The sequence below is a fragment of the Streptomyces sp. NPDC036813 genome, from assembly GCF_055609245.1.
On record NZ_JBVJPV010000005.1, the window covers coordinates 294886 to 350933 of the forward strand.

Sequence of the window (56048 nt, forward strand, 5' to 3'; positions counted from 1 at the left end):
CGAAAGCCGGCCCCGGGCAAGCCGCAGCCGTGCGTGGGCGAAGCCCGCAACGCGAGAGCAACCCCGAAGCCCGGCGGCGAAACCGCGCCACCGGCGCGAAGTCCACCGGCGTGGCGAAGTCGAAGCCCAGACGCTCGGCGGCGAAGCCCGGTACCCGGGCGGGGAGCGCGCAACGGGGCGAGCCCGGGGCCCGGGCGGCGAAGCCGGACGCGGGAGCGGGCCCCGAGCCCGGTGGCGGAATCCGAAGCCTGGGGAGAAACCCGGAGTGTCCGGCGGCGAAGCCGTTGCGCCGATCGGTGTGTGGACGGCCTCGTGCGTTCGCAGCGCGGGTCCGTGGCGCGGAGGAACACCCCCGCGCCCAGGTCGGTTGCGAGCGCGCAGCCGGACCGTGCCCCCACTCAGCCCGACGCAGTCGTCCGGGCAGCTGTCAGTGCCTGTTCGGCGTAGCCGCGGCCGAACAGGACGGCGTGCACCAGCAGCGGGAAGAGCTGGTGGAGGGCGATACGCTCGCGCCAGCCCGCGGCGAGCGGTGCCGCGTCCTGGTAGCCCTCCAGCACCCGCTCCAGGTGGGGGCAGCCGAAGAGGTGCAGCATCGCGAGATCGCTCTCGCGGTGTCCTCCGTGCGCGGCCGGGTCGATCACCCGGGCGTGCCCGTCGGCTCCCCACACCACGTTGCCGTTCCACAGGTCACCGTGCAACCGGGCGGGCGGCTCGGCGGGCCCGGCGAGCTCGGGCAGTCGTTCGCAGACCCGTTCGACCACCGGCGCCTCCGTGGCGCGGACGGTCCCCTGGTCGACGGCGCGGCGCAGATAGGGCAGGACACGGTGCTCGGCGTACCAGCGCGGCCAGTCCGGGCCGGGCGCGTTGCGCATCGGGGCCCGTCCGATCCAGGCGTCCCGCGGGCCACCGGGCGGGGCGGCGCCGAAGGCGGGGGCGCCGGCGGCGTGCAGGGCGGCCAGCTCACGCCCGAAGCGAACCGCCGCCTCGGCGGTGGGCGGCCCGTCGGGGACGCGGTCGGTGACCAGCCAGCGCTCGTCCTGCCCGTGCACCGCGGGCACCGGTACGGCGCCGGCGTCCGCGAGCCAGCGCAGTCCGGCCGCCTCGGCCCGCACCGCGCCGGCGTCGTCGCCGCGTTTCACCATCACCGTGCGCCCGTCGTCCAGCACGACCTCGGTGAGCGCCCCGGACAGCCGTCGCCGCCCGGTGACGCGCGTGCCGGTGAAACGGGCCGCCACGGCCCCGGCATCAAGACCGTCGGAGCTGTTCCACACGGCGCCCAGCGTACGGCCGTACACCCGGCGACGGGCCGCGGACCCCCGCGGAATATGGCGCTCCGGTTGACGTTACGGCCGTGGACGTCCAGCATCAAATCATCACGCTCGCGCGCGAAACGCCCCATCGTCATCACACCCATCCCCCCTCAGAAGGTGGAGGCGGTGCTCCATGGCAGACAGGACGAACGCCAGAGGACTGACCGGCGAGCTGGTCTCGGAATTCCTCGGCACCATGGTCCTCATCCTCTTCGGAGTCGGCGTGGTCGCCCAGGTCGTGGCCGCCGGCCTCGGAAATCACGACAGCATCGCCTGGGCCTGGGGGCTCGGCGTCACCCTCGGTGTGTACGTCGCCGCCCGGATCAGCGGTGCGCATCTCAATCCGGCCGTGACCGTGGCCCTGGCCTGCTTCAAGGGCTTCTCCTGGCGCAAGGTCCTGCCGTACGCGGTGGCCCAGACGGCGGGTGCGTTCGTCGCCGCGCTGATCGTGCGCTGGAACTACACGGAGGTCCTTGCGAAGTTCGACCCCGGTCACACGATCAAGTCACAAGGCGTGTTCTCGACCCTGCCCGGCGACGGTGTCTTCCCGGTCAGCCAATGGGGCGCGCTGCGTGACCAGGTGATCGGCACGGCCATCCTGGTGCTGCTGATCTTCGCGATCACCGACCTGCTCAACACCCCGCCCGGTGCCAACCTCGCGCCGTTCATCATCGGCCTGGTGGTCGTGGCGATCGGTATGGCCTGGGGCACGGACGCGGGGTACGCCATCAACCCGGCCCGTGACTTCGGCCCCCGGCTGGCGAGTTTCATCACGGGGTACGGCACGGCGTTCAGAGACCAGTACGGCGATCTCTACTTCTGGGTGCCCATCGTCGGGCCGCTCGTCGGCGGTGTGGTCGGAGCGGCGATCTACCACCTGCTGATCACTCCGATCCTGCGGCGCGGCGTGGAGGAGCAGGAACCCGGCCGCGTGCCCGCACCCGACGCGGGAGAACACGACTAGACGGCCGCCGCAGGCGCCCGTGCAGCACACCGAGGACGATCGCCGCGCCCACCGCGACCAGGTGTTCACGCCCGGCCAGGTTGGGCACGGCGATCGACTCCCACACCATCGACCCACCGGTGAGCGTGAACAACACGGGCGCCCGGCGGGTCACCGCCATGTACGTGAACAGCCCCACGACCGCCGCCGAGGGGCCGGTGTCGAGCACCTGGCCGGTCTCCGGCGGCAGGCCGAGCCCCCACCAGCCGGGACCGATCGCGATCATCACCCGGGCCGCGAGCGTGCCGGCCAGTGTGGTCGCGTAGGCGACGGCCAGGGTACGGATCCGGCCGAGCGCCAACTCGGCCAGCGCGAACGCCAGGAACAGAGACGTGAGGCCCGCCCACACCGGCAGGTCGAGCGCCGGCACGTACAGCGACACCGGGGTGCGCAACAGGGCCAGCCACAGCGGCAGGTCACCCCGGACGCCGCCGAGGACGCGCACCACGGTCGCGCCCACCGGGTACTGCGCGATCGCGTGGAAGAAGATCACCCCGACGCAGGCCACGCATCCCAGCAGCAGCGCGCCCGGGCCGCGGCGCACGAGCCGGACGACCGGGTCGGCCACGATGCCGCGGAACTCGTTCCACAGCGTCCGCCCGACGAACCCCACCGCGCGCCGTGGCAGCCCCCGCAGCCGCCCGCGCCGGCTCTCCCGCACCGCGGGCGGCATCGCTCCGCCGCCGCCCGCACCTTCCCCGTATGGACGTCCCTCGCCCCGGTACACACCCGCCCCCTGACGCGGGGCGCGACCCCGCCGCCCCCTCCAGCACGACCACCGCCATCGTAGGGAAGGCTCGCCGCCGGCCCGCTCGACCCCGGCCGGACGACGGGGCGTTCCCCCGCCCGCGCCCCGCAGGTTACCGTTCGGTAGACACGGAGTTCCGGAGGTGCGCCGTATGACGCTCGACCGCCCCGCAGGACTGGCCGAGACCGCCCGTGCGCTGGCCGCGGGCGAGGTGAGCGCGCGGGAGCTGGCCGAGCGCACGCTGGAGCGGATCGAGGCGTCACAGGCGACGGTGAACGCGTTCCGGATCGTCCGGGCCGAGGCCGCGCTCGCCGAGGCCGAGGCGGCGGACCGGGAGCTGGCCGCGGGGGTGCGCAGGCCGCTGCTCGGGGTGCCGGTCGCCGTCAAGGACGACATGGACGTGGCGGGCGAGCCGACCGCGTTCGGCTGCTGCGGCGACTTCCCGCCCGTCCCCGAGGACGGGGAGGCGGTACGGCGGCTGCGCGCGGCCGGGGCGGTCATCGTCGGCAAGACCAACACCTGTGAGTTCGGGCAGTGGCCGCACACCGAGGGCCCCGCGTTCGGCGCCACCCGCAACCCGTGGAGCCCCGAGCACACGCCGGGCGGTTCCTCCGGCGGGTCGGCGGCCGCCGTCGCCGCCGGACTGGTGCCCGCGGCGCTCGGCTCGGACGGCGCCGGTTCGGTCCGCATCCCGGCCGCCTGGACTCATCTCGTCGGCATCAAACCGCAGCGCGGCCGGATCTCGACCTGGCCGCGCGGCGAGTCCTTCCAGGGCATCACGGTCAACGGCACCCTGGCCCGTACGGTCGCCGACGCCGCGCTGCTGCTGGACGCGGCGAGCGGCAACCACGCGCGCGATCCGCACCGGCCGCCCGCGCTGACCGTGTCCGACGCGATCGGCCGCGACCCCGGGCGGCTGCGGATCGCGCTGTCGCTGAAGCCGCCGTTCACCGCGGTACCGGCCCGGTTGCGGCCCGAGGTGCGCGCCCGGATCGTGGAACTCGCCGAGAAACTGGCCCAGTTGGGGCACGTGGTGGAGGAGGCCGATCCGCCGTACGGACCGATCGGGCTGACCTTCGTGCCGCGCGCCACCGCCGGGATCGCCGAACGCGTCGCCGAGGCGCCGTTCCCCGACCTCCTCGACGCCCGCACCCGCGGCGCCGCCCGGCTGGGCCGGCTGCTCGGTGGGGCGCCGCTGCGGACGGCCCGGCGGGCGGAGGCGGTGCTGCACCGTCGTATCGGCGCGTTCTTCACGTCGTACGACGTGATCCTCGCGCCGACCACGGCCGCTCCCCCGCCCCGCATCGGCGCCCTGCACGCGCTGGGCGGGTTCGCCACCGACCGGGCGATGATCGCGGCCTGCCCCTACGCCTGGCCGTGGAACGTGCTCGGCTGGCCCGGCGTCAACGTGCCCGCCGGGTTCACCGGCCACGGGCTGCCGGTGGGCGCCCAGTTGCTGGGACCCGCCCACAGCGAACCACTGCTTGTGTCGCTGGCGGCCCGGTTGGAGGCCGAGGCGCGCTGGCACGAACGGTGGCCGCCCGGGGCATAGGCCGCGCCCCGACCCGGCCCGTACGCTGTGACCATGGACGATGCGTCGATGGTCGGGCTCATGGGGCGGGTCACCGGGACGGTCGGGCCCGGGCTGGTCGGCGAGGTGATCGTCCGGGTGCGGGGCGGCGCCGAGCATTTCCTCGCCTACCCGGCCGCCGGCACCGACCGCATCGAGCGCGGCACGGTCGTGATGGTGGTCGAGTACCTGCCGCCGCGGACCGTCTACGTCACGGCCGCGTACGACAGTTGAGCCCGCTGCGGCGCAGGTGAGAGGCGTCTGCGTCAAGATTGCAACAAGGATTCGCGGACGTCTTCCGGCGCGGGCCCGCCGGGCGCACACTCCCTTCGTTCGGTGCCGAAAGGGCACCATGCAAAGGGGGCGAATGCCGATGGTCGTCGGCGTCGTTGCGGGGGCGGTCGTCGTTGCCGTCCTGCTTCTGATCGGTCTGTTCAAGCTCATGTGGCGCGTCGCCGAACCGAACGAGGCGCTCATCATCTCCGGCTCCAAGCACCGTACGGAGGGCCTGGAGGAGGGCATGGGCTTCCGCATCGTCACCGGGCGCGGCACGCTGGTGCTGCCCGGGGTGCAGGCGGTGCGCAAGCTGTCGCTGGATCTGAACGAGACCGAGCTGCAGGTGGACTGTGTCACGCATCAGGGCATTCCGCTGAAGGTGCGCGGCGTGGTCATCTTCAAGGTGGGCGACGACTTCGTGTCGATCGCGAACGCGGCCCGCCGTTTCCTGGACCAGCAGAGGCTGATGTCGGAGCGGGTGCACAACGTCTTCGCCGGTCATCTGCGGTCCATCGTGGGCGGGTTGACGGTCGAGGACATGATCCGCGACCGGGAGAAGCTGACGGGTCAGACGCGGGCCGCGTGCGGCACGGAGATGGAGAAACTGGGCCTGATCGTGGACTCGTTGCAGATCCACGAGATCGAGGACCCGACCGGGTACATCCAGAACCTGGCGATGCCGCACGCGGCGGCCGTGCAGCGGGACGCGCGGATCGCGCAGGCCGAGGCGAACCGGCTGGCGACCGAGGCCGAACAGCAGTCGTTCGCGCGGATGGCGGAGGCGACCCGGGACAGCGAGATCCTCCAGGCCGGCTACCAGGCCGAGCGGGACAAGGCGGCCGCCAAGGCGCGCCAGGCCGGACCGCTCGCCGAGGCCGGGGCCCGGCAGGAGGTCGTCGTGCAGGAGACCCGGGTCGCGGAGCTGGAGGCGCACCGGCGCGAGCAGCAGCTTCAGGCGGATGTGCGCAAGCCCGCCGACGCCCGCGCCTACGAGACCCGGACGCTGGCCGAGGCCGAGCGCGACGCGCGCATCTCGGCGGCGCAGGCCAAGGCGAAGGAGACGGAACTGGCCGCGGCGGCCGAGGCGACCCGGGTCAAGACGGCCGCGGGCGCGGAGGCCGAGGCGACGAGGACGCGCGGTGAGGCCGGTGCCGCCGCCACCAGGGCCACCGGTGAGGCCGAGGCGGCCGCCGCCCAGGCCAAGGGGCTCGCGCAGGCGGAGGCGGTCAAGGCCCAGGGTCTCGCCGAGGCCGAGGCGATCAAGGCGCGGGCCGCCGCGCTGGCCGAGAACCAGGAGGCGGTCGTCGCCCAGCAACTCGCCGAGAACTGGCCGCAGATCGTCCAGGCCGGGGCGTCGGCCTTCGCCAACGTCGACAACATGGTGCTGCTCAACGGCGCCGACGGCATGGCGGACGTGTTCGCCAAGGCGCTCACCATGGGCGGCACGGGTCTGGGCCTGGCCCGCCAGCTGCTCGCGTCGATGAACGTGAACGGCCAGAACCCGGGCGGTCCGTCGCTGAACGGCTCGGCTCCCCAGCCGCCGCAGAGGGTGCCGGTCCAGGACGCGTGAGGCACTGATCGCGCGGTCACGGGGGAGCCTTTAGGGTGCCCCCGTGACCGCTTTCACCGAAGAGAACGTCCCCGGCCGCCACGGCCCCACGGCCACCACCGAGGCCGACCCGCGCGAGGTCGGCCGGGTGCGCACCGAGTACTCCCCCGCCCATGACGGCGATCCCGACCCCGGCGAGATCGTCTGGACGTGGGTGCCGTTCGAGGAGAACGACGGCCGGGGCAAGGACCGGCCGGTGCTGGTCGTCGCCCGCGAGGCGGCGGGCACGCTGCTGGCCGTGCAGCTCTCCAGCAAGCGGCACGACGGCGACCGGGAGTGGGTGCCGATCGGCAGCGGGCCGTGGGACCGCTCCGGGCGCGACTCCTGGGTGGACGTGGACCGCGTGCTGCGCCTGCACGAGCAGGGCATGCGCCGCGAGGCCTGCGCCCTGGACCGGATGCGCTTCGACCTGGTCCGCAGGCGGCTGGCGGAGCGCTACGGCTGGACCTGAGCGGCCACACCCTCGAAGCAGCGTTCGAAGGCGGCCCGGGTGTCGCCCTTGCGGTCCAGGACGCCGAAGACCACGTGCTCGAACCGGTGGGCGAACCGCCCGCCGGGGGTGAGCAGCGCGCGAAACGATGCGGCCACGCGGGCCGGATCGTTGCGGAAGACGCCGCAGCCCCAGGCGCCCAGCACCAGCCGCCGGTATCCGTGCGCGGCCGCCGTCTCCAGGACCCGCTCGGCCCGTACCGCCAGGGCACGCGGCAGCTCGGCCGCTCGCTGCGGGGCCGTGCGCAGGACGACGCCGGCGTTCGGCGCGGCGGCGGTCAGGAATCCGACGTGGAAGGGGTCGTCCAGCAGGCGGCCCCGGTCGTCGCGGAAGACCGGCACACCCGGGGAGTGGATGACCCGGTCCGTGTAGAACGGGTCGCGGTGGGTGCGGTGGTGGTCGTAGAACCCCGGCGCCCGCAGCAGGCAGGTGTGCAGCGCGGAGGCCCGGCACAGGGCCTCCTCCTGGGCCTGCGCCCCGTTCAGGTAGCCACCGCCCGGATTGCGCGCGGAGGCGAAGTTCAGGACGGCCACCGGGTGACGCGCGAGGCGGCGGGCGGCCTGAAGGCTGCTCTCGCCGGTGACCTCGATCCGCGTGTCGGCCGGCGGCACCCCGGGCACGGGCACCGGCTCCGGGCCGTGCATCCGCGTGTCCTTCCGCGCCGCCTCGATCGCCACCGCGAGGGACACCGTGTGCCCGTCCGGCCGGACGTACCGGCCCGCCTCGACGATCGTCTCCGTCTCCCGCGCGATGCCGCGCAAGCGCGCGCTCACGGCGTCACCCCCGTGGACGCCAGGAGCGCGCGTTCCCCCGTCGTGCTCATGGACGCATCCTGAGCGATGCTGGTCGTGCGCCGCAACGCGTTTTCCCGGGCGTGGAACGCGGCGGAAAACCTGCGGGAAAGGAACCTTACGAAGCCCGGAACGTGTCGCCTGGCACTCTTGTGCGATTCGGCAGGAGCGTCTTGGGTGGGACGAGCGTGCCGCGCCCGGACCACCCGGAGCCGGGCCGGCGGCATGGTGGACTCTCAGGAGGATCCCGACATGTCCGATTCGTCGCCTACCGCGGCGGGTGACTGTACGGAGCACAGCGAGCCCCGTACCCGTGTCACCGAGGCCGAGGTGGAGGCCCTGGTCAGGGGCATCTGCTTCAAGACCGGACCACCCCGCCTGCTCGGGGTGGAAGTGGAATGGCTCGTCCACGAGGAGCGCGACCCGCGGCTCCCCGTGACACACGACCGGCTCGACGCGGCCTACGCCGCACTGCGGAAGGTGCCCCTGGGCTCGGCCCTCACCGTCGAACCCGGCGGCCAGCTGGAACTGAGCTCGCCGCCCGCCGCCTCCCTGATGGAGTGCGTCGGCACCGTCTCCGCCGACCTCGCCGCCGTCCGCGCCGTACTGCGCCGCGACGGCCTGGTCCTGGCCGGCATCGGCCACGACCCCTGGCACTCCCCGCGCCGGTATCTGCGCGAGCCGCGCTACGACGCCATGGAGACCGCCCTCGACCGCGCCGGACCGGCCGGCCGCGCGATGATGCGCACCTCCGCCTCCGTGCAGGTCTGCGTGGACGCCGGGCACGAGGAGCCCGGTCCGCTGGGCCACGGGCGCCGCTGGTGGCTGGCACACACGCTCGGCGCCGTACTGGTGGCGGCCTTCGCGCACTCCCCGATGGCCGGGCACCGCCCCACCGGCTGGCGCTCCACCCGGCAGCTGCGCTGGATGGAGATCGGTCCGGGCCGCGCGGGCGCCCCCGTCCAGGACGGCGAGCCGCGCGCCGCGTGGGCCCGGCACGTGCTGGACGCGCCCGTGATGTGCGTCCGGCGCGAGGACGGCCCGTGGGAGGTGCCCGACGGGCTCACCTTCCGTGAGTGGACGCGTTCCGGGGCGCCCCGGCCACCGACCCGTGCCGACCTCGACTACCACCTCACGACGCTGTTCCCGCCGGTGCGCCCACGTGGCCATCTGGAGCTGCGGATGATCGACGCCCAGCCCGGCGACGACGGCTGGATCGTGCCGCTGGCGGTGACGGCCGCCCTGTTCGACGACCCGGAGGCCGCCGAGACCGCGTACCGCAGGGTGAAACCGCTGGCGGAACGGACGCTGGCACTGCCCGCACCGCACAACCCGCTGTGGACCGACGCGGCCCGTGACGGCCTCGCCGACCCGGAACTCGCGGAGGCGGCCGCCGACTGCTTCACGGCGGCGCTCAGGGCTCTGCCCCGCCTGGGCGCCACCACCGAGGTCACGGACGCCGTCGCCGCGTACCGGGACCGCTATGTGCTCAGGGGCCGCTGCCCCGCCGACGACCTGCTGGACCGACTGCGCGGCGCCGACGCGCGCGCACACGGGAAGGACGACCTGCGATGACCGAGCCCGCGCCCGACGCCGACAAGCTCCGCGAGCGCGCCCTCACCTCGCTCACCACCGCCCGCGAGCGCACCACCCTGCTCACCACCTGCGTCGACGGCCCCGACCTCACCGCGCAGCACTCGCCGCTGATGTCCCCGCTGGTCTGGGACCTCGCGCACATAGGCAACCAGGAGGAGCAGTGGCTGCTGCGCACGGTCGGCGGACAGGAGGCGATACGCCCCGAGATCGACCATCTCTACGACGCCTTCGAGCACCCTCGCGCCGAACGGCCCTCCCTGCCGCTGCTCCCGCCCGACGAGGCCCGCAAGTACGCCGCCCAGGTGCGCACCCGGGCCCTGGACGTGCTGGAGTCCGCCCGGCTGGACGGCACCCGGCTGACCGAGGCGGGTTTCGCGTTCGGGATGATCGCGCAGCATGAACAGCAGCACGACGAGACGATGCTGATCACCCATCAGCTGCGCACGGGACCGCAGGCCCTGATCGCCCCGGATCCCGATCCGGTGCCGCTGTTCACCGGTCCGGCCGAAGTCGTCGTCCCCGGCGGCCCGTTCACCATGGGCACCTCCGGCGAGCCGTGGGCGCTGGACAACGAACGGCCCGCACACGTTCGGGAGGTCGCGCCGTTCGCGATCGACACCACTCCGGTGACCAACGGCGCCTACCAGGCGTTCATCGAGGACGGCGGCTACGACGACCCCCGCTGGTGGACCCGCGAGGGCTGGGACCACATCCGCCGCCACACGATCCACGCGCCGCTGTTCTGGCGCCGCGACGGCGGGCAGTGGCTGCGCCGCCGCTTCGGCGTCACGGAGGTCGTCCCGCCCGACGAGCCGGTCCTGCACGTGTGCTGGTACGAGGCCGACGCCTACGCCCGCTGGGCCGGGCGGCGGCTGCCGACGGAGGCGGAGTGGGAGAAGGCGGCCCGCTTCGACCCGGCGACCGGGGGCTCGATGCGCTACCCGTGGGGCGACGCCGACCCGGAACCCGAGCACGCCAACCTCGGTCAGCGCCATCTGCGCCCGGCCCCGGCCGGCAGCTACCCCAAGGGCGAGTCGCCGCTCGGCGTACGGCAGTTGATCGGCGACGTGTGGGAGTGGACGGCGAGCGACTTCCTGCCGTACCCGGGCTTCACTGCGTTCCCGTACAAGGAGTACTCGGAGGTGTTCTTCGGCCCCGAGTACAAGGTGCTGCGCGGCGGCTCGTTCGCGGTGGACGCGGTGGCCTGCCGCGGCACCTTCCGCAACTGGGACTACCCGATCCGGCGGCAGATCTTCTCCGGCTTCCGCACCGCCCGCTCCGTGGAGGCTGTCTGATGTGCCGTCACCTCGCCTGTGTGGGAGACGAGGAACCACTCGGCCGGCTCCTGGTGGAGCCGGAGCACGGCCTGTACCGGCAGTCGTGGGCGCCCCGGCGGCAGCGGTACGGCACGGTCAACGCCGACGGTTTCGGGGTCGGCTGGTACGCCGGGGGCGACCCGGTGCCGGCGCGCTACCGCCGGGCCGGCCCGATCTGGGCCGACCAGTCCTTCGCCGACCTGGCCCGCGTGGTGCGCACCCGGGCGCTGCTGGCCGCCGTACGGGACGCGACGCTGGCGGGGGCCGACGCGGAGGCCGCCGCCGCGCCGTTCGCCTCGGGCCGCTGGCTGTTCAGCCACAACGGCGCGATCGCCGGCTGGCCGCGCTCCCTGGTCGCCCTCTCGCGCACCCTGCCCGCCGAGGACCTGCTGGCGCTGGAGGCGCGCACCGACTCGGCGCTGGTGTGGGCCCTGGTACTGGCCCGGCTGCGGGCCGGTGACGAGGCGGGCCAGGCGCTGGCCGACACGGTCGCCGAGACCGCCCGGGCCGCGCCGGGATCCCGGCTCAACCTGCTGCTCACCGACGGCGACACGATCGCCGCGACCGCCTGGGGCGACACCCTGTGGTACCTGGCCGAGCCGGGCCGCCGCACGGTCGTGGCCTCCGAGCCGTACGACGACGACCCGCTGTGGCGCGAGGTCCCGGACCGCACCCTGCTGACGGCGAGCCGCACCGAGGTGCTGCTCACCGAGCTGAAGGACCTCGATCAGGACACACCCCCCAAGGAGTTCCGACCGTGAGCCCGTTCCGCATCACCCGCACCCTGCCGGAGGACGCCACGGACGCCGCCCTGCGCGCGGACGTCCTCGCCGGCCTCGCGGCCACCCCGAAGACGCTGCCGCCGAAGTGGTTCTACGACGCCCACGGCAGCGACCTGTTCGAGCAGATCACCGCGCTGGACGAGTACTACCCGACGCGCGCCGAGCGCGAGATCCTGATCGACCGGTCCGGGGACATCGCCGCCGCCACCGGGGCCCGCACCCTGATCGAGCTGGGCTCCGGCTCCTCGGAGAAGACCCGGTACCTGATCGACGCGCTGACCTCGCTGCAGACCTATGTGCCGGTCGACGTCAGCGAGAGCGCGCTCACCCAGGCCGGGCAGGCACTCGCCGCCGAGCGGCCGGACCTGGACGTGCACGCCCTGATCGCCGACTTCACCGGGGCGCTCGCCCTGCCGGACACACCGGGGCCGCGGCTGGTGGCGTTCCTCGGCGGCACGATCGGCAATCTGCTGCCGGCCGAGCGGTCCGCGTTCCTCGGCTCGGTACGGGGGCTGCTCTCCCCCGGTGACGCGTTGCTGCTCGGCACGGACCTGGTGAAGGACGAGCAGGTCCTGGTCCGCGCCTACGACGACGCGGCCGGGGTGACGGCGGCGTTCAACAAGAACGTCCTCACCGTGATCAACCGCGAGCTCGGCGCCGACTTCGACGCCGACGGGTTCGACCACGTCGCCCGGTGGGACGCGGACCGCGAGTGGATCGAGATGCGGCTGCGGTCCCGTACCGCGCAGACCGTGAAGGTTCCCCCGCTCGGCCTCGCCGTCGACTTCGCGGCGGGCGAGGAGCTGCGCACGGAGGTGTCGGCGAAGTTCCGCAAGGAGGGGGTGGGCGGCGAACTGGCCGCCGCGGGGATGGAGTTGTCCCACTGGTGGACGGATCGCGAAGGCCGGTTCGCACTGTCGCTGGCCACGGTGCGGTGAGAGGAGTGGGCGTGGCGGCCGTGGTCGGCTGAGGCGTCGGCCACGGCGCGCCGAGGCGTTGGCCGCACTGCGCTGACGCGCTGGCCGCACTGCGCTGACGCGCTGGCCGCGTTGCGCCGAGGGCGGCTCAGCGCAGCGACACCTTCAGCGCCTCGGTGATCCGGCGTGAGGCGCGCCGGGCCTCGGTGGCGGGGTCGGCCCCGGCCAGCACGGCGGTCATGTAACGCTTGATCGGGTTGTCGGCCTCGACCACCGCCCACTCGGGCGTGCTGGGGGTCGCCCGGCCGTGCGCGGCTCCGGCCGCCATGGCCGCGACCCCCTCCTCACCGGCCACGGCCGGGGCGAGCCTGGCCTTGTTGGGCACGTAGTTCATGGTGCGCGCGAGGTCACCGTCCCACCGGGCGCCGGTGAGGGCCTCGACAACGGCGACAGCGCCCTTGCGTTCGTCGGTGTTCTGTGGCACGACGAGGTCGGAACCGCCGGTGAACACGGCGCCGGTGCGGCCGGCGCTCCTGCCCGGGACGGGGAAGAAGCCGAGCTTGCCCTTGAGGCCGGGGTTCTGCTGCACGATGGACTGGGCGAGGCCGGGGACGGCCACGATCTGCGCCACTGTGCCGGAGGCGAACACCCCTGCCTGCGGCGGGTGTTCCTCGTCGGCGTCGGCCGGCCCGTCGCCGAGGGCGTGCAGCCGCCGGTAGAAGTCCATGCCGCGCAGGGCGGCCGGGGTGTCGAGGGTGCCGCGCCAGCCGCCGTCGCCCTCCACCGCGAGCTCCCCGCCCTCGTCCCAGACGAACCCGGCGAGGGTGTACCAGTCCTGTCCGGCGAGGTAGATGCCCTGATGGCCGGCGGAGTTCAGCTTGCGCGTGATCTCCAGCCACTCCTGGCGGGTCTTCGGCGGTGCGGTGACACCGGCCTGGGCGAAGAGGTCCTTGCGGTAGACGACGACGCGGTTGGCGGCGTACCAGGGGATGCCGAACTGCTGTCCGTCGCGCTGCCCCGGCTCGGCGAGTCCGGGCAGCCAGTCGTCCAGGCCCCAGTCGCGCATGGACTCCAGGGTCAGGTCGAGCAGTCCGCCCTTGTCGATGTACTGCGGGACCTGGGTGTTGCCGACCTCGATGACGTCGGGGCCGTCGGTGCCGTCCGCCTTCAGCGCGGCCTGCACCTTGGCGCCGATACCGGTCCACTGCTGGACGCGGATGTCGAGCGCGAGGTCGGGATGGGTGTGCTCGAAGTCGTCGGTGAACCGGCGCAGGAACTCCGGTGAGGCGCTGTCCTTCATCAGCCAGACGGTGACCGTGCGGCGGGCCGCGCCGCTGTCCGGCAGGACGCCACAGGCGGTGAGCAGGCAGGCGGACGTGCAGGCGAGGGCGAGGAGGCGGCGTGGCACGAGGGGGCTCCCGGGGTCCTGGCTGGAGGGCTTCAGGCTGCGGACAGAGAAATGGGACCCGACGTGGGGGACGAGCGAGATACTCGAACGGGTGTGCCGGATTTTGGTATGGACCAATGCGAGGGGTCAAGGGTTTCCCCGAGTAAGGCGGGCCCGACCGCCTCGCGCCGAGCGGCACTCTGGGGCACGGTGGAGTGACGCGTGACACACGCGCCCCCGCCCGCGAGAGGAGCACCCGCATGTCGAACCACACCTACCGGGTCACGGAGATCGTCGGCACCTCCCCCGAGGGTGTCGACGCAGCGATCCGCAACGGCATCACGCGCGCGTCGCAGACCCTGCGCAACCTGGACTGGTTCGAGGTGACACAGGTGCGCGGGCAGATCGAGGAGGGCCGGATCGCGCACTGGCAGGTGGGCCTGAAGGTGGGCTTCCGCCTCGAGGAGTCCGACTGACGGACCCCTGGCGGCTCAGGTACGGCCCTCGCGCTCCTGCGCGACCTTCAGCTCGGTCGACGGGGTGGCCCAGCGGGCCCGCAGCACGGTGAACCCCTCACGCTCGGCGTCGTCGCACACCAGCTCGTCGTCGTCCACCAGGACCCGGACCTCGCGGCTGCGGGCGAGCCGGCGCAGGGTCTCCAGCTTGGTGCGCCGGGCGGGCCGCCGGTCGTCGTCGCGGCGCATGTACACGCGCCCCTCGGGCAGCCCGTGCTCGGCCAGCCAGTCCAGCGTGTCGGCCCGGCACCGCTCGGGCCGCCCCGTGAGGTAGACGACCTCGCACTCCCCCGCGCTCTCCACGGCCAGCGCGACACCCTCGGCGAGCGGCGGGTCCTCGGGCGCGGCGGCGAAGAAGCCGTCCCAGTCCTTCGGCCGCCGCTGGAGGAACCGCTGCCGGTGCGCGGTGTCGGCGAGCGTGTTGTCGAGATCGAACACGGCGAGCGGACGACGGGAGGCGCGGGCGGCGGACGTGCGGGACGTAACAGTCACGGGGTCCACCCTAGGGGGTGTCTCCGGCTCCGCCCTATGGATCATGCTTCTCCCATGCGATCCACCGCCCGGCCCCGCGTCCCCGCCCCCCGCTCCTTCGTCGGCGCCGCCCGGCAACGGCCCTGCACCCTCGTGGTGTGCCGGGGCTGCTGCTGCGGCAACGCCCGCAAGCACCCCGGCACCGATCACGACTGGCAGGTGGAACGGTTGCGTGCCGCGGCCGTGGAGCACGGCTTCCAGGTCCGCACGACCGACTGTCTCGGCCCCTGCGACCAGGCGAACGTCATCGTCGTCCAGCCGTCGGCCGCGGGACGCCGGGCCGGCGGGCGGGCCGTGTGGGTGGGGTTCGCGATGGACGACGACTGCACGCAGGAGGTCATCGACTGGGCGGCCGCGGGCGGCCCCGGCGTGGCCGCGCCGCCGGTGACGCTGGAGTTGCAGGTCATCCGGCGGCCGGGAGCACGCAGGTAGGGCCCGTCAGTGCCGGGCGCCCACGCGGTGGCGCCGGTACAGTGCCGCGCCGCCCAGCAGCAGCGCCCCGCTCGCCAGGGCGGCCGGGAGCATGCCGTCCGTGCCGGTCTCGGCGAGGGCGCTCGCGGCGCCCACCTCCTCGACCGGCGTGCGCACCAGCGCCGTGTCGTGGTGCGGCGCCGGCGGCTGCGCGTGCACCGGGGGCACCGACCGGTCGATCGGCTTGTCCGGCGTCCGCGGCGTGCCGGGCTGCTGCGGCTTCTCGCCGGAGGTGTTGGACGACTCGTTGCCGAACACCGGGTTGCCGATGCCGACGATGTTCGCCGTGTTGCCGCTGACGTTGACCGGGAGATCGACCGGCAGCTGGACCCCGTTGCCGGAGATCACGCCGGGCGAGCCCTCGTTCGTCTGCCCGGCCGAGGCGCCACCGCCCGCGTTCAACGAGCCGCCCGTGCCGGAGCCGTTGGTGCCGGAGCCGCCCTTGCCGGAGCCCTCCTTGCCCGAGCCGCCCTTGTTCGCACAGGTGTTGCCGAACGCCGGGTTGAGCAGACCCACCACGTTCACGCTGTTCCCGCACACGTTGACCGGCACGGCCACCGGGAGCTGGATCCCGTTGCCCGAGGCGACGCCGGGCGAACCGGCCAGATTGCCCTCCGCCGCCGAGTCGGCGTGCGCCGCCGGGACCATGGCCATCGCACCGGACGCGGCGGCCACCGCGATCAGGGTGTTCCGGGTAACCCGCTTCATAGGTTCCCTGCCTTCCACAGATGAGAGAGATGCGGTCTTTCGCCCGCATCAGGTGCAACGCCCGGAGGCGGGAGGAGTTATGAAGAATCCACCGTTCGCGCGGCCGTGTCCGCGCGCCGACGCCCCGTGACGGCGGGAATCCCTCGCCCCCGCGCGCGTTGAACAGGGTGTGAGTGCGCTGATCCACCGGACCCGTTTCTCCGTCCTCGACCGCTCCCGCACCGGGAAGGGCACCCGGCGGGAGAGGCGTTGCGCGACACCGTGCGCCTCGCGCGCGAGGCGGAGCGGCTCGGCTACCACCGCTTCTGGGTGTCCGAGCACCACGGCGTACCCGGCGTGGCCGGATCGGCGCCGACGGTGCTGGCCGCCGCGGTGGCCGGCGCGACCGAGCGGATCCGGGTCGGCACGGGCGGGGTGATGCTGCCGAACCACCAGCCCCTCGTGGTCGCCGAACAGTTCGGTGTGCTGGAGTCCCTCTTCCCGGGGCGGATCGACATGGGGCTCGGCCGGTCGGTCGGTTTCACCGACGGGGTGCGCAGGGCGCTGGGCCGCGACAAGGGCGACGCCGAGGACTTCGCGGCGCAGATCGGGGAACTGCTCGGCTGGTTCGGCGGCACCTCACCCACCGGGGTGCACGCACGGCCGGCGGAGGGGCTCACCGTGCCGCCGTTCGTGCTGGCCATGGGTGAGGGCGCGCGGATCGCCGCCCGGCTCGGCCTGCCCATGGTGATCGGCGACCTGCGCGGCCGGGAGAAGATGCGGCGCGGCATCGACGCCTACCAGGAGGCTTTCCGGCCCTCGCCGTGGGCGAGCGAGCCGTACGTGGTGATCTCCGGCACGATCGCGGTGGCCGCCACACAGGAGGCCGCCCGGCGGCTGCTCCTGCCCGAGGCCTGGTCTATGGCGTACTCCCGCACGCACGGCACCTTTCCGCCGCTGCCGCCCGCCGAGGCGGTCGAGACCCGTGCGATGACCTCGAAGGAGCGCGGCTTCTACGAGGCGGGGCTCACCGGGCACATCGCGGGCACCGAGGAGCAGGTCGCCGCAGAGCTGGAGACGCTGCTGAAGGAGACGGACGCGCAGGAGGTGCTGGTCACCACCAGCACCTACGACCGTGCGGCGCTGTTGGACTCCTACCGCCGGCTGGCCACGCTGTTCGCATAGAATCGCGGGGTTTGTCCCCCAGCCGCCGTACGGAGCCCCGCCATGCACAGCCCCCACGACCCGTACGTCCGGGTGCGCGGCGCCCGTGAGCACAACCTCCAGGGCGTGGACGTCGACATCCCGCGCGACGCGGTGGCGGTGTTCACCGGCGTGTCCGGATCGGGCAAGTCGTCGCTGGCGTTCGGCACGATCTACGCCGAGGCGCAGCGCCGGTACTTCGAGTCGGTGGCGCCGTACGCGCGGCGGCTGATCCATCAGGTGGGCGCGCCGAAGGTCGGCGAGATCACCGGGCTGCCGCCCGCGGTGTCGCTGGAGCAGCGCCGCTCGGCTCCGACCTCGCGTTCCTCGGTGGGCACGGTGACGAACCTGTCCAACTCGCTGCGGATGCTGTTCTCGCGGGCCGGCAGCTACCCGCCGGGCGCCGAGCGGCTGGACTCCGACGCGTTCTCGCCGAACACGGCGGTCGGCGCCTGTCCCGCCTGCCACGGACTCGGCCGTGTGCACGACACCAGCGAGGAGTTGCTGGTCCCGGACCCCTCGCTGTCGATCCGGGAGGGTGCGATCGCCGCCTGGCCGGGCGCCTGGCAGGGCAAGAACCTGCGGGACATCCTCGACGCGCTCGGCTACGACGTGGACCGGCCCTGGCGGGAGCTGCCCGCCGAGCAGCGGGAGTGGATCCTGCTCACGGACGAGCAGCCCGTGGTGACCGTTCATCCGGTGCGGGACGCCGATCGCATCCAACGGCCGTACCAGGGGACGTACATGAGCGCCCGGCGGTATGTGCTCAAGACGTTCGCGGACTCCCGGAGCCAGGCGCTGCGGGCGAAGGCGGAACGCTTCCTGACCAGCGCGCCCTGCCCGGCGTGCGGGGGCAGCCGGCTGCGACCGGAGGCGCTGGCGGTGACCTTCGCCCGCCGCACGATCGCCGAACTGGCGGCGCTGCCGCTGGCGGAGCTGGCGGGCACCCTGACCGCCGACGGCGAGACGGCCCGTGTCCTCACCGAGGACCTGAAGTCCCGTATCGCGCCGGTCCTCGAGCTGGGCCTGGGCTATCTCAGCCTGGACCGGGCCACGCCGACCCTCTCGGCGGGCGAGCTGCAACGACTGCGGCTCGCGACACAGCTGCGCTCCGGGCTGTTCGGCGTGGTGTACGTCCTGGACGAGCCGTCGGCGGGGCTGCACCCGGCGGACACCGAGGCGCTGCTGAAGGTGCTGGCGCGGCTGAAGCGGGCGGGGAACTCGGTGTTCGTGGTCGAGCACCACCTGGACGTGGTGCGCGGCGCCGACTGGCTGGTGGACGTCGGCCCGCGGGCCGGGGAGCACGGCGGGCGGGTCCTGCACAGCGGTCCGGTCGCCGAACTGGCGGGTGTGGCGGAGTCGGCGACGGCCCGCTTCCTCTTCGACGACTCACCCGTCCCGGTGCGCGAGGTGCGCGCTCCACAGGGGCGACTCGAGGTCGGACCGGTCACCCGGCACAACCTGCGGGGCGTGACCGCCACGTTCCCGCTGGGTGTCTTCACGGCCGTCACCGGCGTGTCGGGGTCCGGCAAGTCGACGCTGGTCGGCGAGATCACCGAGGACCTGCCGGGCGTGGGCCGCCTGGTCTCGGTGGACCAGAGGCCGATCGGCCGCACCCCGCGCTCCAACCTGGCGACGTACACGGGCCTGTTCGACGTCGTACGGAAGGTGTTCGCGGGGACGGACGAGGCGCGTGAGCGGGGTTACGGGGTGGGCCGGTTCTCCTTCAACGTGCCCGGTGGGCGGTGCGAGACCTGCCAGGGCGAGGGCTTCGTCAGCGTGGAGCTGCTGTTCCTGCCCAGCACGTACGCGCCGTGCCCGGACTGCGCGGGGGCCCGCTACAACCCCGAGACGCTCCGGGTGACGTACCGCGGGCGGACGATCGCCGAGGTGCTGGATCTGACGGTGGAGGCGGCCGCGCAGTTCTTCGCGGACACCCCGGCCGTCGCGCGCAGTCTCGGCACGCTGCTCGACGTGGGCCTCGGCTACCTCCGCCTCGGCCAGCCGGCGACGGAGCTGTCCGGCGGTGAGGCGCAGCGGATCAAGCTGGCGAGCGAGCTGCAGCGCGGCCGCCGCGGCCACACCCTGTACCTGCTGGACGAGCCGACGACCGGCCTGCACCCGGCCGATGTGGAGGTGCTGATGCGCCAGTTGCACGGACTGGTGGACGCCGGGCACACGGTGGTCGTCGTGGAGCACGACATGACGGTGGTCGCGGGCGCCGACTGGGTGATCGACCTCGGCCCGGGCGGCGGCGACGCGGGCGGCCGGATCGTGGCGGCGGGGCCCCCGAGGCAGGTGGCCCATGCGGAGGGCAGCGCGACGGCACCGTATCTGGCAAGGACCCTGGGGCGCTAGGCGACGTCCAGGGGCAGGAGGGCGGGGCGTCGGGGGGCGGGCAGGGGTGTCGAGGCCGGGGCGGGCAGATGCGGGCAGGTGGGCGGGGCCGGTTCCGCGGCCTGCGCCAGGGCGCGGCGGTCCGGATGGCGGTCCGGCGGGATCGGGGCGCGGACCTCTGCCTCGGCCACCAGGCCGCGCGAGGACACCACCCGCCACACGCTGCTGAGCAGGGAGTCCTCGCCGACGAACGCGGGGGTGGTGGATGCTCCCCCGGTGCGCCGGTAGTAGCGCAGGTGCACCGGCTGGACGGGGACACCGGCGTCGAGGGCGGCCTGGAAGGCGGCGCGGCGGAAGCGGCCCTGGGCGCGGCCGCACCAGGTACTGCCCTCGGGGAAGACGGCGACGGCCTGCCCGGCGCGCAGCGCTTCGGCGACCCGGGCGACCGTGCCGGGCAGGGCGCGCAGCCGGTCCCGGTCGATGAACAGGGCACCGCCGCGCGCGGCCAGTGCGCCCGCGACCGGCCAGTGGCGTATCTCGGACTTGGCGAGCATGCGGGCGGGGCGGACGGCGGCCAGCAGGGGGATGTCCAGCCAGGAGATGTGGTTGGCGACCAGCAGCAGACCGCCGGTGGGCGAGGCGGCGGAGCCGGTGATCCGGACCCGCACGCCCGCCGCCCGCACGATCCACCGGCACCAGACCCGCACGATCGGCGCCGGGATCCTCCCCCGCGAACGGGGGGACCCCCAGCCGAGCGGGGACAGGGCGATCCCGGCGAGCAGCAGCGCGACCACCACGGTCAGCCTGAGCACCGCGCGCGGTACGGCGGTGACGCGGACGCTCGCCTCCACGCACGCCCCCGGGGTGCAGGGGGCGCTGGGCAGCCAGACGCTCATCAGGCCGGGACGAGGGAGAGGAAGTGCCGCAGATAGCGCGGGTCGACCCGGCGCATCGACAGCAGCACGTACAGGTCGGCGACCCCGAAGTCCGGGTCGTGGGCGGGCTCCCCGCACACCCAGGCGCCCAGGCGCAGATAGCCGCGCAGCAGGGCGGGCAGTTCGGCGCGGGAGGCCGGCTCGGCTGCGGCGCGCGGGGTCCACGGCAGCAGCGGACGCACCCGGTACTCCTCGGGGGCCAGGTGCCGGGCGCGCACCCGGTCCCAGGTGGCGGCGGCGAGGGTGCCGCCGTCGGCGAGCGGCAGGGAACAGCACCCGGCCAGCCACTCGTGGCCGCGGTCGACCATGTAGCGGGCGATGCCGGCCCAGATGAGACCGATGACGGCGCCGTCGCGGTGGTCGGGGTGGACGCAGGAGCGGCCGACCTCGACCAGGCCGGGGCGGATCGCGTCGAGCGCGCGGAGGTCGAACTCGCCCTCCGAGTAGAGCCGTCCGGCGACGGCGGCCCGCTCGGGCGGCAGCAGCCGGTAGGTGCCGACGACCTGCCCGGTGATCTCCTCGCGCACCAGCAGGTGGTCGCAGTACGCGTCGAAGGCGTCCATGTCGTGGCCGGGCTGCGGGGTGGTGAGCAGGGCGCCCATCTCCCCGGCGAAGACGTCGTGCCGCAGCCGCTGCGCGGCACGCACCTCGGCCTCGTCCCGGGCGAGGGAGACGGTGTAACGGGTGGGCGCGGCGGGCTGCGGCGGACGGTCGAGCGTGGAAACGCCGGTCATGGCTGACTCCTGGGACGGCCGGAAGGGCGAGGGAGGCGGTACCCCTCGTTTCTTCCGACGCCGGTTGGCGCGGACGTGACCGGAGCCAGGAGCGAGGATGTGGAACTGTTGAATGCCAGACACCGACGCGAGACGGGACCGGGGAGAGCACCAGCCCCCGGTCCCGCCCGTTCGCGCCTGTCGGCGAACGTCTGTCAGCGCCTGGCGACCTTGCGGGTCGCGCGCAGCCACTCCTTGTTCATGTGGGTGATGGAGGTGAGCGGGATGCCCTTCGGGCAGGCGGTGGCGCATTCGCCGGCCAGGGTGCAGCCGCCGAAGCCCTCGGCGTCCATCTGGGTCACCATGTCCAGGACGCGGGTCTCGCGCTCGGGCGAGCCCTGCGGCAGGACGCCCAGGTGGTTCACCTTCGCGGACGTGAACAGCATGGCCGCGCCGTTGGGGCAGGCCGCGACGCAGGCGCCGCAGCCGATGCACTCGGCGTGCTCGAAGGCGTAGTCCGCGTCGGCCTTGGGGACGGGGGTCGCGTGGGCCTCGGGCGCGGAGCCGGTGGGGGCGGTGATGTAGCCGCCGGCCTGGATGATCCGGTCGAAGGCCGAGCGGTCGACGACCAGGTCCTTCACGACCGGGAAGGCCGCCGCCCGCCACGGCTCGATGTCGATCGTGTCGCCGTCCCGGAAGGACCGCATGTGCAGCTGACAGGTCGTGGTGCGCTCCGGGCCGTGCGCGTCGCCGTTGATGACGAGGGAGCACGCGCCGCAGATGCCCTCGCGGCAGTCGTGGTCGAAGGCAACCGGGTCCTCGCCGGAGAGGATGAGCTGTTCGTTGAGGACGTCCAGCATCTCCAGGAAGGACATGTCGGGCGAGATGCCGTCCACCTCGTAGGTGGACATGGTGCCGTCGGCGTCGGCGTTCTTCTGCCGCCAGACGCGCAGGGTGAGCTTCATGCGTAGCTCCGCTGGGTGGGGTGGACGTACTCGAAGACGAGGTCTTCCTTGTGCAGGGCCGGGGCCGCGCCGGTGCCGGTGAACTCCCAGGCCGCCGCGTAGCCGAACTCGTCGTCCCGGCGGGCGGCCTCGCCGTCGGGGGTCTGGGACTCCTCGCGGAAGTGGCCGCCGCAGGACTCGGCGCGGTGCAGCGCGTCGAGGCACATCAGCTCGGCCAGCTCCAGGTAGTCGACGATGCGGTTCGCCTTCTCCAGGGACTGGTTGAGCTCCTCGCCGGTGCCGGGCACCTTGATGCGGCGCCAGAACTCCTCGCGGATCTCCGGGATCCGCTCGAGCGCCTTGCGCAGGCCCGCGTCGGTACGGGCCATGCCGCAGAACTCCCACATCAGTTCGCCGAGTTCGCGGTGGAAGGAGTCCGGGGTGCGGTCGCCGTCCACGGACAGCAGCAGGTTGAGCCGGTCCTCGGTCTCGGCCAGGACCTCCTGCACCACCGGGTGGTCGTCGGTGACCGTGGCCCCCAGCGGGTTGCGCGCCAGGTAGTCGTTGATGGTCGCCGGCAGCACGAAGTAGCCGTCGGCCAGGCCCTGCATCAGTGCGGACGCGCCGAGCCGGTTGGCGCCGTGGTCGGAGAAGTTGGCCTCACCGATCGCGAACAGGCCGGGGATCGTGGTCTGCAGGTCGTAGTCGACCCACAGGCCGCCCATCGTGTAGTGCACGGCCGGGTAGATCCGCATCGGCACCTCGTACGGATCCTCGTCGGTGATCCGCTGGTACATGTCGAAGAGGTTGCCGTACTTGGCCTCGACGGCTCCCCGGCCCATCCGCGCGATCGCGTCGGCGAAGTCCAGGTAGACGCCCTGCCCGCCGGGGCCGACACCGCGGCCCTCGTCGCAGACGTTCTTCGCCGCGCGGGAGGCGATGTCACGCGGGACGAGGTTGCCGAAGGAGGGGTAGATGCGCTCCAGGTAGTAGTCGCGCTCGTCCTCCGGGATCCGGTTCGGCGGACGGGTGTCGCCCTTGGCCTTGGGCACCCAGATCCGGCCGTCGTTGCGCAGCGACTCGCTCATCAGCGTCAGCTTCGACTGGTGGTCGCCGGTGCGCGGGATGCAGGTGGGGTGGATCTGCGTGAAGCAGGGGTTGGCGAAGTACGCGCCGCGCCGGTGCGCCCGCCAGATCGCGGTCGCGTTGGAGTTCATGGCGTTCGTCGACAGGTAGAAGACGTTGCCGTAGCCGCCGGACGCGAGGACGACCGCGTCGGCGAAGTACGTCGAGATCTTCCCGGTGATCAGGTCGCGGGCGACGATGCCGCGGGCCCGGCCGTCGACGACGATCAGGTCGAGCATCTCGGTGCGCGCGTGCATCTCCACGTTGCCGGCGGCGATCTGCCGGCTGAGCGCTTGATAGGCGCCCAGCAGCAGCTGCTGACCCGTCTGGCCGCGGGCGTAGAAGGTGCGGGAGACCTGGACGCCGCCGAAGGAGCGGGTGTCGAGCAGGCCGCCGTACTCGCGGGCGAAGGGCACGCCCTGGGCCACGCACTGGTCGATGATCTCCACCGAGATCTGCGCGAGCCGGTGCACGTTGGACTCGCGTGCCCGGAAGTCGCCGCCCTTGACGGTGTCGTAGAACAGGCGGTGGACGGAGTCGCCGTCGTTGCGGTAGTTCTTCGCGGCGTTGATACCGCCCTGTGCGGCGATGGAGTGGGCGCGGCGGGGGGAGTCCTGGTAGCAGAACTGGACTACGTGGTAGCCCTGTTCGGCCAGGGTGGCGCCCGCCGAGCCGCCCGCGAGACCGGTGCCGACGACGATCACGGTGTGCTTGCGCCGGTTGGCGGGGTTGACCAGCTTGGCCTCGAAGCGGCGCTTGTCCCAGCGCTCGTGGATCGGGCCGGCGGGGGCCTTGGTGTCGGCGATCGGCTCGCCGAGCGTGTAGTCGACGTAGGAGGTCATGTCAGCTCACCACTCCGGTCATGACGCCCACGGGGACGGCGACGAAGCCGGCCGTGAGCAGCAGCGCGAGGACGTTCGCAACGGTCTTCAGGGCCCGGTTGCGGGTGCGGCTGCCGGCGCCGAGGGTCTGGGCGGCGCTGAAGAAGCCGTGCCGGATGTGCAGGCCGAGAGCGAGCATCGCGACGATGTAGATGACGTTGCCGTACCAGGTGGAGAAGGTGTCCACGACGTTCTGGTACGGGTGGCCCTCCTGGAAGCCGCCGGAGTGCACGGTGCCGGTGGTCAGGTCCAGGATGTGCCAGACGATGAACAGGCCGAGGATGATCCCGCCCCAGCGCATGGTGCGCGTCGCGTAACTGGCCCGCGGCTTCCTGTGGACGTACTTGCTCGGCCGCGCCTTGATGTCGCGGCGGCTGAGCTGGTACGCGGAGACGGCGTGCGCGACGACCGCGACGACCAGGACGACGCGGACCAGCCACAGCGTCCACTCGTAGTGCATGAAGGGTTCGCCCACGGTGCGCAGCCAGTGCGCGTAGTGGTTGAACTCCCCCGCCCCGAAGAAGATCTTCAGATTGCCGATCACATGCGCGACCAGGTACAGCAGCATGATCACGCCGCTGACGGCCATGACCGTCTTCTTCCCGACGGTGGAGTCCCACACGGTGCGTGCCATGGACGGCCGTCGGTCCGTCCGCGTTGCCAGAGCCATGTCTCAGCACGCTAGGTGCCGAGGGGGCGATCGGTCCAAGACATGGTCCAGCTTGATTCGATAGGGAGAGCCTATGCTGGCTGGATGCAGTTCCAGCAGCTTCAGTACTTCGTCGCGGTCGCCGAGACCCGCCACTTCACCCGGGCCGCGGAGCTGGTGCATGTCGCCCAGCCGTCACTGTCCCAGCAGATCAAGACGCTGGAGCGGGAGCTGGGCGCCGATCTGTTCCAGCGGGCGCGCGGCAACATCACCCTGACCGACGCCGGGGAGGCGCTGCTGCCGCTGGCGCGGCGGATCCTGGCCGACGCCGACACAGCGCGCCACGAGGTGCAGGAGCTGGCGCAGCTGCGGCGGGGCCGGGTGCGGCTCGGTGCCACGCCCAGCCTGTGCACGGGCCTGCTGCCGGACGTGCTGCGCGCCTTCCACGACCGCTACCCCGGCATCCAGCTGCTGATCGAGGAGAGCGGCTCGCACGACCTGGTGCGGGAGCTGGCCCGCGGCGCGCTGGACCTGGCGCTGGTGGTGCTGCCCCTGCCGACGCCGTCACCGGCACTGACCACGGTGGAGCTGCTGCGCGAGGACCTGGTCGTGGTGTCCTCGCCGGAGGCGCCGAAGCCGGGCGGCGGGCGGCGGGCCGTGCGGATCGCCGACCTGGAAGGCGAACGTCTGGTGATGTTCCGGCACGGCTACGACCTGCGGGAGCTGACGGTCGCGGCGTGCCGCTCCGCCGGGTTCGAGCCGGACTTCGCGGTGGAGGGCGGTGAGATGGACGCGGTGCTGGGGTTCGTGCGGGCCGGGCTGGGTGTGGCCGTCGTCCCCCGTATGGTCGCGGCCCGCTCCGGCCGTGGGCTGCGGGTCACTCCGTTGGTCCGGCCGGGGCTGCATCGGACGATCGCGTTGGCGCACCGCAGCGATGTGGCTCCGCCGCGGGCCGCGAGGGAGTTGCAGCGGATGCTTCTCGAGCGGTGACGGTGGGTGCGGTCAGGGTGGTGCGGTGCGCGTCGACGCCGCTGTACCTCGCTCCTGTTCGGCGTCTGCGGGTCCATCGTGGTTGCTCGCGCAGTTCCCCGGGCCCCTTTGCGGCCCCTACGGGGCGCGGCGGGTCGCGGCCGCCTCGCGTACGGCCTCCAGCGGGATCTTCGCCTGTTCGCACAGGGTCGCCAGGTCGAAGTAGATCGCCTCGCCCGCCATGCGGTCGTCGCGGAACGGGACGATGTTCGTGAACGGCACCTCGAAGGTGCCGCCGCCGGGGGGTACGCCCAGCCACTCGCCCCTGCTGGTGCCGTGCAGGGTGCCCCAGACCGCGATCACGTCATCGCCGAAGGTGACGCCCTCGTCCTCGGGGGCCAGGTCCGGGAACGCGGTGAAGTACTGCTGCCGGTAGGCGGCCCGTACGGCGTCGCGGCCCTGGCTGCGCAGTCCGAGCGCCTTGGTCTCCAGGAAGCAGTCCTCGGTGAACGTGGCGAGGATGCCGTCGATGTCCCGGGCCGCCTCGGCCTCGCGGTGGGTCTCGAAGAGGCGGCGCATCCGCGTGCTGTCCATGCCGTGCTCCCCTCTCCAGGGGCCGGTCGGATCCGCTCCTTCGAGGATAGGTCAGGGGCCCTGGGGCGGCTCCCAGACCGAGGCGTCGTGGGCGAAGAGGACGCGGCGGGGGTCGAAGTCCGCGAGGCGGTCCAGCCAGGGCCGGTACGGCGGCAGGGGCGGTTCCACGCCGTCCCGGGCCGCCTCGCGGGCCAGGTGGTCCGCGGCGTGGTCGGAGGCGAAGTCGTGGGCCTGCCCGGCGAGCACGACCGTGCCGTCGTCGCGGCGTACGACCAGCGACTGGTGGCCGTCGGTGTGGCCCGGGGTCGGGATCACCCACACCCCGGGGCGGATCTCCGCCTCGCCCTTCAGTTCCTCGTACGTCACACCCGGGAAGTCGATCAGCTCGTCGAAGGTGTAGCCGCCGGCGCGGGCCGTGGCCAGTTCGACGTCCTGGACGACGACGGGCGTGCCGGGGAAGAGCGGGTTGCCGCCGCAGTGGTCGAAGTGCAGGTGGCAGTTGACGACGAGAGAGATGTCCCCGACGGCCGCCCCGGCCGCCGCCAGGGCCTCGCGCAGGTCACGGCGCCGGGGGCGGTAGTGGGCCTCGGTCTCCGGACTCGCCGCCCCGATCCCGGTGTCGAACAGGATCGGGCCCCGCTCGTGGAGCACCAGGTAGGCCAGGGCGGGTTCCACGCGCGGGTGCGCCCCGCCGGCCTCCGAGGCGGGGCGCACGAAGTAACCGAGGTCCAGTCGTCGTATCCGCACGCACGTCATCCCGTCGCGTCCGCCATGGCCAGTTCGTGCAGCCGCTCCGGGGGGCCCGGGCGGGCGTAGTACCAGCCCTGGGCCGTGTCGCAGCCCAGTATCCGCAGCTGTTCGGCCTGGGCGCCGGTCTCCACGCCCTCGACGGTGACCGCCAGGTCGAGGCTGTGGGCGAGCGAGACGATTCCCTCGACGATCTTCAGGTCCACCGGGTCCGCCGGGAACTGCTGCATGCCCTGCGTGAACGAGCGGTCCAGTTTCAGGACGGAGACCGGCAGCCGGCGCAGGTTCGCCAAATTCGAGTAACCCGTGCCGAAGTCGTCCAGGGCGATGTCCACGCCCATCTCGGCCAGTCGGCGCAGCGGTTTGAGGAGGTCGTCGTCGGCGCCGATCAGGGCCGACTCGGTCACCTCCAGGCACAGCGCGTCCGGTTCGACGCCCGCGCGCTCCAGGATGTCCACGGTGTCCTGCACCAGCCCGGGATGGGTGAGCTGGCAGGGCGAGAGGTTGACGTTGATACGCAGCGGGCCCGCCCCGGCGTCGCGTTCGCGCCACTGGCGCGCCTGGCGCACCGCCTGGTCCAGCACCCAGCGGCCGAGCGGCACGATGAGTCCCGTGTGCTCGGCGAGCGGGATGAACCGGTCGGGGCCGAGCACCCCGTGCTGCGGGTGCAGCCAGCGCACCAGCGCCTCGGCGCCGCGCACGCTGCCGTCGCCGAGGTGCACCAGCGGCTGGTACTCGATGAAGAACTCGCCGCGCTCCAGGGCGGCCGGCAGCGCCGTGGTCAGCCCGTGCCGGGTGATGGCGCGGGCGTCGGCCTCCGGGTCGGCGAGTTCGAACCGGTTGCCGCCGGCCGATTTCGCCCGGTACATGGTGATGTCGGCGCTGCGCAGCACCTCGGCCGCGCTGCGCTCCCCGGCGGCGCCCTCGACGATGCCGATGCTGCCGCGCACGGTCAGCTCACGGCCGTCGATGCGGATGGGAGCGAGCAGCGCGTTCATGATGCGCGCGGCGAGTTCGTCGACCTCGTGGCGGCTGTCCGGGCCGGTGGTCAGTGCGACGAACTCGTCACCGCCGAGCCGGGCCACCATCTCGCCGGGCGCGGTGGCGCAGGACTGCAACCGGTCGGCGACCTCGACGAGCAGCCGGTCGCCGGCCGCGTGGCCGAGGCTGTCGTTGATGGTCTTGAATCCGTCCAGGTCGAGGTAGCACAGCCCGAAACGCTGCCCGCCGTCCCGGGCCAGGACCTTCTCCAGCCGCTCGAAGAACAGCGTGCGGTTGGGCAGGCCGGTCAGCGCGTCGTGCGTGGCCTCGTAGCGCAGCCGCAGGTTGAGCAGGCGGCGTTCGGTGGTGTCCTCCATCAGCGCCAGCTGGTACTGCGGTTCACCATCGGGGTCACGCAGGAGGGAGACCGTCAGATTGGTCCACAGGACCGTTCCGTCGGGGCGGCAGAACGCCTTCTCCACGTGGTAGTGCTCGCGTTCGCCGCGCACCAGCTCGTCGTACAGACGCCACACCTGCGGAGCGTCCTCGGCGTGCGTCCACTCCTTGACGTTGCGGCCGCGCACCGCGTGCTCACTGCCGCCGAACATGCGCACCAGCGCACCGTTGACCTGCAGTATGTTGCCCTCGAGGTCGGCGATGCCGATCCCTATGGCGGCGCCCTCGAACACCGCGCGGAAGCGGGCCTCGCTGGCGTGCAGCGCCTGCGCCACCACGCCCTGCGCCTGCAACGCCGCCTGCGCGATGGCCTCCTGCTCGCCCAGGGTGCGTTCCCGCAGCGCCCGCGCGTAGCCGGCGGCCATGGCGTGCTGGAGCCGGGAGCAGCGGGTACGCAGCTCCTGCGGGTCGCCGTCGCCGCCGCAGTACAGCACGAGGTAGGCGTCGACGCAGTCGAGGGTCCGGCTGAGCGCCTCCGGATCGGTGCAGTGCGCGGCGACCAGCGCGGCACCGATGGCCCGGCCCTCCTCGGTGACCGTGGCCGGGGCGTGCAGTGCCTCGCTCAGCCGTCGGGCCAGCGGCAGCAGGTGCGCCTCGAACTCCGGCCGGGTCGCCGACGTGGAGGTGAGCGGGAACACCGCCCGGGTCCAGATCGTGGCGAACCGGCGCAGTCTGTCCTCCGGCCCGTCCGGCTCCGCGATCACGCCGTACGCCCCACGCCCGCGAACCCGGAGAAGGCGAACGGGTCCTCGTCCTCGGGCCCCGTCTCGGGCCGCCACAACGGCATCGGCACCAGTCCCGGCTCCACCATCTCGTACCCCTCGAAGAACCGCGCGATCTCGTCGGGCGAGCGCATGACCAGCGGATTGCGAATGTCCTCGTACACGTCCACCGCGCCCCCTGCCCGCTCGGGAGGCACCGGGATTCCCTCGTACGAGGCGTGGGTGAGCACCAGCAGACTGCCGGGCGCGAGCGCGTCGCGCAGCTCGGCCACCGCCGCGTACGGGTCGTCCTCGTCCTCCACGAAGTGCAGTATGGCAACCAAGAGCAGCGCCACCGGCCGGTTCAGGTCGATCAGCCGCTCCACCGGCTCACTGGCCAGGATCTCGTGGGGCTTGAGCAGATCGGCGGCGACGACGTCGGCGTCCTCGTTGCCCGCCAGGACGGCCTGGCTGTGCGCGACCGCCACCGGGTCGTGGTCGACGTAGACGACGTGCGCGCCGGGGCGGGCGGCCTGGGCGATCTCGTGGACGTTGCCGAAGGTGGGGATGCCGGAGCCGATGTCGAGGAACTGCGTGATGCCCTCGTCGGCCGCGAAGCGCACGGCCCGGCGCATGAACGCCCGGTTCGCCTGCATGATCTTGGGCAGCCCCGGCAGGAACTCCATGGCCCTGCGAGCGGCCTCCCGGTCCACCTCGAAGTTGTGCGAACCGCCCAGGTAGTAGTCGTAGATGCGCGAGACGCTCGGCACCGAGATGTCGATGCTTCGGGGAGCCCAAGCGGGACGCTCCATCCATCTCTCCAAGGCGTAGGCGATCCGGTGTTCGAGCAGAGGCTACTGATCGTCGGGTCAAGTAGCGAGAGGAACCGGAAATTGACCATCCGTTCCCGGTCACTGCCCGCGGCACGTGCGCGTGCGGCGCCGCGTCACGTTACTACCGCACGTGTCCGGGGCGCTGCGCAGGGTACAGGCGCCGCACACGGCGAACCGCCCCCTCCGTGCGGTGCGGAGGGGGCGGTCGTCGGCCGTGCGCGCCGCCCGGGCGGGGGGGGGCGGACACCCTGGGGAGGTGCGATCCGTCACTTCTTCGGCGCGCCGACCGGCTTTCCGTCGGGTGCGACGGCGTACCAGGTGCCGCCGACGCCCTGACCGTTGATGTCCCCGGGGGCCTTGTCACCGGAGAAGGTGTAGACGGGCCAGCAGTTGACGGTCTGCTGCTTGACGCCGTCGGGGCGGGTGAAGCTCATCAGGCCCTTCTTCTTCACGCCCTTGGTGTCGCCGGCGTCGACGGGTTCGACGGCCGGCCACTTCTGCAGGCAGGCGCCGGCGCAGGCGGAGACCGGCTTGGGCCAGGCCTGGTCCTTCAGGAAGCGGTAGACGGTCATGCCGTTGCGGTCGACGACGATGTCACCGAGGTTGGGGTCCTTACGGACGGACAGTCCGGGCAGATCGGATGCTTTCGCCTTCTTGCCGTCGGGGGCCAGCGCGAACCACTTGCCCTTGAGCCCTTGGCCCTTCACCTCGCCCGCCTTGGTGTCCTTGGCATAGCGGTACGCGGGCCAGCCGCCGATGGTGAGCTGCTTGGTTCCGTCGGCGCGGGTGACCTCGCCCAGCTCGGACGGCTCGATGCCGGCGCCGGCGGTGACGTCGTCCGCGGGCACCGGCGGCCACACCTTGGCGCAGTCGCCGTCGCATGTCGACTTGGAGGGCTCGGCGGTGTCCTCGTCGAAGCGGTACAGGGTGCGTCCTGAGGCGTCGGTGAGCACCTTGCCCAGTTCGGGGTTGCCGGTGACGGACAGCTTGCCCGCGGGGGCCGGCCGGGCCTGCGGCGCGGAGGTCGGGCCGGGAGAGCCGTTGCCGATGCCGTAACCCCCGCCTGCGGTGCCGTAGCCGCCGACCGGGGCCGTGGCACCGACGTTCTGGGCGGCCGCCTTGGCGCCACCGTCGCCCTGCCCGCACGCCGTCGTCAGCGCCAGTACGGCTACGGCACCCACCGCGAGCGAGGCGCTCCGCCACGAGGTCTTCATCGTCAACTCCCCACGTTCACACGTCTGTTGCAGCACCTGGATGCGTCGCTGCACGGCATGGGGTACGCAGCGGGGCGGTGGGTGTGTTCAACGGCGTGCGGAAATCTTTGCGGAAGGGGAGATTCCGTCGGACACGCGTACGGTGCGCCGGACGTACGAGCGTCAGCCGCGCACGGCGCCACGCCGACCGGTGTCCCTCGTTCGGAGCATTCCGCCGCCCAGCCGGCATGACGGGGTCCGGCGCACCTCATGATCTCCGTCGTGCATGGACCCGAACCGACCCGATCCGCCGTGGGCGCACGGGTGCTGGCCGTGGTGGCCCTCAGCTGGTGCCTCGTGGGCGCACCGGCCGGGACGGCGGCGGCCGACGCCTGCGCCTACGCCTCGACCGGCCCCGACGGGGTGACGGCGGTGGCGGTGGCCGGCAGCCTCGACTGGCCGATCCCGCCCGGGTGTTCACCGAGCCCGACGCCCAGTCCGACTCCCCCGCCGCCACCGCCGCCTCCGCCACCACCACCTCCCCCACCGCCGCCTCCGCCGCCTCCGCCCGCGCCGAAACCGCCACCGCCGAAGCCGGCACCAAAACCCCCGCCACCGAAGCCCCGGCCCACGCCCGCGGCCCCCGCACCGCCCGCGCCCGCACCCCGGCCCGCGCCGGCCCGCCCGGCCCCGCCCCCGCCGCCGAAGCCCGCCACGACCCCGACACCCACTCCGACGCCGGCACCACGCCCCTCCGCGAGCCCGGTGAGTTACCCGCGGTATCACGCCGCGCCGCCCCGGCGGAAGGCCGGCCACCACGTCTCACCCGTCGTCTATGTCCTGCTCATCACCACGCCCGCGATCGTGGCCGTCGCCGCGCTCCGCCCGCGCTGAGCCCTGGAGGTACCCACGTTGCCGGAATGGCTTGTTCTCACCCTCGCGATGCTGGCCGCCTGTGTCGTGGTGGTCGTCATCACCCTCGTCCGCCACCGCACGGCGTCCGAGGACGAGGACCCGAGTGAGACTCCGGACGTCATCGAGTACATGACCATGTGGATCGGCGTGGTCTACGCCATCGTCCTGGGCCTGGCGATCGCGGGCGTGTGGGAGGCACGCAGCGCCGCGCAGGACCACGTGCAGGCGGAGGCGCAGGCGCTGCACGAGATCGACCAGCGCGTCCGGGTCTATCCCGCTCCGGTCCGCGACCGGATCCGGGCGGATGTCAACGCCTATGTCGGACACGTCGTCACCAAGGAGTGGAAGGCGATGGAGGACCACGGTGAGATGACCGAGCGCGGCTCCCAGCTCCTCGGCCAACTCCGTCGGGACCTCACCGACTACCAGCCGCGCAACGACTTCGAGGCGCAGGCCTACCAGCCGCTGCTCGACCAGATCACCGCGGCCGACGAGGCCCGCACCGCGCGGGCGAACGCCACGTCGCCGACCATGCCGGGGGTGGTGTGGTTCGGGTTGCTGACCGGGGCGGTGGTCACCATCGGCATGGTCTTCGCCCTCCAGATCCGCCGCACCCCGCGCGAACTGGTCCTGGCGGGCCTGTTCTCGGCACTGATCGCCTTCCTGCTGTTCCTGATCTGGGACTTCGACGCGCCCTACAGCCGGGACACGGCCGCGTCCATGGAGCCGTTGCTCAGCCTCTTCCCGCATGCCAAGGGATGAGCCACGGCTCTTCCCGGACGCCGAGAGGCCGCGTCAGGTGGGCGGCGGCCCCGGGGTGACCACACCGGCCGCGCCCGGGGCGACCGCACAGGCCGCGTGATGCCGCGCCGGGCGACCGCCACCAGGGCCCGGCTGCCGTCGGCTCGGGCAGGACGCCACGCCGACGGCGTCCCCCGGGCGATGCAGGCGCGTACCCCGGGTGGAGTACGCGCTTGACCCGTTCGCGCTACTGCGATCGCGCAGGCGCCGTCCCGTTCCTAGCGTTTCGGTCATCGAGGGGCACTTCTGTGCAAGCGGAGCAGGTCCGCCACCGCTCCTCGGAGACCGGAGGAAACACATGCGCGCGATACGCGTCGCTTCGGCCGCACTGCTGAGTCTGGGCGCCCTCGCCCTGACGGCGCCGGGCGCCGTCGCGCAGGGCGACGGCAACATCACCCCGTTCGGTTTCAGCGTCATGCCGTCGACGGTCTCGGCGGGCGGGCGGGTCGTCCTCCAGGTCCACCGCGACTACGGGGGCTGCCGGGGAGCGGTGACGGTCTCCTCGGGCGTGTTCGACACCGTCATCATGGCGGCGGGCCAGTCGTCGGCGACGGCGAACGTCGACTGGGACGCACGCCCGGGCGCCGTCTACCCGGTGACGTTCACCTGTGACGGGGTGAGCGGGTCGACGGGACTGAGCATCGCCGGCGGCCGGCCGGTGCCGCCGACACCTCAGCCGCTGCGGCCGACGGTGCCGCGCGCGGTGCACGCCGGTGAGGGCGGCAGCGTCGGCGGCTTCGACGCGCGGCAGCTCGGGCTGGGCGCGGCGCTCGTCGCCGGGTCGGTCGGCGCGGCGTATCTCTTCACGCGGCGGCGCGGCGGCGAGAGCGGCGAGAGCGGCAGCTGATCCGCGTGTCCCCCGCCGGCCGTGTGGACCACAGGCGTCGCCCCGGACCCCGCTCGGGGGTCCGGGGCGACGCCCTGGTCATGTGCGCGACGCGTCGTGTGCGCGGTGCCTCGTGTGCGCGGTGCGTCGTGTGCGCGATAGGTCGTGCGCGGTGCGAAGGGGAAGGCGCGACGCGGGATCAGATGCGCTTCTCGGCGCGGCGGCGCATCCAGAACACGCCGCCGCCGATGACCGCCGCGGCCACCAGCCCACCGCCGATCGCCATGTCGGTCGGGGTGGCGCCGCTGGAGGTGCTGCCGCCCAGACCGCCGCGGACACCGCCGATGACGGTGAAGGCGGCCGGGTTGGTCAGCGTCTGGCCGTTGCAGTTGACCGTGATGCTGTGGGCACCGGGGCGTGCGTTGTGGTTGATCGTCGCGGTGCCCTTGGCGGTCTGGTTGGCGCCGTGGATCGGGGTGAGCGGTGTGGGCTGGAAGGCGTCCGAGGTGGCGGTGCCGCCGGACGGGCAGCCGTCGACGGTGATGGTGAGCTGCCCGCCGCGGGCGATGACGCTGGGCAGCGCGACGATGTTGCTCAGTCTGAAGTTCATGCCGTCCCGCGCGGCGGCCGAGGGGGCGGCGAGGCCGAGGGCGGCGACCGCGGCGGCCGTGGCCGCCAGGGCACGAGAGTTGCGCATGTGATCCTCCGCGGAAGACACCCCGGGACCCGTCCCCGGTCGATCGGCGAGAAAGCGTCTCCCGGAAAAACCCTCGGATGCCGTGCGCCCTCCCGCATTTCGGGGATGGTCCGTCCCGGTGAGACAACACACGGTGGATGAGGACCGCGGCCGGATATCGCCGCAGGTCACGGACCGTCAGAAACGATCCTTTCGGCCGCGCCACGGATGGCGCACAGGAGGAACTCCCGCCACCCGTTCGCCGCCGCCTCCTCGCCGCTCGCGCCCACCGGACTTAGCGTTCTTTCATGCGCACCATGGCGCGGCGACGGCCGTGTCGAAAGGGGATGGCGAATGTCTGCGTCCGAGCTGTCCGAACTGGCCGAGGAGGAGGAGCGGCGGAGAAAGCGCGCCCCGTGGGGGGTGATAGCGCTGGTTCTGCTCACCGGTCTCGCGCTCATTCGCAATGGCTCCGGGGAGTTCGACGTGGGCCCGCCGCAGCCGGCGTCGGCCGCGGCCGCCGACAGCCGCAGCGCCCCTGGCGTACTCGGCCGCTCGCCCGAGCCACTGGCGTTCTCCGTGGCCGACCGGGTGCGCATTCCGGCGATCCAGGTCGACGCGCCCGTCATGCCGGTCGGCCTGGACGCGGACGGCTGGGTCGACGCGCCACCCCCGGAGGACCCGAATCTGGCGGGCTGGTTCACCGGCGGCGTCTCACCCGGGGAAAAGGGCACGGCGGTCGTCGTCGGTCACGTCGACAACAAACAGGGCCCCGCGGTGTTCTACGGGCTGGGCGCCCTGAAAAAGGGAAATCGCGTCGAAGTGCACCGCCAGGACGGAAAGACGGCGGTGTTCGAGATCTACGGCATCGAGGTGTTCTCCAAGGCCGACTTCCCCGGCGACCGCGTCTACGCGTCCAAAGGCACGCCGGAATTGCGGGTCATCACCTGCGGGGGCGGCTTTTCCAAGAAGAACGGTTACGAAGGGAATGTCGTCGTCTTCGCCCGCCTGACCGAGGTCCGCTGAGCGGCATCCCGGCCGGCGGGCGAAGGCCCGTGCGCTGTTACGCGTACGGCCGGCTCGGCACGGTGAGGTGGTAGCCGGAGTCCAGCAGGTGCGGCAGGTACCGGCGCAGCGCGCTCACGCTCTCGGAGCGGTCGCCGCCTGCGTCGTGCGAGAGCACCACGACGCCGGGGCCGGCGCCCTCCTCCACGGCACGGACGATGGCTCCGGTGCCGGGAACGGTCCAGTCCTCGGTGTCGACGGTCCAGGCCAGCGGTTCCATGCCCATCTCGGCGCCGAGCTGGAAGGCGGCGCGGTTCCAGGCGCCGTAGGGGGCACGGAACCAGCGCGGGCGCTCGCCGTAGGCGTCCTCGATGACCTCGCTGGTGCGTTCCATCTCGCGGCGGATCTCCCCTCGGTCGAGCTGGGTGAGGAGCGGGTGGGACCAGGTGTGGTTGCCGACGACGTGGCCCTCGTCGGCCATGCGTGCCAGCAGGTCCCGGTTCCAGTCGGCCTGTTCCCCGCACACGAAGAACGTGGCCCGCACGTCGTGCTCGCGCAGGGTGTCCAGGATGTCCGGGGTGTAGTGGGGGTCGGGTCCGTCGTCGAACGTAAGGAACATGGTGCGGCCGCGCGCGGCGAGCTTCAGCAGCGGTTCGCGTCGCACGGGCGTGCGCGGCGGCGCGGCGTGCGGCGGCCCGTATCCGGTCAGGGGCTGCAGACGGTAAGCAGACGGTTTTTCCGGCAGCCGCGCGGGGGCGCCGGCGGCGGGTGCTGCGGGGCGGGGCGGCTCGTCGGCGCCCTCCAGTGCGAACAGCCCGGCGGTCCCGGCCGCGCCCAGAGCGGCGGCACCCGCGAACAACGCCCGGCGCCGGGTGAGGAACTGATCCTTCTTCATGACCAATCAGTCGCCCGAGGACCGCGCGACGCACCACGGCACCACCGGGCCGGGGGCAGGAAAACACCCACTCAGCGCAAGCAGCAGGGTCTGCGGCCGACGGCGGCGGAAACCGGGTGCGACGGGCGAGGGGTCCGGCTTGCCGTCTCGGCTGCCCGACTCTCCCCCGTCCTCCTGGAGACACCCGAGGCCACGTTCGCCGCGTTCGTCGCCCGGGCGCGCGCGGACCCGGACGTGGCCGGCCTCGTGACCGCGGGCTGCCCGGCGGCGTGGACGGGTGGAGCCGCTGCGGCTACGTCCACGCCGAGGTGCTGCTCGACCGGCTCGACGGGGAGAGCGCCCGGATCGTCGACCGCAAGCGCACCCGGTACCCGGCCGAGGCCCGCGCGGCGGTCGACGCCCACCTCGACGCGTACGTCAACCAGGCCGGATCGAGGCGGCCGCCCGGGCCGCCGGGCACCATCGCGTGCTGGACTCCTGGGGTGCCGACCTGCGCCTGCTGCGCGCGGACGGCTGGCCCGTCGGCGACGGCCCGGGGGCGGGCGGGCCGTCAGCGGTGGCGGACCAGGGGGAACGGCAGGGTCTCCCGGATGGTCAGGCCGGTCAGGAACATCACCAGACGGTCGACTCCGATGCCGAGGCCGCCCGTCGGCGGCATGGCGTACTCCAGGGCGTCCAGGAAGTCCTCGTCGAGTTCCATCGCCTCCGGGTCGCCGCCGGCCGCCAGCAGGGACTGTTCCGTCAGACGGCGGCGCTGTTCGACCGGGTCGGTCAGTTCCGAGTAGGCGGTGCCCAGTTCGGTGCCGAAGGCGACGAGGTCCCAGCGTTCGGCCAGGCGCGGGTCGGTGCGGTGCTGGCGGGTCAGCGGGGAGACGTCGGTCGGGAAGTCCTTGTAGAACGTGGGCAGCTGGGTGCGCTCCTCCACCAGCCTCTCGTACATCTCGAGGACGACGTCACCACGCCCGTCGTCCTGGGTGTACGGCACGCCGGCGCGGTCGCACAGCAGGTGCAGCCGGGCCAGCTCGGTGCCCGCGTCGATCTCCTCGCCGAGGACCTCCGAGATCGCGCCGTACACCGTCTTGACCGGCCAGCGCCCCGAGATGTCGTACTCCCGGCCGTCCTTGCGGGCCACGGGCGAACCGAACGCCGCCGTGGCGGCCCCCTGGATCAGTTCGCGTACCAGGTCGAGCATCACGTCGTAGTCGGCGTACGCCTGGTAGGCCTCCAGCATCGTGAACTCGGGGTTGTGCTTGTAGGAGACGCCCTCGTTGCGGAAGGTCCGGCCGAGTTCGAAGACCTTCTCCATGCCGCCCACGCACAGCCGTTTCAGATACAGCTCGGGCGCGATCCGCAGGTACAGGTCGAGGTCGTAGGCGTTGATGTGGGTGGTGAAGGGACGGGCGTTGGCGCCGCCGTGGATCTGCTGGAGCATCGGCGTCTCGACCTCCAGGAAGCCGCGCTCCAGCAGACCCTGGCGCAGGGCCTGGACGGCGGTGGAGCGGGCGCGCACGACATCGCGGGCGGCGGGGCTGGTCACGAGGTCGAGGTAGCGCATGCGCACCTTGGCCTCGGGGTCGGCCAGGCCCCGGCGCTTGTCGGGCAGCGGGCGCAGGCACTTTCCGGTGAGCTGCCAGGAGGTGACGAAGACGGTCGGTTCGCCCTTGTCGCTGACCCCGGCCCGGCCGGCGGCGACGAGGTGGTCGCCGATGTCGGTGCCGGAGCGGAAGCGGGCCAGGGTGGCGCCGGTCCGCTCGCGGGTCAGCGCGAGCTGGTGGTCGCCGGACCAGTCGCGCAGCACGACGAAGACGATCCCGCCGAAGTCGCGCACCAGCATGATCCGCCCGGCGACGGTCACGTCCTGTCCCTGGCGGATCTCGGCGAGGGTGTGAGTGCGGGAGGGAACGCCGACCGGGTAGGGGTCTACGCCGTCGGCGCGCAGCCGGTCCAGCGTGCGGTGGCGGATGCGGACCTGCTCGGGCAGGCCCGCGTCCGCACCGCCGGACCCGGTCTCGCCCCCTCCGTCGAGTCCGAGCGCCGCGAGCGGCGGCAGACCCTCGGTGGTGACGGGCCGCCGCACCCCCCTCGGATGCGCCTTGCCCCACAGCTTGCGCAGCGACGGTACGGCGACGAAGCCCTCGGCGATGCCGGAGGCGAGGCCGATCCGGGCGAGGGCGGCGGCGTCGCCGTAGCACAGGAAGCGCGGGTACCACTCGGGGTGGTACTTGGCGTTGGAGCGGTACAGCGCCTCCAGCTGCCACCAGCGGGAGAAGAACAGCAGCAGGCGGCGCCACAGTCTGAGGACCGGTCCGGCGCCGATGCGGGCGCCCTCCTCGAAGGCCGAGCGGAACACGGCGAAGTTCAGGGAGATGCGCCGCACGCCCAGCTTCGGCGCGGCCGCGCACAGCTCCGCGACCATGAACTCCATGATGCCGTTGGGGGCGGCACGGTCGCGGCGCATGAGGTCGAGGGAGATCCCGTCGCGCCCCCACGGCACGAACGACAGCAGGGCGAGCAGCCGGCCGTCCTCCGCGAACGCCTCGACCAGCAGGCAGTCGCCGTCCGCGGGGTCCCCGAGACGGTCCAGGGCCATGGAGAAGCCACGCTCGGTCTCGGTGTCGCGCCAGGCGTCCGCCTTGCCGACGATCTCCTCCATCTCGGCGTCGGTGAGCGCTTCGTGGCGGCGGATACGGCAGGCGGCGCCGGTGCGGCGGACCCGGTGCACTGCCTGCCGGGTCACCCGCATGTCGCGTCCGTTCAGGTCGAAGGACGACACCTGCACGATGGCCTCGTCGCCCAGTTGCAGCGCGCCGAGCCCGGCGCGGGCGTAGGCGGTGGCGCCGTCCTCGGAGGCGCCCATCACCGCGGGCGCCCAGGCATGCCGGCGGGCCACCTCCAGCCAGGCGGCGATCGCGTGCGGCCAAGCCTCGCGGTCGCCGACGGGATCGCCGCTGGCCAGGCACACCCCGGCCTCGACGCGGTAGGTGACGGCGGCCTTGCCGCTGGGCGAGAAGACGACGGCCTTGTCGCGCCGGGTGGCGAAGTAACCGAGCGAGTCCTGCTCGCCGTAGCGGCCGAGCAGGGCGCGGATGCGTTCCTCCTCGTCGTCGTGGAGGGCGGCTTCCAGGCGCTGGGAGCGGAAGAGGGTGGCGGCGGCGTTCAGCAGGGCGAGCGCGCCGAACAGGCCGAGCAGGAAGTGCAGGGCGGGCGGTGGCCGGCCACCGAAGGAGCCGGCCGAGACCAGGCCGCCGAGCACCCGGTTGGCGGCCCAGGAGAGCCGCTCGCCGTGCGGCAGCGTGCCGGGGAACAGCTCGACCAGGCCCCAGCCGACGAGGATCGCGACGGCGAGCCCGCCCAGCAGGACGGCGAGAGCGCGGCGCAGCGCCCCGCGCCGGGACGCGGCCCAGAACTCGCGGCGGGCGACGACGAGCAGCACCAGGGCGAGGGCGCACAGCACGAGGGACGGCACGGAGTCGGCGTACAGGCCGACGGCGACGCCGAGGACGTCGGTCAGGACGACCAGGCCGAGGTAGACGACCACCAGCCACCAGGCGACCTTCTTGCGGGCGGCGGTGGCGGCGGCCAGCAGGAACAGGAAGACGGCGTAGGCGAGGTTGGCGCTGATCGGGACCAGCAGGAGGTCGAGGAAGCGCACGACGGGCCGCAGCAGCCTGCGCAGCGGCGCGATGAGCGCCAGCAGGGCGCACAGCAGGCCGAGGGCTCCGAAGAAGGTCGCGAAGCCTTCGGGTACCCGGCTGAGGAAGCCGCTCCCGGCGGGTGGTATCGATCCCGGGGCGTCCCGGCTCCGGGCGGCCTCCACGGTGGCACTCATGCATCCGACTGTAGGAAGGCCGCGGCCCGCTCGCCCGTCGAGCCGTCCCGGCCGGCCGGCGAGGCGGTGGCCTCCGATAGCCTCGGGTCGTGACGGAACAGCACTCTCACCAGTTCGACTCTCACCAGTTCGAACGGGGTACCGACGGGCCGAAGGTCATCGTGGTCGGGGTGGACGGCTCCGACTCCTCGCTGCGCGCCGCGGCCTACGCCGGCGGCCTGGCCAGGCGGCAGCACGCGCTGCTGGCGGTGGTCTACGTGCAGCCGGTGCTGGCCGCGGGCGCGGCGCTCGGCGCGCCGGTCGTGGAGACGACCGACGAGATCGCCGAGGACATCGTCGCGCAGATCCGGGAGGCGACCGAGCGGGTCAAGGGGATATTCGAGGTGCGCTGGGAGTTCCACACGTTCCGCGGCGACCCGTACAACGGCCTGGTGAAGGCGGCGGACGAACTGAAGGCGGACGCGGTGGTCGTCGGCGCCTCCGAACAGGCCGGCCACCGCATCATCGGCTCGGTGGCGGTCCGGCTGGTGAAGGCCGGGCGGTGGCCGGTGACGGTGGTGCCGTAGGCCCGGAGAGGACGGCCGCGTCGGCGAGCGCGGCGGGCCCTGCGGCGGTGCGGCGGCGGTTCACCGCCGCCCGCCCTGCGCCGCGCGGAGCACGGCCGCGATGCCCGTGAAGCCGCGGCGCTCCGCATGCGCGAGCGCCGTCACGCCGTCGCCGTCGGGCAGCGCCGGGTCGGCGCCCGCGGCGAGCAGGACCTCGACGACCTCCTGGTGGGTGCGGCCGCCGTCGCCGAGGATGACGGCCTCCAGCAGGGCGGTCCAGCCCAGCCGGTTGACGTGGTCGACGTCGGTGCCGGTCTCGGCCAGCACGGCGCGGACGTAGTCGACGTGGCCGCGTTCGCTCGCCGGGATGACGGACACCCCGCCGAAGCGGTTGGTGCGCGTCAGATCCGGGCCGCCGGGCAGCAGCGCGCGCATCATGGCGACGCTGCCGGTGACGCCGGTGACCAGCCACGGGCTGTCCTGCCGGTCGTCCTGCGCGTCGACGTCGGCGCCGGCGGCGACCAGGACCCGGGCTGCCTCGACCCGGTCGGCGAGCGCGGCGCGCAGCAGCGGGGTGCGCCCGGCCTCGTCACGGGTCTCCAGGTGTGCACCGCGGGCCAGGGCGGCCCGGACGGCGTCGGCGTCGCCGCACTCGGCGGCCGTCAGCAGGGCGAGGTCGGCGGCGGACGGTTCCTCAGGGGACACGACGTAACTCCTCCACAGGGCGGCGACGGATGTCAGGACGGCGCTCAGGCGGGCGCGCCGGCGGCGCGCGGCCCGGGGAAGGCCGTGCGCCGCCGGTTCCCGAGCGCCGCGCCCGGTCAGGGTGACGCTCACGCGGGTGGTCCGACCGGTCAGCGGCCGTTGCTGATCGCGTCGACGCCGGCCTGCGCGAACTTCTCGTCCAGGTCACCCGACGGGGCGCCCGCGACGCCGATGCCCGCGATCGGCGCGCTGTTGTACGCGACCGGGGCGCCGCCCGCCAGGAAGAGGGTGCCGGGGATGTCCTTCAGGTTGGGGGCCTTCTCCAGGCGCTGGGCGAGCTGCGAGGTGGGCGCGTTCCAGGAGACGGCGGTGAACGCCTTCTTGACGGCCGAGTCGTAGGACTGCGGGCCGGCGCCGTCGCCGCGCAGGGTGACGACCGTGTTGCCGTTGCGGTCGACGACGGCGACGGTGACGCGCTGGCCGTCCTTCTCGGCGGCGTCCAGGGCGGCCCGGGCGGCGTCGGTGGCCGCGTCGATCGTGAGGTGGGTGCTGGTCGTGGTGGTCCTGCCCTTGAGGGCGGCCGGGGCGGCGGGCGCGGCGGCCGGGGTGTCGGCGGAGGCGGAGACCGCGCCGGCCACACCGGCACCGACGGCCGCCAGGAGGGCGGCCGAGGTGACGACCTTGGCGCGGGTGGAGAACTTCTTGGCCTTGTGCTGCATGCCGGACGACTCCCTGTCGTATCGCGTCAGCGCGGACCGCGGTGTGCTGCCGGGTCCCGCTCAGCGCTTCGTGCGCTGTGCCTCCAGCCTCCGCCCGGAGCGGGCCCGTCGCGGTCGACGTACCGGCTCGTCCCGGCGCACGCATCGGGTGACCTCCGGGTCATCCGATCGGATGACCCCCGCCCCGGGCCGGGGTGGCCCCTCCTCGTGCGTGGCGTCTTCCCAGGACGGGTGGGCTGGGCCATCATGATCCGCCGTCAGCCGTTTGCCGATCGCGAAGAGGTGAGGCGCGTGGCCGGGCTCAGGATGGGCGAGGGCATTCTCCGTCGCAAACCGATCGAGCACATCGAGGAGACGGAAGTCGGGGAGGGCGCGCGGCTGGACCGGTCGCTGGGCCTCGGGCAGCTCACCGCGATCGGCGTGGGCGGCATCATCGGGGCAGGCATCTTCACGCTGGCCGGCACGGTGGCCAACGGCACGGCGGGCCCGGCGGTGCTGATCTCCTTCCTCATCGCCGGTGTGGCGAGCGCCTGCGCGGCGCTGTCGTACGCCGAGTTCGCCGGGCTGATCCCGAAGGCGGGGTCGGCGTACACGTACGGCTACGCGGTCCTCGGGGAGTTCGCGGGCTGGTTCATCGGCTGGGACCTGCTGCTGGAGTACACGGCGATCGTGGCGGTGGTGGCGATCGGCATCTCGGGGTACTTCAGCTTCCTCGTGGAGGAGATGGGCGCGAAGCTGCCGCACTGGATGCTGGGCGCGCCGGGCACCGGCTCCGGTCACAAGGTCGATCTGTTCGCGGCCGTGCTGTGTCTGCTGATCGCCTGGCTGCTGAACCTGGGCATCCGCAGCGCGGCCCGCTTCGAGACCGTCGTGGTGGTGCTGAAGGTACTGGTGGTGCTGCTGGTGATCGGCGTCGGCGTCTTCCACATCGACACCTCGAACTACCACCCGTTCTTCCCGTTCGGCGTCAGCGGTGCCTTCACGGGCGCGGCGACGGTGTTCTTCGCCGTGTTCGGCTACGACGCGATGTCGACGGCGGCCGAGGAGTCCCGGGACGCCCAGCGGCACATGCCGAAGGCGATCATCTACTCGCTGGTCATCTCGATGGTGCTGTACGTGGCGGCCTGCCTGGTGCTGACGGGCATGCAGAACTACAAGGACATCGACCCCAAGAGCGGCTTCTCCACCGCCTTCAAGTCGGTGGGCCTGGACCGGCTCGCGGACGTGATCGCGGTGGGCGCGATCATCGGCATCCTCACGGTGATGTTCACCTTCATGCTGGGTGTGACCCGGGTCTGGTGGTCGATGTCCCGGGACGGCCTGCTGCCCGCGTGGTTCGCGAAGACCCACCCCACTCGCCATGTGCCGACCCGAGTGACGTGGATCGTCGGGGTGGCCTCGGCCGCCATCGCCGGATTTGTCCCGATCGGTTCGGCGGCCGAGCTGACCAACATCGGCATCCTGCTGGCGTTCGTGGTGGTGTGCGTGGCGGTGATCGTGCTGCGCTACCGGCGTCCGGAGCTGCCGCGCAGCTTCCGGACGCCGTGGATGCCGGTCATCCCGATCGCGGGGGTCGTCTTCTCGATCTGGCTGATCACGTTCCTGATGTGGGAGACCTGGTTGCGGTTCGCCATCTGGTTCCTGATCGGCTGCGGCGTCTACTTCGGCTACTCCTACAAGCGCTCGGCGCTCGCGCGCCAGGAGGCTCCGGGGAGTCCAGAAAACCGGTGAGCGGCGCGAGGCGGCCCTCGGGCCGCTCCGTGTCCGGGCAGGGGGCGGTGCCGCCGACCGTGGCGGGCCGCCCGTCGCGCGCCGTGACGACCAGCCGGTCGGCCCTGCACAGCCGGCCGTCCGCGCCGGCACCGCCGGAGGGGCGTCGGGCGCCTACTGCCCCATCACCAGCCCGTCCTTCGCCGCGCCCCGGCTGAGCACCACCTGGCGGATGCGGTCGCGCACCGCGCGCAGCTCGGCGCCGTCGGCGAGGGCGCGGTTGAGGTCCACCACCCGGCCCGCGTCCACGTCGAACAGCAGCGGCACGAACTCGGCCCTGGCCACCTCCCAGCGGCCGCCCGGCCGCTTCGGCGGTACGAAGGTGAAGCGGCCGAGGGTGGACTGGTTGCCGCGCTGGTCCTCGACGCCGTTGTCGTCGTACATCTCGCCGGCGACCTCGTCGCCCATGCCGTAGACCACCCAGGTGCCGTTGACCTTCTCGTACGCCTGCGGGACATGGGCGTGGGTGCCGAGGATCAGGTCGATGTCGGGGCGGCCGCCGTCGCGGGACGCGGTCAGCCGCCGGGCCAGGTCCAGCTGGCGGCCGTCGGGCGCTTCCTGCCAGGGCGTGCCCCAGTGCAGGGAGACCACGACCACGTCGGCACCGGCCTTGCGGGCGGCCCTGGCGTCCGCGATGATCTTGCCCTCGTCGATGAGGTTGACGGCCCACGGCTGCCCGGGCGGCATGGCGAAGCCGCCGGTGCCGTAGGTGTAGGCGAGGTGGGCGACCTTCGCCGGGCCGGCGTGCAGGAGGGTCACGGAGTTCGCCTCCGCCACGGTGCGCGCCGAGCCCGCGTGCTTGACGCCGGTCCCGTCGAGGGCCTCGAGGGTGCGCCGGACACCGTCCGCGCCGTCGTCGAGGGTGTGGTCGGAGGCGGTGGAGCAGCTGTCGTAGCCGGTGGCGGCGAGGCCGTCGGCGATCTCGGGCGGCGACTTGAAGACGGGACGGCCGGTGTAGTCGCCGTTCGCCCCGTAGGGAGTCTCCATGTGGCACAGAGCCAGGGCGGCCGGCGCGACGAGGGGCTTGGCGCCCGCGAGCATGGGCCGGAAGTCGTAGCCGGCGCCGCCGGAGTCGAAGCGCGCCCGTTCGATGACCGAGGTGTGCGGCAGGACGTCCCCGGAGGCGACCAGGGTGAAGCCGCGCGGGCCGGCCGGCGGGGCCGGACGCCCGGCCTGCGCGCGGCGATCGGCCTGACAGGCGGCCCCGGCGGCGAGTACGGCCGTCAGGGCCAGTGCCAGCAGTCGTCTGCGTGTGTGTGCGCGTACGATCATCAGTCACCCCAGCCTGGTCACATTTCCCTACGAATAGGTATGAGGGGGACGGGCGTCGCAAACGGTTCGGGCGCCCCTTTGACCCGTCCGGTGTCCGCCGACGGGAGGGACCGACCGTTCGTCGCACCGTTCACCGACGCGATCGACCGCCCGCCGCACAGGTGTGTACGCACCCTGTCCGCCACCGGCGCCCTGCGGTGGCATACGGCCATGACGGCCGGAAACACCCTCACCACCCGGGCGACGACCGCCGAGCACGAACTCGCCGCGTTGCAGCGCGAGCACGGCCGGCCGCTGTTCGCGCTGCTGCTGCGGCTGTGCGACGGCGACCGGCAGCGGGCCGAGGACCTCGTGCAGGAGACCCTGCTGCGGGCCTGGCAGCATCCCGAGGCACTGCACGCCGACTCCTTCGACTCGGTACGGCCCTGGCTGATGACCGTGGCACGGCGGCTGGCCATCGACGCGCGCCGGGCCCGGCAGGCGCGGCCGGCGGAGGTGTGCGACGAGGTGCTGGCGCAGGGGCGCACGCCCCTGTGCGCGGATCACGCGGAGCGGGCCGCCGCGACCCTCGACCTGCGGGAGGCTGTGAAGACACTCACTCCGCACCACCGTGACGTCCTGGTGCTCGTGTATCTCCGGGGGGCCAGTGTGGCGGAAGCAGCGACGGAACTGGGGATTCCGCCCGGTACCGTGAAGTCGCGTGCGTTCTACGCGCTGCGCGCCCTGCGTCGGGAGCTTCCCGGATACGCGGCGGACCTGCGGTGAAACCGACCAAAAGGTCAAGGATCGGCAAAACGCCTGCTGCCGACCATGGTTGAGTAATCGGCTGTCTTCATCCGTGTTCCGGACGAGGGCCCGCACCGGGCGACACGCGACACCGGAGGAAGGCAGGAAGGGATGCTGCACAGAGGTCACCAGGGCACGGAGGGTGCCGACGGCGGGGAACTCGTCGTCCCCATGGCCTGGTTGTACGCCGAGTACATCGCGGACGAGCTGCTGCGTACCGGCGATCTGATGCCGCCGACGTCGTTCGAGTTCCGCGCCGGACGCGACGCGCTGGCCCTGACCATCTTCCTGTCCGACACCGAGGGCGAGCTCTCCGGCATCCGGGTGGTGACCCAGCTGGAGACGTGGCTGTCGCTGACGGCGTACGACCAGCCGTGGCAGGACTGGGTCCGCGAGCGGATGGCGACCCTCATGGCGGAGGGCTCCGCCGGGCCGGACCTCGCGCTGGCCCGGGCGGCATGGCGGTGGCTGGAGGAAACGGAGCTCCTCGCACCCGACCTGAACGCGGTACCCGGCGGTCCGGGCGCCCTCGGCGAGGACGACGGCCCGAAGGTCTGGACCCCTGCCTGGCAGCTCGGTCTTCCGCTGGGCCACCTGGCGATCCACCTCTTCTGAGGAGCCGCGCCCGTGCCGGACGCGGCTGGGCTCCTGGCGATCCCCCCTCTTCCGAGGAAGCAGGAAGCCGCTGCCCGTGCCGGACCTGGGGCCGGCGTGCGGTGCGCACGACGGCTTTGTGGCCCGTAGCCGGCGAGCGTCGCGTGGCACCCTCGCGCGGCGGAGCGTGACCCGGGGACGGCCGAGCGCTCGCGTCCCCGACGGGGCCGGTCGACCGGCAAGCGCGGCCGCCTGACGACTCCGGGGTCCGAAGGAAGGCCGTCCCTGCCCACGCCGGCTGGACGCGGCCCTGCCACCGTCTCGGCGCCGGACACCGCGGGGAAGCCGCGGCAGCCCGCCACCGCGGGACAGGCGACCCCTCACTCGGGCGTCCTGAGCCCGGGCGGTGGCCGTCCGTGATTGCGGCCCGAGCCCTCTGGAGACCGCGCCGGAAATTTCTGCCCCGCGGACCAATCCGGGGACCCGCCCGCTCCGAATCCCCCCTGGCTATTTCCGTGCGTGGCTTGAGTCAATCGGTGGTGTGGTCCGTACCGATGGGTGCAAGGAGTGACCCCACCCGCACCCAACGGCACGAGGATTCGCATGAGGTCCCTGGAACGGCATCGCGACGTCGCCGCTTACGCGCTCGGCGTGCTGGACGAGGCGGAGGCCTTCCGCTTCGAGGACCACCTCATGGAGTGCGCCGGCTGCTCGGCGCAGGTGACCGAATTCGGGCCGGTGACCCGGCAGTTGATGCTGTACCGGCGGGCCACACCACGCTTCGTCCACCCCGCGCCGACACCCGGCCCGCGGCTGCTGGACCGGCTGCTCGCCGAGGTCGGCCGCCGTCGGCGCACCGCTCGCCGGCGCCTGCTGTACGCCGTCGCCGCAGCGGTCGTCGTCGCGCTCACCGGACCGGCCGTGGCCGTCCTGGCGAGCGGCGGCGGCACCCAGGCGCCGCTCGCCGCGACCGATCCGCGCTCCGGGGTGTGGGCGCAGGTCACCACGCACGACGCGGACTGGGGCAGCCAGGTGCAGCTGAAGGTCAGGGACACGGCCGGCACCCGCTCCTGCCGTCTGGTCGTGATCGGCCGGGACGGTTCGGAGCAGACGGTCAGCACCTGGAGCGCCCCCGGCGCCGACGGCCGCACGGCCACCATGCAGGGCAGCGCGGCCTTCCACCCCGACCAGATCGCCCGCTACGAGGTCCGCACCATGGACGGCCACTCGCTCATCACCCTGCGTCCGCACTGACCCCCCGCGGCCACACCAGCAGCACCGGACACGGCGCGTGGTCCACGACGAAACGCGTCGGAGGTGACAGCGTCTTGGGGCCCGGCCGGCTGCGGTCACCGTCACGGCCCAGGATCAGCAGGTCGGCGTCGCGGGCCGCGGCGACCACCTCGTGTTCGGGCCGGCCGGTGCGTTCCGTGCGGGTGCAGGGCCGGCCCAGCCGGTCCGCGGCGGCGGACAGCAGACGCTCGCCCGACTCCGCGGCCAGCCGCTCCAGCCGGGTGCCGGGGTCGTGCCCCGGGTCCGCGCGGCCCAGCAGCCCGGCGAACGCGCCGTGCGCGGCGTCGGCCACGTCGTGGCCGCTGATGTGCAGCAGGACGATCTCGGCGGCGCCCTCGGCGTACGTACGCGCGGCGTCCACGCACGCACGCCAGGTGCCCTCGGCGACCCAGACGACGACGGCCATGCGGCCTCCGATCAGGCTCCGATCATGTGCAGGGAACCCCACAGTGCCACCACGGCCGCGCCGAGGGACAGGGGCACGGCGAACAGACCGAGCGTGGTGAACTCCTTCAGCTCCACCTGGTGGTCGTGCTGGTGCACGATCCGCCGCCACAGCAGCGTGGCCAGCGAGCCGGCGTACGTCAGGTTGGGTCCGAGGTTGACCCCGAGCAGCACCGCGAGGACCGCCCCGGCGCCGGACGGCGCGGCCAGCGGCAGCAGCACGAGCACCGCCGGCAGATTGTTGATCAGGTTGGCCAGGACGGCGGCGAGCGCGGCCACCCCGAGCAGCGCGGCCAGTCCGGTGCCGTCCGGGACCAGGTGGCCGAGCGCGTCCGCGAGGCCGTTGTCGACGACCGCCCGGACCACGATCCCCAGGCACAGGACGAACGCGAGGAACGGCACGGAGGCGGCCCGGACGATCTCCGACGGGCGGGTCCGCCGGCGGGCCAGGGCTCGCGCCGCCAGCACCAGTGCCCCCGCGCAGGCCGCCCACGCGGGGTCCAGACCGATCGCCGAGGCGAGCAGGAAGCCGGCGAGCGTGCCCGCGACCGTCACCAGGGCGAACACCGGCACCTCGGGCGGCTCACCGGCGTCGGGCGTCTCGGCGCCCGCACCGAGGTCGGTGGCGAAGAAGCGCCGGAACACCGCGAACTCGACGGCGATCGCGGCGAGCCACGGCAGCGCCATCAGCCCCGCGAACCGCGCGAAACTCAGCCCGCTGACCGAGAAGGCCAGCAGGTTCGTCAGATTGGACACCGGCAGCAGCAGCGAGGCGGTGTTCGACAGATGGGTGCAGGCGTAGACGTGCGGCTTGGGGCGCGCGCCCAGCCGGGCAGCGGTCGCGAACACCACCGGCGTCAGCAGCACCACCGTGGCGTCCAGGCTGAGGACGGCCGTGATCGCCGACGCGGTGACGAAGACGTACAGCAGCAGCCGCATCGGGCTGCCCGCCGCCGCCCGCGCCATCCACGCCCCGCACGCCTGGAAGAGCCCCTCGTCGTCACAGAGCTTGGCCAGGACGAGGATGGCGGCGAGGAACCCGATCACCGGGCCGAGGCGGGCCGCCTCCTCACGGGCGTGGTCGAGGGAGATCGCACCGGTGCCGACGACGATCGCGGCGGCCGGTACGGCGACGACGGCCTCCGGCCACCCCCAGGGGCGGACGACCGCGCAGGCCAGGACGAGGACGAGCAGGACGACGGACAGCGACTCGGCGAGCATGGCGTTCAGGGGTGGGTCCTCTCGGGCGGCTGGGTCACCCGAAAGTTCATCACAGGAACTTGACGTTCACTTCAGCAGCCGGGACAGCCGGCGGTCGGCGAGCGGCTTGCCGCCGGTCTGGCAGGTCGGGCAGTACTGCAGGGCGGAGTCGCTGAAGGAGACCTCGCGAATGGTGTCGCCGCACACCGGGCAGGGCTCGCCGGTGCGGCCGTGGACGCGCAGACCGCTCTTCTTCTCCGCCTTCAGCCGGCCCGCGGCCACGCCCCGGGAGCGCTCGACGGCCTCGGTGAGCGTCTCCCGCAGGGCCTGGTAGAGGCGGGTGGTCTCCTCGGGCGTGAGGGAGGCGGCCAGCTTGAAGGGGGACATCCTCGCCGCGTGCAGGATCTCGTCGCTGTAGGCGTTGCCGACCCCGGCGATCAGGCTCTGGTCGCGCAGCGCGCCCTTGAGCCGGCGGCGCTCCCCGGTGAGGAGGGCGGCGAACCGTGCCTCGTCGAAGTCGCCGGCGAGCGGATCGGGGCCGAGGCGTGCGACGCCCTCGACCTGCTGCGGGTCGTGGACGACGTACACCGCGAGGCGTTTTTGCGTGCCGGCCTCGGTGAGGTCGAAGCCGGCGCCGGTCTCCAGCGCGACCCGCAGCGCCAGGGGGCCCTTGCCGGGGCGGGGCGGCCCGTCGGGCAGGCGGTCCTTCCACTGCAGCCAGCCCGCGCGGGCCAGATGGGTGACCAGGTGCGGGCCGCCGTCGGTGGCGAGGTCGAGGAACTTGCCGTAGCGCCGCACGGCGGTGACCTCGTGCCCTTCGAGGGCGCTCAGGGGTGGGTCGTAGGTCTTCAGGACGCTGATCGCGGCGGGCAGCACGCGGACGATCTCGTGGCCGACCAGGTGCTCGGACAGGAAGTCCTTGAGCGCTTCCACCTCGGGCAGTTCCGGCATACGTCCAGAGTGCCACCCGCGACCGGGCCGCTCAGGTCGGGCGGCCACACGGTGGGGTCGCCGGGCGTGACGGAGGGCATCGCGGTGCGCGGGCGGGCGCGCCCATGGGCCCGTCACCGCGGAGGGCGTGCGGGCGGCCACGCCGGGCCGCCCCGGCGGGTCGGCGACCGGCAGGGGGCCGTGTCCGGCGCCGGTCAGGGCCGCGTGGGCACCACGAACTCGCACCACACGCACTTGCCGCCGCCGCGCGCCTCCACGCCCCACACGTCGGTCAGCAGGTCGACCAGGAGCAGACCGCGCCCGGAGACACCCTGCATGCCGGCCTCGCGGCGGCGCGGCAGGGCGCTGGAGGAGTCCTCGACGTCCACGCGCAGCCGGCGGTCGGCGCCGCTGAGCACCCGCAGGGTGACGATCGCGGCTCCCTCGGTGTGCATGAGGGCGTTGGTGATCAGTTCGTCGGCGACGAGTTCGATCTCGTCGGACCGCTCGCGGGCGCCCCAGGTGCGCACGGCGGTGCGGATCATGTGCCGGGCCTGGGTGAGCGCCTCGGCGTCGCCGGGGGCGACGTGCTGCTGGAGGCGGCCGCCGGCGCGCGGGGTGTCCAGCGGGCGGCGGCGCAGCAGGAGCAGGGCGACGTCGTCGTCGCCGGCGCGTTCCTCGGCGACCTCGATCAGCCGGTCGGCGAGCGCGCGCACGTCGTCGGGGCCGGCGGCGACGAACGCGGCGAGGGCCCGCATGCCGTCGTCGAGGTCGGCGCCGGGCTGTTCGACCAGGCCGTCGGTGGTGAGCAGCAGGGTGTCGCCGGGGTCGAGTTCGACGGTGGCGACCGGGTACTCCAGGCTGCCGAACTCCGCGGACAGCCCGAGCGGCAGCCCGCCGGGCACGGGGACGCGGCGGCAGCTGCCGTCGGCGGCGCGCACCAGCAGGTCGATGTGGCCGGCGCGCACCACCTGGACGACACCGGTGGACAGGTCGGCCTCGGCGTACAGGCAGGTGGCGAAGCGGTCGGTGTCGAGTTCGTGCAGGAAGACGGAGGCGCGGGCCATCACCGTGGCCGGGGTGTGGCCCTCGGCGGCGTAGGCGCGCAGCACGATGCGCAACTGGCCCATGACGGCGGCGGCGTGCGTGTCGTGGCCCTGGACGTCGCCGATGACGGCGCCGACCCGGCCTCCGGGCAGCGGGATCAGGTCGTACCAGTCGCCGCCGATGTCCCGGCCGAGGACGCCGCCGACGCTGCCGGCGCGGTAGCGGACGGCGACGTCGGCGCCCGGCACGCTGGGGATGGTGCGGGGCAGCATGGCCTGCTGCAGGCCCTGCGCGATGTCCTTCTCCTCCTCGTAGAACATCGCGCGCTGCAGGCTCTGCGCGATGCTGCTGCCGAGCGCGACGAGGATGTTGCGCTCCTCGGGGGTGAAGCCGCGCCGGTCGTTGTAGAGCAGCCCCATCGCGCCGATCGGGCTGGCCTGGACGATGAGCGGCAGATAGGCGGCCGAGGTGATGTGGAGGTCGGTGATGTGCGGCCACAGGATCGGGTAGTCGGCGGCGAACTCGGCGGGCGACTCGATGAAGCGCGGGCTGAGGGTGCGCACGACCTCGCTCATCGGGTACGGCTCGTCGATGCGGGTGACCTGGGTGCCGGGGACGAAGCTGCCGGCGGGGCCCTCGGCGATCAGCCGGATACGGCCGGCCTCGACCAGGCCCATGACCAGGCTGGCGGCGCCGAGGTGGACCAGTCCGTGGGTGTCCTTCAGGACGTCGATGACGTCCTGGACGGTGCGGGCGTGGGCGAGGGCGGCGGTGGTGAGCTGGACGACGTTGGTCTGCTCGCGGCGGGCCTCGTCGAGGGATGCCTGCTGGCGGTGGGCGGCGAACTCGTCGAGTTCGCTGGTGGCGTCGCGGACGATGCCGACGATACGGCGTGGCCGGCCGCTGTCGTCGCGGCGGATGTAGCCCTGGGTGTGGGTCCAGCGCAGTTCGCCGGTGCGGCAGCGGATGCGGAAGTAGGCGCCGTAGTTCTCACTGCCGTCCTTGATGGCCTGGGCGACCAGGGCGTCCAGGCGGCGGGCCTCGCCCGGCGGCACCCGGGCGGCGAGGGTCTCGGGCCGGCCGTCGTACTCCTCCGGGGACACGTCGAACGCCTCGTGCGCCTGGGCGTCCATGCTCATCAGACCCGTGTCCAGGTCCCAGTCGAAGCTGCCCATGCGGTTGAGCGCCAGGATCGGATCCGGGTGGGCGGGCCAGTCGTCCGGGAGGGACAGGGCGCTCGCTCCCCGATCAACCATGCGCCCACCTTGCCAGGGTTTGCCCGATTCTTCGACCGGGAGGTAGGGGGTGACGGCGGGCGGCTCGCCCTCGTACGGGTTACCCGGCCGGAGCCGTGGCACACGGAGCGTGACGATCGGGCGGCGGGACAATGGCACGAGAGGAGCGCCGAAGCGTGGACTGGTTCACCGCATCCGACTACTGGCTGAGCCGGCTGGTCTTCCAGCGGGCCCTGGCCGGTGTGTACCTGGTCGCGTTCCTCACGGCCGCCCTGCAGTTCCGTGCCCTGCTGGGCGAGCGCGGCATGCTGCCGATCCCGCGGTTCGTCGCCCGGGTGCCGTTCCGGCGGGCGCCGAGCCTGTTCCAGCTGCGCTACTCGGACCGTTTCTTCGCCGCGTGCGCGTGGGCGGGCTGCGCGGTGTCCGCCGCGCTGCTCGCGGGCGTGGACGGGTATCTGCCGCTGGGGGCGGCGATCGCGCTGTGGCTGGTGCCGTGGGTGCTGTACCTGTCGATCGTGAACGTCGGCCAGACCTGGTACGCGTTCGGGTGGGAGTCGCTGCTGCTGGAGACCGGGTTCCTCGCCGCGTTCCTCGGCAACGACGAGGTGGCGCCGCCGGTCGTGGTGCTGTTCCTGCTGCGCTGGATCCTGTTCCGGGTGGAGTTCGGCGCGGGCCTGATCAAGATGCGCGGGGACGAGTGCTGGCGGAAGCTGACCTGCCTGTACCACCACCACGAGACCCAGCCGATGCCGGGCCCGCTGAGCTGGTTCTTCCACCACCTGCCGAAGCCGCTGCACCGGGTGGAGGTGGCCGCCAACCACGTCACCCAGCTGATCGTGCCGTTCCTTCTGTTCACCCCGCAGCCCGTCGCGACGGCGGCCGCCTCGCTGATGATCCTCACCCAGCTGTGGCTGGTGCTGTCGGGCAACTTCGCCTGGCTGAACTGGATCACGATCGTGCTGGCACTGCCGGCGCTGCGGTTCCCGGACGGCGGCGCCCCGGCGTCGGCGCCCTCCGGCGCACCGCTGTGGTACGAGGTGGTGGTGCTGGCGGTGGCGGCGCTGCTGGTGTTCCTCAGCTATCACCCGGTGCTCAACATGATCTCGCGCCGCCAGGTGATGAACCGCTCCTTCGACCCGTTGCACCTGGTCAACACCTACGGCGCGTTCGGCAGCGTCAGCCGGATCCGCTACGAGGTGGTGGTCGAGGGCACCCTCGACGACGTGCCGCGCGAGGACTCCGACTGGCGGGAGTACGAGTTCAAGGGAAAGCCCGGGGATCCCGGGCACTGGCCGCGCCCGTTCGCGCCGTACCACCTGCGCCTCGACTGGCTGATGTGGTTCGCGGCGCTGTCCCCGGCCTACGCGGGAGCCTGGTTCGAGGGGCTGGTGGAGCGGTTGCTGGAGAACGACCGCGACACCCTGCGCCTGCTGCGCCGTTCCCCCTTCCCGCCGGACTCTCCCCCGCGGTACGTCCGCGCACGCCTCTTCCGTTACCGGTACACGACCTGGCGGGAGCTGCGCGAGACGGGCGCCTGCTGGGAGCGGACGTACGTGCGCGAGTACCTGCCGCCGACCCGGCTGGCCGGGGTGGCCCAGCGGACGTGAACCGCTCCGGGAATACCTCGTTTCGAGATAACCTTGACACCCAGGGATACCTCGTTTCGAGATACGGCCACCGCGCCGCACGACCGCCAAGGAGAGTCCATGGACGCCACCATGCGCGCCGTCGTCCTCGACGCACCGGGTCCGGTGACGCACCTGCACGTGCGCCGCCTGCCGCTGCCCGAACCGCCGCCCGGGTGGGTGCGCGTCAAGGTGGGGGCGTTCGGGCTGAACCGCTCCGAGCTGCACACCCGGCTGGGGCTCGCGGACGGCGTGACCTTCCCCCGGGTGCCGGGCATCGAGGCGAGCGGCACCGTGGACACCGATCCCGACGGGGTGCTGCGGCCCGGGCAGCAGGTCGCCGCGCTGATGGGCGGCATGGGCCGGGTCTTCGACGGAGGCTACGCCGAGTACACCGTCGTACCGCGGTCGCAGATCGTCCCCTTCACCTCCGACCTGCCCTGGGCGACCATCGGCGCGGTGCCCGAGACCCTCCAGACCGCCTACGGCTCGCTCACCACCGGCCTCGGCCTCGAAGCCGGGCAGACCCTCCTCATCCGCGGCGGCACCTCCGCCCTCGGCCTGGCCACCGCCACCCTGGCCAGGGACCTCGGCGCGAGGGTCCTCGCCACCACCCGCCGGCCCGAGCGCCTGAAGCACCTCGCCGACCACGGCGTCGACCATCCGCTCCTCGACGACGGGGACGTCGCCGCGCAGGTCCGCCGCATCCTGCCCGACGGGGTGGACGCGGCGCTGGAACTGGTCGGCACCACGACGCTGCCCGACACCCTGCGCGCCACCCGGGTGCACGGCACGGTCTGCTTCACCGGGATGCTGTCCGACGAGTGGACCGTGCGCGACTTCTACCCCATCTCCTACCTCCCGCGCGGCGTACGGCTCAGCGCGTACGGCGGCGACGCCGGCGACCTGCCGCCCGACGTGCTCCAGGGATACCTCGACCGGCTCGCCACCGGCGAACTCACCCTGGGCCCGGTGCACGCCTACGCGCTGGACGACATCCGCACCGCGCACCGGGACCTGGAGGAGGGCCGCAAGGTGGGCAAGCTGGTCGGCCTGCCCTGAGCCGGTGTCAGGACCGTTGCCGGGTGGGGGGAGGATAGGGCGCCCCGACCTGGGTACGCGTGTCGGGCACCCCCCGGTAAACGAGCGCCCGGCGCCCAGCGCCCCTTGACGCAGTGGGAGAACAGATGCGGTTCCGCCAGCCGGCTCCGGCACCGTCCCGGTGCTTCGCGGACATCCTCGCCGGACGGTACCGCCTGGACAGGCTCATCGGCTCCGGGGGCGCCGCCGACGTCCACCGCGCCCGGGACCTGCGTCTCGAACGTCCGGTGGCCGTGAAGGTCTTCCGCACCGGCGCCGACGCCGACCTGGAGGAACGGTTCCACAACGAGGCCGTGATCCTGGCCCGGTTGCAGCATCCCGGCCTGGTCACGGTCTACGACGCCGGCCGGCACGAGGGCAGGCCCTACCTGGTCATGCAGCTGATCGACGGCCCGACCCTGAAGCGGCGCATCGCCGCGGGCCCGCTGTCCCCGGGCGCGACGGCCGCCCTGGGATCCGGCCTCGCCCGGGCCCTGGCCCATGCGCACGAGGCGGGGATCGTGCACCGTGACGTCAAGCCCTCCAACATCATCCTGGACGCGTCCGGCCGGCCCCATCTGACCGACTTCGGCATC

General features: G+C 73.1%; 50 protein-coding genes and 1 pseudogene (1 of these 51 running past the window's edge). 25 read left to right on the plus strand and 26 right to left on the minus strand.

Annotation, left to right across the window (positions count from 1 at the left end):
* Window positions 1-398: 398 nt before the first annotated feature.
* Window positions 399-1271: a fructosamine kinase family protein gene (locus tag ACZ67Q_RS13870; protein WP_471180793.1), complete on the minus strand. Its 873-nt coding sequence runs from the start codon at window positions 1269-1271 to the stop codon at window positions 399-401.
* 172 nt (window positions 1272-1443) lie between these two features.
* On the opposite strand from ACZ67Q_RS13870, the gene ACZ67Q_RS13875 reads away from it, so the two are divergent.
* Entirely contained in the window at window positions 1444-2274 is an 831-nt protein-coding gene (locus ACZ67Q_RS13875) for an MIP/aquaporin family protein (RefSeq protein ID WP_471180796.1), read from the plus strand.
* Here ACZ67Q_RS13875 and ACZ67Q_RS13880 read toward each other — a convergent pair.
* Entirely contained in the window at window positions 2195-2986 is a 792-nt protein-coding gene (locus tag ACZ67Q_RS13880) for a hypothetical protein (RefSeq protein ID WP_471180799.1), read from the minus strand. The two genes, ACZ67Q_RS13875 and ACZ67Q_RS13880, sit on opposite strands and share 80 nt — an antisense overlap.
* Before the next feature lie 226 nt (window positions 2987-3212).
* Between ACZ67Q_RS13880 and ACZ67Q_RS13885 the strand changes: the two genes are divergently transcribed.
* The 4 genes from ACZ67Q_RS13885 to ACZ67Q_RS13900 all read left to right on the plus strand — a co-directional run bounded on the left by ACZ67Q_RS13885 (window position 3213) and on the right by ACZ67Q_RS13900 (window position 6967).
* Window positions 3213-4613, plus strand: a complete 1401-nt coding sequence (locus tag ACZ67Q_RS13885; RefSeq protein WP_471180802.1) for an amidase — start codon at window positions 3213-3215, stop codon at window positions 4611-4613.
* A gap of 33 nt (window positions 4614-4646) precedes the next feature.
* Entirely contained in the window at window positions 4647-4865 is a 219-nt protein-coding gene (locus ACZ67Q_RS13890; RefSeq protein WP_469808237.1) for a hypothetical protein, read from the plus strand.
* A gap of 133 nt (window positions 4866-4998) precedes the next feature.
* Complete coding sequence (locus tag ACZ67Q_RS13895; RefSeq protein WP_471180805.1) at window positions 4999-6477, plus strand: SPFH domain-containing protein; 1479 nt, start codon at window positions 4999-5001, stop codon at window positions 6475-6477.
* 43 nt (window positions 6478-6520) lie between these two features.
* Window positions 6521-6967 (plus strand): type II toxin-antitoxin system PemK/MazF family toxin, encoded by a 447-nt coding sequence (locus ACZ67Q_RS13900; protein ID WP_471180808.1) that lies wholly within the window; start codon window positions 6521-6523, stop codon window positions 6965-6967.
* Here ACZ67Q_RS13900 and ACZ67Q_RS13905 read toward each other — a convergent pair.
* A complete protein-coding gene (locus ACZ67Q_RS13905) occupies window positions 6952-7779 on the minus strand; it encodes a TIGR02452 family protein (protein WP_471180811.1) in 828 nt (275 codons plus the stop codon). The genes ACZ67Q_RS13900 and ACZ67Q_RS13905 overlap by 16 nt on opposite strands.
* A 270-nt stretch (window positions 7780-8049) precedes the next feature.
* On the opposite strand from ACZ67Q_RS13905, the gene egtA reads away from it, so the two are divergent.
* The 4 genes from egtA to egtD are packed head-to-tail and all read left to right on the plus strand — an operon-like array spanning window position 8050 to window position 12429.
* Complete coding sequence (egtA, locus tag ACZ67Q_RS13910) at window positions 8050-9372, plus strand: ergothioneine biosynthesis glutamate--cysteine ligase EgtA (protein WP_471180814.1); 1323 nt, start codon at window positions 8050-8052, stop codon at window positions 9370-9372.
* On the plus strand, window positions 9369-10688 hold the full coding sequence (gene egtB / locus ACZ67Q_RS13915) for an ergothioneine biosynthesis protein EgtB (RefSeq protein WP_471180817.1): 1320 nt from the start codon (window positions 9369-9371) through the stop codon (window positions 10686-10688). Before egtA ends, egtB begins: the two co-directional genes overlap by 4 nt.
* Window positions 10688-11470: an ergothioneine biosynthesis protein EgtC gene (gene egtC, locus ACZ67Q_RS13920; RefSeq protein WP_471180820.1), complete on the plus strand. Its 783-nt coding sequence runs from the start codon at window positions 10688-10690 to the stop codon at window positions 11468-11470. Before egtB ends, egtC begins: the two co-directional genes overlap by 1 nt.
* Window positions 11467-12429, plus strand: coding sequence for an L-histidine N(alpha)-methyltransferase (gene egtD / locus ACZ67Q_RS13925; RefSeq protein ID WP_471180823.1), 963 nt, complete (start codon window positions 11467-11469; stop codon window positions 12427-12429). The genes egtC and egtD overlap by 4 nt, the downstream gene beginning before the upstream one ends.
* Before the next feature lie 127 nt (window positions 12430-12556).
* Here egtD and ACZ67Q_RS13930 read toward each other — a convergent pair whose 3' ends face one another.
* On the minus strand, window positions 12557-13816 hold the full coding sequence (locus ACZ67Q_RS13930; RefSeq protein ID WP_471180826.1) for an extracellular solute-binding protein: 1260 nt from the start codon (window positions 13814-13816) through the stop codon (window positions 12557-12559).
* 239 nt (window positions 13817-14055) lie between these two features.
* Here ACZ67Q_RS13930 and ACZ67Q_RS13935 point away from each other — a divergent pair, with 239 nt between their 5' ends.
* Window positions 14056-14271, plus strand: a complete 216-nt coding sequence (locus tag ACZ67Q_RS13935; RefSeq protein ID WP_361629392.1) for a dodecin — start codon at window positions 14056-14058, stop codon at window positions 14269-14271.
* A 15-nt stretch (window positions 14272-14286) separates the two neighbouring features.
* Here the strand turns inward: ACZ67Q_RS13935 and ACZ67Q_RS13940 are convergent, their stop codons facing one another.
* The gene (locus ACZ67Q_RS13940; protein ID WP_471180829.1) at window positions 14287-14802 is read right to left on the minus strand and encodes a phosphatase domain-containing protein; all 516 of its coding nucleotides are present in this window, start codon (window positions 14800-14802) and stop codon (window positions 14287-14289) included.
* A 54-nt stretch (window positions 14803-14856) separates the two neighbouring features.
* Between ACZ67Q_RS13940 and ACZ67Q_RS13945 the strand changes: the two genes are divergently transcribed.
* Entirely contained in the window at window positions 14857-15273 is a 417-nt protein-coding gene (locus tag ACZ67Q_RS13945; RefSeq protein WP_471180832.1) for a (2Fe-2S) ferredoxin domain-containing protein, read from the plus strand.
* Between the two features lie 6 nt (window positions 15274-15279).
* On the opposite strand, the gene ACZ67Q_RS13950 is transcribed toward ACZ67Q_RS13945, so the two are convergent.
* The gene (locus tag ACZ67Q_RS13950) at window positions 15280-16020 is read right to left on the minus strand and encodes a chaplin (protein WP_471180834.1); all 741 of its coding nucleotides are present in this window, start codon (window positions 16018-16020) and stop codon (window positions 15280-15282) included.
* A gap of 169 nt (window positions 16021-16189) precedes the next feature.
* Between ACZ67Q_RS13950 and ACZ67Q_RS13955 the strand changes: the two are divergent.
* Both ACZ67Q_RS13955 and ACZ67Q_RS13960 read left to right on the plus strand, forming a co-directional pair.
* A pseudogene (locus ACZ67Q_RS13955) lies at window positions 16190-17184 on the plus strand (LLM class flavin-dependent oxidoreductase).
* Between the two features lie 42 nt (window positions 17185-17226).
* On the plus strand, window positions 17227-19560 hold the full coding sequence (locus tag ACZ67Q_RS13960) for an ATP-binding cassette domain-containing protein (RefSeq protein ID WP_471180837.1): 2334 nt from the start codon (window positions 17227-17229) through the stop codon (window positions 19558-19560).
* On the opposite strand, the gene ACZ67Q_RS13965 is transcribed toward ACZ67Q_RS13960, so the two are convergent.
* The 5 genes from ACZ67Q_RS13965 to ACZ67Q_RS13985 form a co-directional block, all read right to left on the minus strand.
* Entirely contained in the window at window positions 19557-20435 is an 879-nt protein-coding gene (locus ACZ67Q_RS13965; RefSeq protein ID WP_471180839.1) for a lysophospholipid acyltransferase family protein, read from the minus strand. The two genes, ACZ67Q_RS13960 and ACZ67Q_RS13965, sit on opposite strands and share 4 nt — an antisense overlap.
* Entirely contained in the window at window positions 20435-21208 is a 774-nt protein-coding gene (locus tag ACZ67Q_RS13970; protein ID WP_471180841.1) for a GNAT family N-acetyltransferase, read from the minus strand. Before ACZ67Q_RS13970 ends, ACZ67Q_RS13965 begins: the two co-directional genes overlap by 1 nt.
* Window positions 21209-21402: 194 nt before the next feature.
* A complete protein-coding gene (locus ACZ67Q_RS13975) occupies window positions 21403-22152 on the minus strand; it encodes a succinate dehydrogenase/fumarate reductase iron-sulfur subunit (RefSeq protein ID WP_471180844.1) in 750 nt (249 codons plus the stop codon).
* Window positions 22149-24098 carry a fumarate reductase/succinate dehydrogenase flavoprotein subunit gene (locus tag ACZ67Q_RS13980; protein ID WP_471180846.1) on the minus strand — a complete coding sequence of 650 codons (1950 nt, stop codon included), beginning with the start codon at window positions 24096-24098 and terminating at the stop codon, window positions 22149-22151. The genes ACZ67Q_RS13975 and ACZ67Q_RS13980 overlap by 4 nt, the downstream gene beginning before the upstream one ends.
* A gap of 1 nt (window position 24099) precedes the next feature.
* Window positions 24100-24771: a succinate dehydrogenase gene (locus ACZ67Q_RS13985; protein WP_471180849.1), complete on the minus strand. Its 672-nt coding sequence runs from the start codon at window positions 24769-24771 to the stop codon at window positions 24100-24102.
* Between the two features lie 120 nt (window positions 24772-24891).
* Between ACZ67Q_RS13985 and ACZ67Q_RS13990 the strand changes: the two genes are divergently transcribed.
* The gene (locus ACZ67Q_RS13990; protein ID WP_471180851.1) at window positions 24892-25776 is read left to right on the plus strand and encodes a LysR family transcriptional regulator; all 885 of its coding nucleotides are present in this window, start codon (window positions 24892-24894) and stop codon (window positions 25774-25776) included.
* A 117-nt stretch (window positions 25777-25893) separates the two neighbouring features.
* Here ACZ67Q_RS13990 and ACZ67Q_RS13995 read toward each other — a convergent pair whose 3' ends face one another.
* The 5 genes from ACZ67Q_RS13995 to ACZ67Q_RS14015 all read right to left on the minus strand — a co-directional run bounded on the left by ACZ67Q_RS13995 (window position 25894) and on the right by ACZ67Q_RS14015 (window position 31281).
* A complete protein-coding gene (locus tag ACZ67Q_RS13995; protein ID WP_471180853.1) occupies window positions 25894-26349 on the minus strand; it encodes an ester cyclase in 456 nt (151 codons plus the stop codon).
* Window positions 26350-26400: 51 nt separating this feature from the next.
* Window positions 26401-27096, minus strand: coding sequence for an N-acyl homoserine lactonase family protein (locus tag ACZ67Q_RS14000; RefSeq protein WP_471180856.1), 696 nt, complete (start codon window positions 27094-27096; stop codon window positions 26401-26403).
* 5 nt (window positions 27097-27101) lie between these two features.
* Window positions 27102-29237, minus strand: a complete 2136-nt coding sequence (locus ACZ67Q_RS14005; protein WP_471180858.1) for a putative bifunctional diguanylate cyclase/phosphodiesterase — start codon at window positions 29235-29237, stop codon at window positions 27102-27104.
* Complete coding sequence (locus ACZ67Q_RS14010) at window positions 29234-30046, minus strand: SAM-dependent methyltransferase (protein ID WP_471180861.1); 813 nt, start codon at window positions 30044-30046, stop codon at window positions 29234-29236. Before ACZ67Q_RS14010 ends, ACZ67Q_RS14005 begins: the two co-directional genes overlap by 4 nt.
* Before the next feature lie 287 nt (window positions 30047-30333).
* On the minus strand, window positions 30334-31281 hold the full coding sequence (locus ACZ67Q_RS14015) for an SCO0930 family lipoprotein (RefSeq protein ID WP_471180863.1): 948 nt from the start codon (window positions 31279-31281) through the stop codon (window positions 30334-30336).
* Between the two features lie 891 nt (window positions 31282-32172).
* Here ACZ67Q_RS14015 and ACZ67Q_RS14020 point away from each other — a divergent pair.
* Window positions 32173-32937, plus strand: coding sequence for a bestrophin-like domain (locus ACZ67Q_RS14020; RefSeq protein ID WP_471180866.1), 765 nt, complete (start codon window positions 32173-32175; stop codon window positions 32935-32937).
* Window positions 32938-33274: 337 nt separating this feature from the next.
* Entirely contained in the window at window positions 33275-33823 is a 549-nt protein-coding gene (locus tag ACZ67Q_RS14025; protein ID WP_471180868.1) for a hypothetical protein, read from the plus strand.
* A 178-nt stretch (window positions 33824-34001) separates the two neighbouring features.
* Here ACZ67Q_RS14025 and ACZ67Q_RS14030 read toward each other — a convergent pair whose 3' ends face one another.
* Complete coding sequence (locus tag ACZ67Q_RS14030; protein ID WP_471180869.1) at window positions 34002-34499, minus strand: hypothetical protein; 498 nt, start codon at window positions 34497-34499, stop codon at window positions 34002-34004.
* Window positions 34500-34832: 333 nt separating this feature from the next.
* On the opposite strand from ACZ67Q_RS14030, the gene ACZ67Q_RS14035 reads away from it, so the two are divergent.
* Window positions 34833-35504: a class F sortase gene (locus ACZ67Q_RS14035; RefSeq protein WP_471180871.1), complete on the plus strand. Its 672-nt coding sequence runs from the start codon at window positions 34833-34835 to the stop codon at window positions 35502-35504.
* Between the two features lie 37 nt (window positions 35505-35541).
* Here ACZ67Q_RS14035 and ACZ67Q_RS14040 read toward each other — a convergent pair whose 3' ends face one another.
* Complete coding sequence (locus ACZ67Q_RS14040; protein ID WP_471180874.1) at window positions 35542-36378, minus strand: polysaccharide deacetylase family protein; 837 nt, start codon at window positions 36376-36378, stop codon at window positions 35542-35544.
* Window positions 36379-36928: 550 nt separating this feature from the next.
* Window positions 36929-40207: a bifunctional lysylphosphatidylglycerol synthetase/lysine--tRNA ligase LysX gene (lysX, locus tag ACZ67Q_RS14045; protein WP_471180876.1), complete on the minus strand. Its 3279-nt coding sequence runs from the start codon at window positions 40205-40207 to the stop codon at window positions 36929-36931.
* Window positions 40208-40296: 89 nt separating this feature from the next.
* On the opposite strand from lysX, the gene ACZ67Q_RS14050 reads away from it, so the two are divergent.
* Window positions 40297-40773 carry a universal stress protein gene (locus ACZ67Q_RS14050; protein ID WP_471180879.1) on the plus strand — a complete coding sequence of 159 codons (477 nt, stop codon included), beginning with the start codon at window positions 40297-40299 and terminating at the stop codon, window positions 40771-40773.
* Window positions 40774-40833: 60 nt separating this feature from the next.
* Here the strand turns inward: ACZ67Q_RS14050 and ACZ67Q_RS14055 are convergent, their stop codons facing one another.
* Both ACZ67Q_RS14055 and ACZ67Q_RS14060 read right to left on the minus strand, forming a co-directional pair.
* On the minus strand, window positions 40834-41457 hold the full coding sequence (locus ACZ67Q_RS14055; protein ID WP_471180880.1) for an ankyrin repeat domain-containing protein: 624 nt from the start codon (window positions 41455-41457) through the stop codon (window positions 40834-40836).
* 149 nt (window positions 41458-41606) lie between these two features.
* Entirely contained in the window at window positions 41607-42176 is a 570-nt protein-coding gene (locus ACZ67Q_RS14060) for a GlcG/HbpS family heme-binding protein (protein WP_471180883.1), read from the minus strand.
* 291 nt (window positions 42177-42467) lie between these two features.
* Between ACZ67Q_RS14060 and ACZ67Q_RS14065 the strand changes: the two genes are divergently transcribed.
* Window positions 42468-43907 carry an amino acid permease gene (locus ACZ67Q_RS14065; RefSeq protein WP_471180885.1) on the plus strand — a complete coding sequence of 480 codons (1440 nt, stop codon included), beginning with the start codon at window positions 42468-42470 and terminating at the stop codon, window positions 43905-43907.
* 153 nt (window positions 43908-44060) lie between these two features.
* Here the strand turns inward: ACZ67Q_RS14065 and ACZ67Q_RS14070 are convergent, their stop codons facing one another.
* Window positions 44061-45218: a CapA family protein gene (locus ACZ67Q_RS14070; protein WP_471180888.1), complete on the minus strand. Its 1158-nt coding sequence runs from the start codon at window positions 45216-45218 to the stop codon at window positions 44061-44063.
* 210 nt (window positions 45219-45428) lie between these two features.
* On the opposite strand from ACZ67Q_RS14070, the gene ACZ67Q_RS14075 reads away from it, so the two are divergent.
* The 3 genes from ACZ67Q_RS14075 to ACZ67Q_RS14085 all read left to right on the plus strand — a co-directional run bounded on the left by ACZ67Q_RS14075 (window position 45429) and on the right by ACZ67Q_RS14085 (window position 47852).
* Window positions 45429-45983 (plus strand): sigma-70 family RNA polymerase sigma factor, encoded by a 555-nt coding sequence (locus ACZ67Q_RS14075; protein WP_471180891.1) that lies wholly within the window; start codon window positions 45429-45431, stop codon window positions 45981-45983.
* A gap of 132 nt (window positions 45984-46115) precedes the next feature.
* Window positions 46116-46619, plus strand: a complete 504-nt coding sequence (locus ACZ67Q_RS14080; protein ID WP_471180893.1) for a hypothetical protein — start codon at window positions 46116-46118, stop codon at window positions 46617-46619.
* Between the two features lie 582 nt (window positions 46620-47201).
* Window positions 47202-47852 carry a zf-HC2 domain-containing protein gene (locus tag ACZ67Q_RS14085; RefSeq protein WP_471180896.1) on the plus strand — a complete coding sequence of 217 codons (651 nt, stop codon included), beginning with the start codon at window positions 47202-47204 and terminating at the stop codon, window positions 47850-47852.
* On the opposite strand, the gene ACZ67Q_RS14090 is transcribed toward ACZ67Q_RS14085, so the two are convergent.
* From ACZ67Q_RS14090 to ACZ67Q_RS14105, 4 genes are all read right to left on the minus strand, one after another.
* Window positions 47833-48297 carry a universal stress protein gene (locus tag ACZ67Q_RS14090; RefSeq protein WP_471180899.1) on the minus strand — a complete coding sequence of 155 codons (465 nt, stop codon included), beginning with the start codon at window positions 48295-48297 and terminating at the stop codon, window positions 47833-47835. The two genes, ACZ67Q_RS14085 and ACZ67Q_RS14090, sit on opposite strands and share 20 nt — an antisense overlap.
* 11 nt (window positions 48298-48308) lie before the next feature.
* A complete protein-coding gene (locus tag ACZ67Q_RS14095; RefSeq protein ID WP_471180902.1) occupies window positions 48309-49556 on the minus strand; it encodes an SLC13 family permease in 1248 nt (415 codons plus the stop codon).
* A 66-nt stretch (window positions 49557-49622) separates the two neighbouring features.
* Window positions 49623-50486, minus strand: coding sequence for an Fpg/Nei family DNA glycosylase (locus tag ACZ67Q_RS14100; RefSeq protein ID WP_471180905.1), 864 nt, complete (start codon window positions 50484-50486; stop codon window positions 49623-49625).
* A 194-nt stretch (window positions 50487-50680) separates the two neighbouring features.
* The gene (locus ACZ67Q_RS14105) at window positions 50681-52768 is read right to left on the minus strand and encodes a SpoIIE family protein phosphatase (protein WP_471180907.1); all 2088 of its coding nucleotides are present in this window, start codon (window positions 52766-52768) and stop codon (window positions 50681-50683) included.
* A gap of 155 nt (window positions 52769-52923) precedes the next feature.
* On the opposite strand from ACZ67Q_RS14105, the gene ACZ67Q_RS14110 reads away from it, so the two are divergent.
* The 3 genes from ACZ67Q_RS14110 to ACZ67Q_RS14120 form a co-directional block, all read left to right on the plus strand.
* A complete protein-coding gene (locus tag ACZ67Q_RS14110; RefSeq protein ID WP_471180910.1) occupies window positions 52924-54354 on the plus strand; it encodes a lipase maturation factor family protein in 1431 nt (476 codons plus the stop codon).
* A 99-nt stretch (window positions 54355-54453) separates the two neighbouring features.
* Window positions 54454-55434 (plus strand): zinc-binding dehydrogenase, encoded by a 981-nt coding sequence (locus tag ACZ67Q_RS14115; RefSeq protein ID WP_471180913.1) that lies wholly within the window; start codon window positions 54454-54456, stop codon window positions 55432-55434.
* A gap of 125 nt (window positions 55435-55559) precedes the next feature.
* Window positions 55560-56048: the start of a serine/threonine-protein kinase gene (locus ACZ67Q_RS14120; RefSeq protein ID WP_471180915.1), read on the plus strand. Its footprint extends 894 nt past the window's final position; 489 of the gene's 1383 nt are visible here — the first part of the coding sequence; it begins with the start codon at window positions 55560-55562; its stop codon lies off the right edge, out of view.

Bases quoted from the DNA above. Each gene is read 5' to 3' on its own strand.
- ACZ67Q_RS13875 (WP_471180796.1), top strand. From the start codon at position 1,444: ATGGCAGACAGGACGAACGCCAGAGGACTGACCGGCGAGCTGGTCTCG.
- ACZ67Q_RS13880 (WP_471180799.1), bottom strand. From the start codon at position 2,986: ATGCCGCCCGCGGTGCGGGAGAGCCGGCGCGGGCGGCTGCGGGGGCTG.
- ACZ67Q_RS13885 (WP_471180802.1), top strand. From the start codon at position 3,213: ATGACGCTCGACCGCCCCGCAGGACTGGCCGAGACCGCCCGTGCGCTG.
- ACZ67Q_RS13890 (WP_469808237.1), top strand. From the start codon at position 4,647: ATGGACGATGCGTCGATGGTCGGGCTCATGGGGCGGGTCACCGGGACG.
- ACZ67Q_RS13895 (WP_471180805.1), top strand. From the start codon at position 4,999: ATGCCGATGGTCGTCGGCGTCGTTGCGGGGGCGGTCGTCGTTGCCGTC.
- egtA (WP_471180814.1), top strand. From the start codon at position 8,050: ATGTCCGATTCGTCGCCTACCGCGGCGGGTGACTGTACGGAGCACAGC.
- egtB (WP_471180817.1), top strand. From the start codon at position 9,369: ATGACCGAGCCCGCGCCCGACGCCGACAAGCTCCGCGAGCGCGCCCTC.
- egtC (WP_471180820.1), top strand. From the start codon at position 10,688: ATGTGCCGTCACCTCGCCTGTGTGGGAGACGAGGAACCACTCGGCCGG.
- ACZ67Q_RS13935 (WP_361629392.1), top strand. From the start codon at position 14,056: ATGTCGAACCACACCTACCGGGTCACGGAGATCGTCGGCACCTCCCCC.
- ACZ67Q_RS13945 (WP_471180832.1), top strand. From the start codon at position 14,857: ATGCGATCCACCGCCCGGCCCCGCGTCCCCGCCCCCCGCTCCTTCGTC.
- ACZ67Q_RS13950 (WP_471180834.1), bottom strand. From the start codon at position 16,020: ATGAAGCGGGTTACCCGGAACACCCTGATCGCGGTGGCCGCCGCGTCC.
- ACZ67Q_RS13960 (WP_471180837.1), top strand. From the start codon at position 17,227: ATGCACAGCCCCCACGACCCGTACGTCCGGGTGCGCGGCGCCCGTGAG.
- ACZ67Q_RS13965 (WP_471180839.1), bottom strand. From the start codon at position 20,435: ATGAGCGTCTGGCTGCCCAGCGCCCCCTGCACCCCGGGGGCGTGCGTG.
- ACZ67Q_RS13970 (WP_471180841.1), bottom strand. From the start codon at position 21,208: ATGACCGGCGTTTCCACGCTCGACCGTCCGCCGCAGCCCGCCGCGCCC.
- ACZ67Q_RS13975 (WP_471180844.1), bottom strand. From the start codon at position 22,152: ATGAAGCTCACCCTGCGCGTCTGGCGGCAGAAGAACGCCGACGCCGAC.
- ACZ67Q_RS13980 (WP_471180846.1), bottom strand. From the start codon at position 24,098: ATGACCTCCTACGTCGACTACACGCTCGGCGAGCCGATCGCCGACACC.
- ACZ67Q_RS13985 (WP_471180849.1), bottom strand. From the start codon at position 24,771: ATGGCACGCACCGTGTGGGACTCCACCGTCGGGAAGAAGACGGTCATG.
- ACZ67Q_RS13990 (WP_471180851.1), top strand. From the start codon at position 24,892: ATGCAGTTCCAGCAGCTTCAGTACTTCGTCGCGGTCGCCGAGACCCGC.
- ACZ67Q_RS13995 (WP_471180853.1), bottom strand. From the start codon at position 26,349: ATGGACAGCACGCGGATGCGCCGCCTCTTCGAGACCCACCGCGAGGCC.
- ACZ67Q_RS14010 (WP_471180861.1), bottom strand. From the start codon at position 30,046: ATGGAGCGTCCCGCTTGGGCTCCCCGAAGCATCGACATCTCGGTGCCG.
- ACZ67Q_RS14015 (WP_471180863.1), bottom strand. From the start codon at position 31,281: ATGAAGACCTCGTGGCGGAGCGCCTCGCTCGCGGTGGGTGCCGTAGCC.
- ACZ67Q_RS14025 (WP_471180868.1), top strand. From the start codon at position 33,275: ATGCGCGCGATACGCGTCGCTTCGGCCGCACTGCTGAGTCTGGGCGCC.
- ACZ67Q_RS14030 (WP_471180869.1), bottom strand. From the start codon at position 34,499: ATGCGCAACTCTCGTGCCCTGGCGGCCACGGCCGCCGCGGTCGCCGCC.
- ACZ67Q_RS14035 (WP_471180871.1), top strand. From the start codon at position 34,833: ATGTCTGCGTCCGAGCTGTCCGAACTGGCCGAGGAGGAGGAGCGGCGG.
- ACZ67Q_RS14040 (WP_471180874.1), bottom strand. From the start codon at position 36,378: ATGAAGAAGGATCAGTTCCTCACCCGGCGCCGGGCGTTGTTCGCGGGT.
- lysX (WP_471180876.1), bottom strand. From the start codon at position 40,207: ATGAGTGCCACCGTGGAGGCCGCCCGGAGCCGGGACGCCCCGGGATCG.
- ACZ67Q_RS14060 (WP_471180883.1), bottom strand. From the start codon at position 42,176: ATGCAGCACAAGGCCAAGAAGTTCTCCACCCGCGCCAAGGTCGTCACC.
- ACZ67Q_RS14070 (WP_471180888.1), bottom strand. From the start codon at position 45,218: ATGATCGTACGCGCACACACACGCAGACGACTGCTGGCACTGGCCCTG.
- ACZ67Q_RS14075 (WP_471180891.1), top strand. From the start codon at position 45,429: ATGACGGCCGGAAACACCCTCACCACCCGGGCGACGACCGCCGAGCAC.
- ACZ67Q_RS14080 (WP_471180893.1), top strand. From the start codon at position 46,116: ATGCTGCACAGAGGTCACCAGGGCACGGAGGGTGCCGACGGCGGGGAA.
- ACZ67Q_RS14085 (WP_471180896.1), top strand. From the start codon at position 47,202: ATGAGGTCCCTGGAACGGCATCGCGACGTCGCCGCTTACGCGCTCGGC.
- ACZ67Q_RS14090 (WP_471180899.1), bottom strand. From the start codon at position 48,297: ATGGCCGTCGTCGTCTGGGTCGCCGAGGGCACCTGGCGTGCGTGCGTG.
- ACZ67Q_RS14095 (WP_471180902.1), bottom strand. From the start codon at position 49,556: ATGCTCGCCGAGTCGCTGTCCGTCGTCCTGCTCGTCCTCGTCCTGGCC.
- ACZ67Q_RS14100 (WP_471180905.1), bottom strand. From the start codon at position 50,486: ATGCCGGAACTGCCCGAGGTGGAAGCGCTCAAGGACTTCCTGTCCGAG.
- ACZ67Q_RS14105 (WP_471180907.1), bottom strand. From the start codon at position 52,768: ATGGTTGATCGGGGAGCGAGCGCCCTGTCCCTCCCGGACGACTGGCCC.
- ACZ67Q_RS14115 (WP_471180913.1), top strand. From the start codon at position 54,454: ATGGACGCCACCATGCGCGCCGTCGTCCTCGACGCACCGGGTCCGGTG.